The organism is Streptomyces longisporoflavus (assembly GCF_014649775.1).
Classification (GTDB): Bacteria; Actinomycetota; Actinomycetes; order Streptomycetales; family Streptomycetaceae; genus Streptomyces; species Streptomyces longisporoflavus.
In genome coordinates this window covers 56,162-113,832 of record NZ_BMTR01000011.1, presented here as the reverse complement: position 1 = coordinate 113,832, position 57,671 = coordinate 56,162, and the positions used below count along the sequence as shown (strand labels likewise).

Here is a 57,671-nt window from a genome sequence, read left to right as displayed (position 1 = left end):
CCTGACTCCGCCAAGCGGTGACCTGCCGAGCGGCGGCGCTGTCCGGTTCCACCCAGAAGCCGCCACCAGGACCGGCGGCCACCCGGTCACCGCCCCGCGACACGGCCCCGCCCGCCTCCACCCCGAAGGACGCCGCAGCCAGGCCGAGCAGCAGCGCGACGGCGAGGAACCGGGACAGGCGGGGACGAGCACCACCGAGGCGGGGACGAGCACCACCGACACGGGACCGGACCAGGCCCACGCCACCCCCGCCCACGCGGAACCGCACCACACGGACCCTGCCCGCGCGGCCCCCGCCCGCACGGAACCGAACCAGCCCCCGCCCCCCACCCCCACATCGGAAACGGCGGCCAAAGTGACGGAAGGGCGGTCGCGGCACCGGGCGCCTCCTGTTGCTCGGCGCCGGACCGGACCGGCGCTTTCACCGGAGTCTGCGGGCGCCCGGCCCCGCGCGGCTCCGTACACCCCCGGTCCGGCGCCGGTTCACCCGGAGAATCACTCCGACGGCCGCGTCCAAGTGCGGGCCTTGGGCAGGGGTTTGGCGTAACCGCCGACGCGGCTCGTGGTCAGGCCGAGGCCTACGAGTGACTCGGCGAGCTTCACCGCGGCGGCCACACCGTCGACCACGGGCATGTCGAGGGCGGCGCCGACCTTCTCCTGCAGCCCCGTCATCCCGGCACAGCCGAGCACCAGCACCTCGGCCCCCGCGTCGCGGGCCCGCTCGGCCGCGGCGAGGAAAGCACGGACGGTGACCTCCGAGTCGCCGAGGTCGAGGACCCCGAGCCCGGTCCCCACCACGGCGGCGCAGTTCTGCGCGACGCCCGCCGCGTGCAGGCTGTCCTCGATCTGGCCGCGCGCCCGGTCGAGGGTGGTGACGACGCCGTAGCGCCGCCCGAGCAGGCAGGCCAGATGTGCGGCGGCCTCGGTGATGTCGACGACCGGCACGTCCAGGAGCTCCCGGGCACCCTCGCGTCCGTGCTCGCCGAAACCGGCCATGACCACGGCGTCGTACGGCTCCTCGTGTCCGCGCAGGGTGTCGAGGACGGCGGCCGCCGAGAGGTAGCTGTCGAGCCACCCCTCCGCTGACTGCGGACCCCACGCGGGGGTGAGCCCGGTGATGGTGGTGCCGGGGGCCGCCGCGTCCCGGGCGCCGCGCACGATCTCCTCGGTCATCGTCCGTGTCGTGTTGCAGTTGGTGACGACGATGCGCACTAGCCCTCCACCTCGACCGCGGCGTCGGCGTCGGCGTCGGCGTCGGCGTTCATCCGCTCGGCGCGGCACAGCGCCGCGTACAACAGCGCGGCCGTCGCCGTACCGATGAACCAGGAGTACGGCGCGACGTAGTCGAAGAACGGCACGAGCGCGCACACCGCGGCGAAGCCGGCCGTCGGCAGGAAGGCCCCGAGCGCCTTCGGATTGACGCCCCTCTTGTAGTAGTACGGCGATCCCGGTGCGGCGTTGAAGAGCGCTTCGGCGTCGATACGGCCGCGCTTCACCCAGAAGTAGTCGACCGCGATGATCCCGAACAGCGGTCCGAGGAAGGCTCCGAGGCCGCCGAGGAAGTAGTTCACGACGGTCGGGTTGGAGTAGAGGTTCCACGGGGTGACGAGCAGGGCCGCGACCGTGGAGATGATCCCGCCGATCTTGAAGGTGATCTTCTGCGGCCAGACGTTGGCCAAGTCGTACGCGGGCGAGACGAAGTTGGCCACGATGTTCACGCCCATCGTGGCGACGGCGAAGGTGAGCGCCCCGAAGATGAGGACCCAGGTGTTGCCGATCTCGGCGACCAGTTCGGCGGGGTCGGTGATGGCCTTGCCGAAGACCTCCAGGCTGCCCGCGGTGACGACGACGGAGAGGATCACGAACGCCGTGGAGTTGATGGGCAGGCCCCAGAAGTTGCCGCGCTTGACGGTGCGGTAGTCGGGGGCGAAGCGCGAGAAGTCGCAGAAGTTGAGCATCAGCGTGCCGTAGGTGGCGAGGATGAGCCCGATGGCGCCGAACCACTGCCGCACCTGCTCACCGGTGGAGACCGGGTTCGGGGTGCTGGTGAGGGAGATCGTCCAGCCGGCCTTCCAGAGGATCCAGACGGCGAGGGCGATCATCACGACCCAGATGGCGGGCCCGCAGAAGTCCTGGAACTTCCGTACGGATTCCATGCCTTGGGTCATGATCAGCCCTTGTACGAGCCAGAGGGCGACGAACGAACACCAGCCGAGGGCGTGCAGGCCGAGGAAGGAGTGCTCGGTCCACGCGTCCAGGCCCGGGAAGGCGGCGATGAGCATGACGTTGACCGCGATGGAGGCCAGATAGGTCTGGATTCCGTACCACATGATGGCGATCACGGCCCTGATCAGGGCGGGGATGTTGGCGCCCCAGACGCCGAAGCTGATGCGGCTGACGACGGGGAAGGGCACGCCGTGGCGCTGGCCGATGCGTCCCATCATGTTCATCCCGGCATAGATGAGCACGAAGCCGACGAGGAGCGAGGTGAAGATCTGCCAGACGTTGAGGCCGAGGACGAGCAGGCCGGCCGCGAAGGTGTAGTTGCCGAGGTTGTGGACGTCGGACATCCACAGGGCGAAGAGGTCGAAGACCTTCCACTTGCGTTCACCGGTGGGGGCGAGGTCTTCGTTGGTGAGGCGGGGGTCGGGCACGAAGTCGGTCGCGGCGCCCGGGGCGTCGGCGCGCTGGGTGAGGGACACGGGGCCTCCTGCGGGGAGTTCCTGCGAAGGGGGACGGAGGTGCGGCCTGCATGGGGACAGCCGGAGTGCGGCACGCTTTGGTATACCAAAGTTTGGTATACCAAAGATTCCGTCATGTTCCCGCTCTCAAGGGCGCCCGGCAATGTCCATGCGGTTACGAATCGGTAAATCGACGCGGGGGTCGGCGATGATGGACGCCATGACGACCGTGGAACAGCCGCTGGCCGCCGTACGCGAACGTGTGCTCGCCGAGCTGCGGCAGGAGATCATCGCCGGACGCCTCGGGCCCGGCGACCGCCTCGTCGAACGGGAGCTCGCGGAGCGTCTGGGGGTGTCCAGGGTGCCCGTCCGCGAGGCGATCCGGGCCCTGGTCGCCGAGGGTTTCGTCACCTTCGAGACCCCGCGCAGGACCGTGGTCCGCCGTCTCACCCGCACCGACGTGACCGAACTCTTCGAGCTGCGCGAGGCGTTGGAGGTCTTCGCTGCGGGCCGGGCCGCGCAGCGGGCCACGCAGGAAGGCCTCGCGGAACTGTCCGACCTGCTCGACAGCGCGGCCGAGGCGACGCGCACGGCGGACGGCGAGGCGATCACGGACATCAACACCCGCTTCCACGACCGCATCCTTGCGATGGCGGGCAACAGCCTGCTGACCTCGGTCATGGAACCGGTCGACGGCCGCCTCCGGTGGATGACGCGACGCAACGAGGAGTGGACACATCTCCTCGCGGAACACCGGGAGCTGTACGAGGCGGTGGCCTCGGGTGACGCGGACCGCGCCCGGAACGTGGCACTGACCCACGTCAAAACCAACTACCGCTCCACGGTCCGGCACCTCTTCGACGAGGACCAGGACTAGCGCCCGGTCCCCGGGACGGCCTCGGACGCCGGGTTACGAGGCCCGCAGCCCCCGCATCCGCCCGTACGCGTACACGCACCCCGCGAGTGCCAGGTCCGAGAGCAGCATGAAGCCGATGGAGTACGAGTCCTTCGCGCTGTAGATCGCGCCCATGACCAGGGGCGGGACGAAGCCTCCCAGGCCGCCCATCGCTCCCACGATGCCCGTCACGGATCCGACCTGGGCCTGCGGTGTCACCTGCGAGACGAGGGCGAAGACGCTGCCGCTCGCCGTGCCGAGTCCCGCGGCCATCACGAGGAGGCAGATCGTGCCGCCCGGCGTCAGCCCGGGTTCGAAGGCCTGCACGATGGCGAAGAGAGCGACGACGGCCAGCGCGACCGAGGTGACCGTCGCCGGGTGGATCCGGTCGGACAGCCAGCCGCCGATCGGCCGGAAGACGACCGTGACCAGCGCGAACCCGGCCGCCTTCGTGCCCGCGTCGGTGGGCGAGAGGTCGTACCAGGTCTTGAGGTAGGTGGGCAGGTAGACGCCGAAGGCCACGATGCCGCCGAAGCCGATCGCGTACAGCGCGGAGAGTTCCCACGTCACCCGCAGCCGTCCCGCCTCCCCGAGGCGGGTCGTGAGCGGGCTCGTCGGCACGGGCCGGTCGGGCCTGTCGGTGATCAGGAGGGCCGCGAGCACCGCGAACGCCGCGAGCGCGATCGCCACGATCAGGAACGGCAGGTTCTCGCCGTGCTTGGCGATCCGCGGCGTGAAGTACCCGGAGAGCGCCACGCCTCCCATGCCCATGCCGAAGACCCCGAGTGCGAAGCCCCGGTGCGCGGGCGGGAACCAGGAGTTGACCAGCGGGATGCCGATCGCGAACGTCGTCCCGCCGAGGCCCAGCAGAAACCCGACGGCGAGCATGGCGACGTAGCTGCCCCTGGCCGGGATGATCAGCAGCACCGGCACGATGGTGAGCGCCGAGACCAGCGGGAACATCAGCTTGGCGCCGTAGCGGTCGGTGAGCGCGCCGACCGGAACGCGGCCGAGCGACCCGACGATGACCGGCACGGCGACGAGCAGCGACTGGGCGAACGAGGAGAGCCCGAGCCGGTCCTGGAAATCGCTGCCGAGCGGCGCGATCAGGTCCCACGCCCAGAAGGTGAGGGTGAACCCGATGGTGGCCACAGCGAGATTGCGGTAGGCGGCGGCCGAGGGCCTGGCCGCCGCCGCGGCCGGTGAGTTCGTTGTCATGTGAGAGCCGCTCCAAGCGCCACAAAGGCGCAGATGAGTACGAAGAGGATGGCGAGCAGCGGCCAGACGAAGCGCAAGTACTTGTCGTAGCCGACCTTGGCGAGTGCGACGCCGCCGATGGTCACGGCAGTGGTCGGCACCCACAGATTCATCCAGCCGCTCGCCGCCTGCCACGCCGTGACGACGACCGAGCGGGAGACCCCGGCGAAATCGGCGAGCGGGGCGAGGATCGGCATGGCGAGGGTCGCGTGGCCGGAGGTGGACGGAATGAGGAAGGCGAGCGGCAGGTTCACGACGAAGACGATGACCGCGAAGAGTCCGGAGGACGTGCCTTTCACCACGCCCTCGATGGAGTGCAGGACGGTGTCGGTGACCTTCGAGTTGTTCATGATCACGGTGACGCCGCGGGCGAGCACGATCACTAGGGCGGGCGAGATGAAGTCGGCCGCGCCCTGGATGATCGTCGAGCTGAGCTTCTGCTCGCCCATCCGCGCCACGCACCCGACGAGCACGGCCGCGACGAGGAAGAGCGCCGCCAACTGCGGGAAGGACCAGCCGAGTTCGAAGCCGTACGGCGTCGCGTCCACCTTGCCCGTCAGCGCGCTCGACCAGGGCACCACCGAGAAGATCATGAAGGCGAAGACCAGCGCGACCAGGACGAGCACGGCCTTGTGCAGCCCCGTCAGCTCCGGCACCTCGCCCGCGTCGGCGGCGGTCTGCTCACGGTCGCCGGGCAGGAAACCGGTGAGGGAGCGTTCCGGATTCTTCTGTACGCGCTTCGCGTAGCGGATGACGTAGGCGATGGTGACCGCGGTCAGGACGACCCACATCACGAACCGCAGCACGATGCCGTCGCCGAGCGAGATGTCCGCGGCGGAGGACGCCACTCCGGTCGCGAACGGGTTGACCGTCGAGCAGAGCACGCCGATCCCCGCGCCCGGGATGATCGCGCCGACCGCGACCATGCGGTCATAGCCGAGGGCCAGCATCAGGGGCACGATCAGGCCGTAGAAGCCGAGCGTCTCCTCCGCGAAGCCCTCGACCGTGCCGAGGACGGCGAAGACGAGCATCACGCCCGCGATCAGCATGGCGCCGCGCTCGCGCAGCCGGTGGGCGAGGCGGCCGATGCCGCGGTCGAGGGCGCCGGTGGCGAAGACGACGGTGATGAACGCGCCGATGGCGAGCACGAACAGGAACACGCCCGCGCTGCCGTACAGCTCTCCGGCCATGTCGGGCCCGACCAGGCCCGACTTCTCGTCCTGGATTCCGTACAGGCCGTTGACCGGCGCGAGGAAGAGGTCGTTGAGCCGGTCGACGAAGCTCTGACCCGAGTCGACACGGTGGTAGCTGCCCTGGACGGGGGCGCCCTTGTCGTTGCGGTCGTACGCGCCGGACGGAATGAGGAAGGCGAGCAGCCAGACGGCCACGGTGACGATCGCGAGGATGGCCAGAGCGCTGGGAAAGGTGAACTTCCTTCTGCGCTGCGGCTCTTGAGTGTCGGGGTCGGTCGAGGTGGCGCTCATGCGGGGCGCTCCCCGGCGGTATTGCCGCCCCGGAAGTCGGCGGCGAACTCACGCACGAAGGCGGCCATGGCGACGACCGTGTTGCGCAGCTCGGAGAGGAGGACGCGCTCGTTCGGGGCGTGCAGGTTGCACATGCTGTCCTGGGCGCCGAAGAGCAGGACCTCGGCGCCGGGCGCCGCCTTCGCGAGACCGTTGACCAGGGGGATGGAGCCGCCGGTCGCCACGTACGAGGCTTCCTCGCCCCAGGCCTCCTTGAGCGCGGTGCGTGCGGCGCGGTAGGCGGGACCGCCGGTGGCCGCCTCGTAGCCGGGTCCCGTGTCACCGGGCGTGACGGTGAGGTGGACGCCGAACGGAGTGAGCGAGCGCAGATGATCGACCAGCCTCCCCTGCGCCTCCCTCGCGTCCTGGCGGGGGTGGAAGCGCAGGTTCAACTTGGCGCGTGCGTACGGCACGACGGCTGACGCGGCATGCTCGACGCCGGGCGCGTCGAGGCCGACCACCGTGATGGCGGGGCCGCTCCACAGCCGCTCGCCCAGACTCCCGCTGCCGACGAGCGGCACGCCCTCGCGCACACCGGCGAGCGAGCGGAACTCCTCCTCGGTGTAGCTCGTGCCGCTCCAGTCCTCGCGCCGCAGCCCCTCGACGGCGACGTCTCCGTGTACGTCATGGAGGGTGGCCAGGGCCTTGATGAGCACGAGCAGCGCGTCGGGCGCCGCGCCCCCGAACTCCCCGCTGTGGCGCGGCTCGTCGAGGGTGCGCACCTCCACGACGACCTCGGACGCGCCGCGCAGGGCGGTGGTGAGAGTCGGGGTGCCGGGGCGGAGGTTGCCGAGGTCGGCGACCACCATGGCATCGCAGGCGAATCGCTCCGGGTCGGTGGGCGGATATTCGTCGAAGGCGCTGCCGTACTCCTCCTGGCCCTCGATGACGATCTTGATCCCGACCGGCGGCCGGCCGCCGTAGGCCCGCAGCATCCCCAGGTGCGCGATGACGTTGGACTTGTCGTCCGCGATGCCGCGGGCGCGCAGGCCCCCTTCGACCGGGGTCGGCTCGAACGGCGGCGACTTCCACAGGCTCTCGTCGCCGGGCGGCTGGACGTCGTAGTGGCCGTAGAGCAAGACCGTCGGCGCGTCGGGGGTCGGCGGCGGGATCTCTCCGTAGATCACGGGCGCGGTGTCCGGCAGGTCGAGCCGCTCGACGGTCTCCAACCCCGCTCCGCGCAGCAGCTCGACCAGCAGATCGTGCGCCTCTTGGACCGGTGCGGCCGGGAAGCCGGGGAAGGCGATCGAGGGGATCGCGGCGAGCCGTTCGAGGTCGGCGCGCAACGTGTCCATCAGATCGTCGACGGTGGCTTCGAGCTTCATCGGCTGCATCCCTCGGTATCGTCCAGCTTTGCGGAGATCAGCCCGAATTATCGGACTCAGAGGGGATTGCTTCCCGGATGGCTCGCCGTGCGACCGCCGATGCCGCACTGCTGCCGCACACTGCCGGGGCGGCGTAGGGCGCGTGCCGCGTGCGTGCCGGGCCCCGGCGTCGCGACTCCGGCCATGAACCACCGGGCAGGCATTAAAGTCGGGGCATGGCTTCGGAGACTTCAGGCGGTGGCGGCAGCGGGAACGGGACCGGCGGCGCTCCGGCGGGCGCGGGCGGCGGCTCCGTGCGGGTCGACGCCTGGATCTGGTCCGTCCGCCTGGTGAAGACCCGCTCCATGGGCGCGGCGGCCTGCAAGGGCGGCCATGTGCGGGTCAACGGCGAGCGCGTGAAGCCCGCTTACGGCGTGCACGTCGGCGACGAGGTACGCCTGCGCCACGCGGACGGCCGTCAACACGTCGTCGTCGTCAAACGCCTCATCCGCAAACGCGTCGGCGCCCCGGTGGCCGCCGAGTGCTACGTCGACAACAGCCCTCCCCCGCCGCCCCGCGAGGCCGTGGCCCCCGCCGGCGTACGAGACCGCGGAACGGGCCGCCCCACCAAGCGCGACCGCCGGGAGATGGAACGGCTCCGCGGCTTCGAGGGTTAGCGACGCCGCGAGGACCGGCAACGGCCCGGCAGGCCCTCGACACGGGGGCGGAACTCCCTTCCGGTGCGCGGACGTTCACGCCATGCGCCACAGGTCTACGTCAGCGCCAGGATGAGGAGGACCAGCGTGGCGGTGTTCCCTCCCCTCTGAGCGCGGTCACGCTCACGATGAACGCACCGAGCACCGAGCACCGGGATCAGCAGCGCGAGCAGCGCGATCCCCCGAGCACTTCCAGCGTGCCGATCGTGGACACCCCCGGCCCAACCTCCCCACCCCGCCCGCGAACCATCAAGATCCCAAGTCAGCCGGCACCGCCCGCACCCAGGTCCCGTCCTCCGTCAGATACGCGTCGACCCGCAGCCCCGCCTCCCCCAGCGCGTCCTCGAACTGCTCCTTCGTGAGCGGTCGGGCGCGGAACGTCTGGGTCCATGTGGCGTCCGGGAAGACGTACTCCGCGCGCACCTCGTTCACCCCGTCCCCGACCGGTTCCGCCGACACGATCCGCACCGTGTACCCGCCGGGATCGACCCGCTCCCTCGGCAGATTCGTGTGGTAGTCGGCCCCCTCCCGTTGGATCAGCACGCAGCCGTCGTCCGTCACATGGGCGCGGCACGCCCGCAGCATCCCGCGCCGCACCGACACGTCGCCGCTGTGCACCAGGAACGACGCGAGCATCACCACCTCGAACCGCTCGCCCAGGTCGAGCTCCTCGATCGGGCTCCGGATGGTGCGCACCCGGCCGTCGAGCGCGGCGACCTTCGCCAGCATCTCGGCGGACTCGTCCACCGCCGTGACCCGGAATCCCCGCTCCAGCAGGGGACGCGTCACCCGCCCCGCGCCGCTGCCAAGCTCCAGAATGTGCGCCCCGGCCGGGACCGCGTCGGCGATGACGTCCGGCTCGTTCCCGACGGACAAGCGCGCGTACAGGTCCACCGCGCAGCCGTCCGGCGTGATCGCTCCGGGCCCCGTCCCCTCGTACCCCTCACGCATCTCAGCAGTCATGGCCAGTCAACGAAGCGCTCCGAGAGCCCGTTCCCGCCCCTCCCGGGGGCCGCGCGGCTTACAGCGGGAACCAGCCATGCCCTCCGTACCAATGGCCGCCCCACCTCAGATGGTCCCCCACTGCCCTCTCCACGCTCGTCCGCCTCGGCAGTTCGGCCACGGGACGGCTCCGGTCGCCGAAGACGAAGGCGACGGGAGTGCTGTCGTCCGGCTCCGCCTCATACCCCTCCACCAGGCGGAAGCGCTCCTGGAAGCGGACGATGTTGGAGTCTGCCGGCAGATACCGCTTCAGCTGTGGGTCGAGCAGCCAGGAGTGGCACGTCGCTGTCTCATGTCGCTCCTCCGGGAAGTGCCGCGCGAAGAACTCCCGTGCCAGCGTGATCGACCGGTCGCACGCCTCGGGGGACAGCGGCCCCCGGAAGTCCGCTATGTGCAGGTCCAGACACGGGTCGCCACGCCTCGCGGAATGACCCGCCTCGGCCGTGGCACCGCCCATCCGCTGCCCCAACACCGCGCGCTGGAACTGAAGCCGCCCCAGCTGATAGAGCTCGCCCCGGAAATGCAGGGAGTTCCAGCCCGGATGCAGCAGTCCGGGGCCCCCGCGCGCCCGGCGGTGCACCGCCATGTGCCGGCCGAGGTCGGCGAGCGTGCGGCGGGAGATCTCGTCCGGGATTCCACGGCTCTGGTGATACGCCCGTACGTGGGGCAGCGCCGCGACGAAGACGTACACGTAGAACAACGCTCCCAGCGTGCCCGTCTCCGTCGGCAAGGGAGGATATTCGGGGCCCGCATCGGCCGTCCCCATGTCCCGCACCGTCCCGGCGACGAGGCGATCGAGCAACCAGCGCGCTTCCGGGTCCCCCATCAGCCGCCCGCGCAGGGCCACCAGGTCGTTGATGTCCTCGTGCGGCACCGCCAGGTCGAGCAGCACGTCCGGCAGTTCGTCGGCCGAGGGCAGCAGCGCCCCGCCCCGCGACGCGCCACTGCCCTCGGCGGCCTCAGCGCCCTCAAGATCCTTCAGCCACGCGGCGAGCCGCTCGTCCGTCCTCGCCCGGTCCCTCAGTACATCCAGCAGAGCCACAGCCATACCCCCGATCGTCGCATCTACGATCTTGGAGCCTCAGGCCCTTCCGGTCCACCACCCACGGGTGGATCCTGGAAGGCGGGAGCGGATACAGACCGGGCGGACACGGCTCAAGACGGCCGGAGACGAGTGGAGATGCGGCTGTAGCGCGGTGCGGAGAGACGCGGTGCGGAGGGAGAGGAGTCCTCTCATGAAACGCACGGGCAGTGAACCGGTGACAGCGCGCAGTCCGCTGCGCCTGCGACTCTGGTTCAGCGCGTGGGGCCTTGCCTGGGCCACGTTCGGCACCATCGCCTTCGCCCTGGTGGGGCGCCCCGGCTGGGCCGTGACCTGCGGGGTGCTCTGGCTGATCGTCACCGCCGACATGGCGATGATCCTGCGCCACATCCGTCAGGGACCGCATTACCAGCCGGGCCGGGACGTACCGCCGTACGAACCTCCGTCGTACGAACCTCCGCGCGAGAACTAGCTCCCGGCGTCGCCGGACTCCCCCTCGTCGAAGCGCGCCGCCGCCAGATACTCCGGCTGCGGATCAAGCGCCGCGGCAAGGCGGAAGTGGCGCCGGGCCTGTTCGGGCCGCGCCGCGCGTTCGTAGGTGCGGGCGAGCGCGAAATGGGCGAACGCGTTGTCCGGCTCCCGCTCCAGCACGATGCTGAACTCGAGCTCGGCGGCGCGCAGTTGAGCGGCGGCGAAGAAGGCACGGGCCCGCAGCAGCCGCGCGGCCGTGTTCTCGGGGTGGGCCGCGATGACCGTGTCGAGCAGCTTCACCGCGCCTCGGGGGTCCCGCGCGGCAAGGAGCTGCTCCGCCGCACGGAAGTCGATGACATGGGTCTCCGGGGTACTTTCGGGCACGCGTGACTCCTTCCCTCGCTGCACTGTGTCAACGCCCCTCACATGCACACCTATTCCGTCAGGTCCTGTCAGGTTCCTTCAAGTGCCGTCAGGTGCCGTCAGGCGTTTGGAGAGCGGCGGCCCGCTAGGCCTTCCGCGCCCGCCCCACGAGATCCGCCCACACAGCGCCGACGCGCTGTTCCAAGCCCTCCAGCGGACCGTCGTTGTCGATCACGATGTCGGCGATCTCCAGGCGCTTCTCGCGCGTGGCCTGCGCCGCCATCCGCGCCCGGGCGTCCTCCTCGCGCATGCCGCGCAGCCCCACGAGACGCTCCAGCTGGGTTTCGGGGCTCGCGTCGACGACGACCACCAGGTCGTACAGCGGCGCCAGGCCGTTCTCCGCGAGCAGCGGCACATCATGGACGACCACCGCGTCCCTCGAGGCCGCGTTCTCCAGTTCGGCGGATCGGGCGCCGACCAGCGGGTGCACGATGGAGTTCAGTACGGCCAGCTTCTCCGGGTCGGCGAAGACGACCGAACCCAGCTTCGGCCGGTCGAGGGAGCCGTCCGGGGCGAGGATCTCCCGGCCGAAAGCTTCGACGATCGCCGCCAGACCCGGAGTTCCCGGCTCCACCACCTCGCGGGCGATCTTGTCGGCGTCGATCAGCACGGCTCCGGACGCGACCAGGAGACGCGATACTTCACTCTTGCCGGCGCCGATACCGCCGGTCAGGCCCACCTTCAGCATGACCGGCAGCTTAGAGGGTGCCGCACTTCCGAGTCCGCTCGGCTACGAGTCGGCCCCTCGGCCACGAGTCGACCCCTCGGCTACGAGTCGGCCCCTCGGCTACGAGTCGCCCTCTCGCTCCGCGAGGAAGCGCTCGAATTCCTGGCCGATCTCGTCGGCCGACGGGATGTCCACGGGCTCCGCGAGCATGTTGCCGCGCGCGTCGCCGCCGGCGGCAGCGTCGTACTGGTGCTCGAGTCCCTGTACGAGGGCGACCAGTTCCTCGTCGCCCTCCTGGATCTGCCGGTCGATCTCGGTCTGGGTGCGGTGCGCCTCGGTGCGCAGGCCGTGCGCGACGCTCGGCAGCACGAGGCCCGTAGCTGCGGTGATCGCCTCCAGGACCGTCAGGGCGGCGTCCGGGTAGGCGGAGCGGGCGATGTAGTGCGGGACGTGTGCGGCGACACCGAGCACGTCATGGCTCGCCTCGAGGAGGCGGTACTCGACGAGAGATGCCGCGCTGCCCGGCACCTGCGCCTCGTCGAAGGGGCTGCGGTGTCCCGGAATCAGGTCGGTACGGTTCCCGTGCGGCGTGAGGCCCACGGGGCGGGTGTGCGGCACGCCCATGGGGATGCCGTGGAAGTTCACCGCGAGGCGCACGCCGAGCCGCTCCACGATCTGCTCGACCGCCGCCGCGAACCGCTCCCACTCGATGTCCGGCTCGGGTCCGGAGAGCAGCAGGAAGGGCGCGCCCGTGGCGTCCTGGAGCAGCCGCACGTCGAGCGTGGGCACCTCGTACTCGGTCCAGCGGTCGCGCCGGAAGGTGAGCAGCGGGCGACGTGCGCGGTAGTCGACGAGCCGGTCGTGGTCGAAGCGCGCGACCACCTGGCCGGGCAGGCTGTCCGTGAGCTTCTCGACGATCTGGTCGCCGGTCTCACCCGCGTCGATGTAGCCGTCGAAGTGGTAGAGCATGACCAGTCCGGCCGACTCCTGGGCGAGCGCCATGTCTACGACAGCGAGGCCCTTCGGCTCCCATTCGTACAAACCCTGCGGATCAAGCACGGTGACCGCTCCTCGCCCTCTTCGTCGTGACTCGTACAGCAGAACGCCGGCGACGGCGTCGGCATTCCCTCCCGCATCTCTTCACAGCGGCTTCTTACAACACCCATAGGAAGCCGCCCAGTTCACGACGGCCGGGGCATGCAGATCAAGGAGGGCCCCGTCAGGGGCGCGGGGAACTGCGCGACCAGCCCCCACCGGCGCGCGGCCGACACAGAACCGGCCCCCGGAAACAGCACAGCGGGCCCGCACCCCCGAAGGGATGCGGGCCCGCGATGTTCAGCTGCTGCTACCGCCTAGAGGCGAGATTCAGCTCTGGCCGCCCGCGAGCTTCTCGCGCAGCGCGGCAAGCGCCTCGTCCGACGCCAGGGCGCCGGAGTTGTCGTCCGACTCCGAGGAGTACGAACCGCCGCCGCCACCGCTGCCACCGGCAGCCGGGGCACCGGTCGAGGACGCGGGAGCCGCAGCACCCTCGGCCTCGGCCTGGGCGTCCGCCTCGCGGGACTTGATGACCTGGGCCTGGTGCTGCTCGAAGCGCTGCTGCGCCTCGGCGTACTGGCCCTCCCAAGCCTCGCGCTGGGTCTCGAAGCCCTCGAGCCAGTCGTTCGTCTCGGGGTCGAAGCCCTCGGGGTAGATGTAGTTGCCCTGGTCGTCGTAGGACGCGGCCATGCCGTACAGGGTCGGGTCGAACTCGACGGCCGACGGGTCGGCACCGAAGGACTCGTTGGCCTGCTTCAGGGACAGCGAGATCCGGCGACGCTCGAGGTCGATGTCGATGACCTTGACGAAGATCTCGTCGTTGACCTGGACGACCTGCTCCGGGATCTCCACGTGGCGCTCGGCCAGCTCGGAGATGTGGACCAGGCCCTCGATGCCCTCGTCGACGCGCACGAACGCACCGAACGGAACGAGCTTGGTGACCTTACCGGGAACAACCTGCCCGATCTGGTGCGTGCGGGCGAACTGCTGCCACGGGTCTTCCTGCGTCGCCTTGAGCGACAGGGACACGCGCTCGCGGTCCATGTCCACGTCGAGAACCTCGACGGTGACTTCCTGGCCGACCTCGACAACCTCGGAGGGGTGGTCGATGTGCTTCCAGGAGAGCTCGGAGACGTGCACGAGACCGTCGACGCCGCCGAGGTCCACGAACGCACCGAAGTTGACGATCGAGGAAACGACGCCGGAGCGGACCTGGCCCTTCTGCAGGGTCGTGAGGAAGGTCTGGCGGACCTCGCTCTGGGTCTGCTCGAGCCAGGCACGGCGGGACAGGACCACGTTGTTGCGGTTCTTGTCCAGCTCGATGATCTTGGCCTCGAGCTCCTTGCCCACGTAGGGCTGGAGGTCGCGGACGCGGCGCATCTCGACGAGGGAGGCCGGCAGGAAGCCACGGAGGCCGATGTCGAGGATGAGACCACCCTTGACGACCTCGATGACGGTACCGGTGACGATGCCGTCTTCTTCCTTGATCTTCTCGATCGTGCCCCAGGCACGCTCGTACTGAGCGCGCTTCTTGGACAGGATCAGACGGCCTTCCTTGTCCTCCTTCTGGAGAACCAGGGCCTCGATCTCGTCACCAACCGCGACGACCTCGTTCGGGTCGACGTCGTGCTTGATGGAGAGCTCGCGGCTCGGGATGACGCCTTCGGTCTTGTAACCGATGTCGAGCAGGACCTCGTCCCGGTCGACCTTCACGATGACGCCGTCGACGATGTCGCCGTCGTTGAAGTACTTGATCGTCTCGTCGATCGCGGCGAGGAAGGCTTCCTCGTTACCGATGTCGTTGACCGCTACCTGCGGGGTGGTGGCGGTGGTCTCGGTGCTGCTCGTCATGTGGGTAAGGGCTCCGGTACGGACAGTGAGTCGTAGGTACTGCTAGCGCCGGAACCGATTTCGCTCTGCAGAAGCCGGGCAGCCTTGGAGGCGCCGATCCAGTTTCCGGAGAAACGGAAGGCGCCTCGACAACCGAGGGGACATACAACAGACGCGAGCGCATCCTGCTAGGTCTGAGGACGGCAGGCTCGCAGCGCAACTTGTAGCATACGGGGGCAGCCGGACAGGGTCAATGCGCGAAGGCGCACACCCAGGGGCGGAACGCCGCATACCCGGCACAAATGCCGTCGCATGAGGCCACACGGACCGCACAGCGCCCTGCCGCGACCGCTTTTCGGGCCGTCCCGGCACTGTCCCGCTGCGCCGAGCCGCGACCAGCCAGACGGAAGAGTACGACGATGGAGCCGATCATCCAAGAGTCCGAGCTGCCCGAGACCCCCGAACCGGAAGCCACCCGTCGTGACGCCGGTGTGACCGAGAGCAGCCGCGCCAATCGCGGGTGGTGGGACAGGAACGCGGACGACTATCAGATCGAGCACGGCACCTTCCTGGGTGACGACCGTTTCGTGTGGGGTCCCGAAGGGCTCGACGAGGTGGAGGCCGAGCTTCTGGGCCCGCCCGAGGACCTCGCGGGCAAGGACGTCCTGGAGATCGGCGCGGGTGCGGCGCAGTGCTCGCGCTGGCTCGCCTCCCAGGGCGCGCGCCCTGTCGCCCTCGATCTCTCGCACCGGCAGTTGCAGCACGCGCTGCGGATCGGTGGCGGCGTGCCGCTGGTGGAGGCGGACGCGGGGGCACTGCCGTTCGCCGACGGCAGCTTCGACCTCGCGTGCTCGGCGTACGGGGCGCTGCCGTTCGTCGCCGATCCGGTGCGGGTCCTCAAGGACGTGCACCGGGTGCTGCGGCCCGGCGGCCGGTTCGTGTTCTCGGTGACGCACCCGATGCGCTGGGCCTTCCCGGACGAGCCGGGGCCCGAGGGTCTGTCGGTAGCGGCCTCGTACTTCGACCGCACTCCCTACGTGGAGCAGGACGACGAGGGAAACGCCGTCTACGTGGAGCACCACCGGACCATCGGTGACCGGGTCCGTGACGTGGTGGCCGGCGGTTTCCGGCTCGTCGATCTGGTGGAGCCGGAGTGGCCCGCGTGGAACACGCAGGAGTGGGGCGGCTGGTCCCCGTTGCGCGGGAATCTGATCCCGGGGTCGGCGATCTTCGTCTGCGTACGAGACTGAGTGCGTGATCCGTCTGCGTAACGAAGCCCTGGACCTGCCCGTACGCAGTGCGCTGCCCGCGCTGCGGTCCGCCCTGGAGGGGCCGGGCGGCGCCGTGCTGTGCGCGCCTCCCGGTACGGGCAAGACGACGCTGGTGCCGCTGGCCCTCGCGGGGCTTCTCGGGGACGGGCCCGAACGCCGGGTGGTGGTCGCCGAGCCCCGGCGCATCGCCGCGAGGGCCGCCGCGCGGCGGATGGCGTGGCTGCTCGGCGAGAAGGTCGGGGAGAGCGTCGGGTACACGGTGCGCGGTGAGCGTGTGGTCGCGCGTGGCGATCGCCCCGCGCGCGTGGAGGTCGTCACGACCGGTGTCCTGTTGCAGCGGCTGCAGCGGGACCAGGAGCTGACGGGCGTCGACGTGGTGATCATCGACGAGTGCCACGAGCGGCATCTCGACGCGGACACCGTGGCGGCGTTCCTGGTCGACGTGCGGGCGGCGCTGCGGCCCGAGCTGCGTCTGGTGGCCGCGTCGGCGACGACGGACGCGCAGGGGTGGTCGCGGATCCTCGGGGACGCCCCCGTGGTGGAGGCGCGGGGCACCTCGTACCCCGTCGAGGTCGTCTGGGCGCCGCCCGCGCGTCCGGTGCGACCGCCGCACGGGATGCGGGTGGATCCGGCGCTGCTCACGCATGTGGCGTCGGTGGTACGCCGTGCGCTGGCCGAGCGGGAAGGGGACGTGCTGTGCTTCCTGCCCGGCGTCGGCGAGATCGCGCGCGTGGCGGGGCAACTGGGGGACGTTCCCGCGGAGGTTCTCCAGGTGCACGGGCGGGCGCCCGCGGCGGTGCAGGACGCGGTGCTCGCGGGCCCGGCGGACGGCGCCCGGCGGGTGGTCCTCGCGACGTCGGTGGCGGAGTCGTCCCTGACGGTGCCGGGGGTGCGGGTGGTCGTCGACGCGGGGCTGGCGCGTGAGCCGCGTGTGGATCACGCGCGGGGGCTGAGCGCGCTGACGACGGTACGGGCTTCGCAGGCCGCGGGGCGGCAGCGGGCCGGCCGTGCGGGGCGCGAGGCGCCGGGGGCCGTGTACCGGTGCTGGGCGGAGGCGGAGGACGCCCGCCTGCCGCGCTTCCCGACGCCGGAGATAAAGCTGGCGGACCTTTCCGCGTTCGCCCTTCAGACGGCCTGCTGGGGTGATCCTGACGCCTCGGGGCTCGCCCTGCTCGATCCGCCGCCGAGCGGCGCGATGGCGGCGGCGCGGAGTGTCCTGACGGCGGTCGGTGCGGTGTCCCCGGGGCCGGGGCGGGTGACGGAGCGGGGCGCGCGGATGGCGCGGGTCGGTCTTCATCCCCGCCTTGCGCGGGCCCTGCTCGACGCGGTTCCCCTCGTGGGGGTGCGCCGTGCGGCGGAGGTCGTGGCGCTCCTCGGCGAGGAGCCGCCGCGCGAGTACGGGGACGACCTCGCGGCGGCCTGGCGCGCGGCCCGGCGTGGCGGGGACGGGTACGCGGCGCGGTGGCGCACGGAGGTGCGGCGGCTCACCGCCGCCGCCGAGACCTCGGCGGGTGTGCCTGCCCCTCAGGACGCGCTGTCCCGGGGCAGCGACGAGCACGTCGCCGGGCTCGTCGCCGCGCTCGCCTTCCCCGAACGGGTCGCCAGGGGCCGCGGGGACGGCACGTATCTCATGGTGAACGGGACGCGGGCCGAGGTGCGGCCGGGGTCCGCGCTGACCGGCGCGGAGTGGATCGCCGTGGCCGTGGCCGACCGGCCGGTGGGCGCCGGGCACGCGCGCGTGCTGCTCGGCGGGCACATCGGCGAGGACGTGGCCCTCAGCGCCGCCGCGCCCCTTTACGGCGAGGGGGACGAGGTCGCCTGGGCCGACGGGGACCTCGTCGCGCGGCACGTCGAGCGCCTGGGTGCGGTGGAGCTGGCGGTGCGGCCGTTGCAGAAGCCCGCTCCCGGACTCGTACGGGAGGGGCTGCTTGCGGGCCTCAGGGAGGAAGGGACCGCGCTGCTGAACTGGTCGCGGGGTGCTCTGGAGCTGCGGGAACGGCTCGCCTTTCTGCACCGGCATCTCGGCGCGCCCTGGCCCGACGTGTCCGAAAGCGCCCTGCACGCGCGCGTGGACGAGTGGCTGGAGCCCGAGCTGTCGAAGGCGCGGCGCCGTGCCGACCTGCGGCGCATCGACGCGGGGCAGGCACTGAACCGGCTGCTGCCGTGGGCGACCGGCGAAGCCACCCGCCTCGACGCGCTCGCCCCGGAGCGGGTGACGGTGCCCAGCGGGTCGCGGATCCGGATCGACTACTCCGACCCCGGACAGCCGGTGCTCGCCGTGAAGTTGCAGGAGATGTTCGGGCTCGCCGAGACGCCCCGGATCGCGGACGGCGCCGTGCCCGTGCTCGTCCATCTGCTGTCTCCCGCCGGGCGCCCCGCGGCCGTCACCGCCGACCTCGCGTCCTTCTGGCGGGACGGCTACCGGGCCGTGCGGGCGGAGCTGCGCGGCCGGTATCCGAAGCATCCGTGGCCGGAGGACCCCGCGGCGGCCGAGGCGACGCGGTTCACGAACGCGCGCCTCAGGCGTTGACCGGTTCCGGCTCGGGCGCCGCCGTCGCCCGCGGATCTCCCGGCCTGCGGCTGCGGGCCTCCAGCCAGAGGGAGAGGGCGAGCAGGAAAAGCCCGAGGCCGAGGAAGCCCCAGGGGAGATACGACGTCATGAGGAGGACCAGGACGCGCTGGGACTTCACCAGGTCGACCGTGTCCTTGATGTAGTCCTCGCGCATCTTCACGTGCCCCGCGAAGACCGTGACCTTGTCGCGGTCGCCCAGGAGCGTGCCGCCGCGCAGTTCGTTCTTCTGGATCTCCTCGCCGTAGACGGGCGCCCCGGTGGTGGGGTCTACCCAGAACTTGCGGACGGTGGTGTACCAGCGCGTGGTGCCGGACTCGGCGAGGGACTCCGGAGTGATGCCCTTGACCGGCATGGTCTTGGGGAAGGGCACCTTGGTCCAGGGGATGGTCTGCTCGAAGTAGTAGACCTCCACGCCGCGGAACGTCTGCGTGCCCTTGTAGTGGATGGGCCTGGTGATGCGGGCCTGGGCGTCGAAGTACTCGTAATCGCGCTTCTCGGTCAGGAAGGGCCACTTGAACTCGATGCCCTCGCGCTTGACCGGGTCCCCGTCGACCATCTCGCCGGTCGCGTGCACCGGTTCCTGGCTGTGGGCGTCGAAGATGTAGCGCTCGGGGACCTTGGAGACCATCTTTCCGTCGCCGTCCTGGATGTAGGAGAGGGCGTCCCAGACGACGACGTCGCGGTCCGCGCTCTTCTCGATCCTCTCCGAGGCCTCCACGTTGCCCTTGAGCGTCTGCACGATGGTGACCTTGTCGATCTTCTTGGCCCGCATGGTGCCGTAGTCGAGGAGAGTCGGGTTCTTCGCCTCGAGGACCGCCTCCTGGTACTGGCTCGGCGGGATCTTGGCGAGGCGCGGGAAGGCGTACCAGCGCATGAGCGGGGACATCGCCGTGAAGAACACGGCGAAGGCGAGCAGGATCAGGCTGGCCTTACGGCGCATCGCGGCGGCCCTCCCTACGGAGACGGGCGGTTGGCGGTCAGGGGTACGTGGCTGTGTGCTTGCCGGCGGTCACGGGTGCTCGGGGACGGTGGTGAGCAGCGGCTCGGGCGATGTCTCGCCGGACGGGGCGCCCATCGCCGTGATCGTCAGGACCAGGGCTAGAGCGACGGCAAGACCGGTCGCGGCGGCGATGAGAGCGCGCATGCGGATCCTCCCGGCATGAACTGACAGGGCGTCAGGGCTGGGGCACCGTAGCAACGCGGCGGCCAGATGAGAACACGTTGCACACAGACGAACGCCCCTGCGCCGGGCGGGCGCAGGGGCGTTGCGTACGAGCGGTCTGCTTGCGGCTAGGCCGCGGGGGCCGCGACCTTCAGTTCGACGGTGAGCGTCGCGCCGCCCGCGGTGGTGATCCGCAGGAAATACGTGCCCGCCGCGTCGTCGGCGTACATCTTGGGCAGCTTGAGCAGGCCGTTGGCGTCCGTCTTGAGGGCCTTGAGGCTGCGGACCGGATTTCCGGCCGCGTCCTTGAAGTACGGGCCCTTGTCGTTGGCCGTGGCGTCCGCCGCCGACTTGATCATGGTGGCGGTGGCCGCGACGCGGTCGGCGGTCTTGCCCTTGTACGTGGCCTTGACCTCGACCTGGTCGGCGAACTCCTTGCCCGGCTCGCAGGTCAGCGCCTTGTCGCTGGTCCTGGCGAGCGCGTCGGCCTGGCGCGCGGTGACCGTCGCGGTGTAGTCGAGGCCGGGCAGCGAGCGGCCGACGACCGTGGCGCGGACGGTGAACTCGCCCGTCTTCTCGCCCGCCTTGAGCACCGGGGCGGTGGCCTTGCCCGCGGCGCTCGTGGTGACGGTCGCGCTGGTGGCGCCGCCCGGGAAGCGCGCGTCGGTGTTGCCGACGATCGCGAACTTCACCTTGGCCTTGGCCACGGCCGAGCCCGAGGAGGACTCCGCGCGCACCTCGACACGCTCGGTGAAGGCGTCGCCCGCCGTCGCGGAGAGCGTGCCGGTGCCGGCGTCCTCGATGCTCTTGACCCGGTCGGTGGGCGAGGGGGTGGGGTTGCCGGGGGTCTCTGAGCCGTTGCCGCCGCTCGGCGGCGGCGTGGTCGGGGTGCCGCTGCCGCCACCGGTGCCGCCGCCGTTGCCGTTGCTGCCGCCGTTGCCGGGGTCGGACGGCTTGTCGCCGCCGGGCTCGGGCTTCGGCGAGGGCGAACCGGGCGCCGTCGGCGTGGGGCTCGGGCTCACGGACGGGCCGTTGCCGTCGCTGCGGTCGCCCGGCAGATCGCCCGTGCCGTCGGGGATCTCGTGCGCGCCCCTGCGGAAGGTGTCCAGCCACGTCAGGACGAGGTTCAGATAGTCCGTGGAGCGGTTGTAGCTGAGGATCGCCTTGTGCAGATCGTCCTCGACTGACAGGTCGCGGCCGTTCGCGCAGAGATAGTGCCCGGCGGCGAGCGCGGCGTCGTAGACGTTGTTCGGGTCCTTCTTGCCGTCCGCGTTGCCGTCCTGCGCCCAGGTGTCCCACGTCGAGGGGATGAACTGCATGGGGCCGACCGCGCGGTCGTGCGTCTTGTCGCCGTCGTACACGCCGTTGTCGGTGTCGGTGATCTTCGCGAAGCCGTTGCCGTTGAGGGCCGGGCCGCGGATGTCCGCGATCGTCGTGCCGTTCGCGTCCACCCGACCGCCGCGGGCCTGGCCCGACTCGACCTGGCCTATCGCGGCGAGCAGTTCCCAGGGGAGGTTGCAGCCCGGCTTGGCGGTGCCCAGGGAGTCCGCGGCCTTCTTGTACGCGTCGAGGACGGTGGCCGGGATCTCCGACTCGGCGTCGTCACCGCCGCCGGGCGCTCCGGTCGGCGGGACCGGACTCTTCAGTTCCGGCAGGTCGGTGTAGTAAGGGGAGTTGCCGGTCGCGGAGTCCTCTGCCGACGGCGTGCTGCCGGAGGCTCCCGCCCGCTCGTCGCGAGGGACGTCCGTCACGCCCGGCGCCTGGGACGCCGCGAGCGCCGCCACCGCCGCGGCGGCCACCGCGGTGGTCACCGCTCCCCTGCGCAACCGCCTGCCGAATACCGCCGCCATGACCGTGGACCCCTCCCCTGGACGACCTGTGTGCTTTTTTGCCGCCCGCTCTGTCCTACTCCCCGTAGCACTACTCCCCAGCGGACCGGCTCAGGCGACACTACGACAACTTCCGGCGCCCAGACACCCGTTCGTGCCCCATTTTTACCGGTTGGCCGTGACAGGCTGAACGTATCCAGCCCGTCCGGCGGCAAACCCCGCTCAAGCCCGACGCCGTCAGTGCGCGGCCGACTCCCAGTCCGCTCCCACGCCCACCGAGACGTCCAGCGGGGCCCGCAGCGACACCGCGCCCGCCATCTCGCGGCGGACGAGCTCCTCCACCTCGGCGCGCTCGCCCGACGCGATCTCCAGGACGATTTCGTCGTGGACCTGGAGCAGCATGCGCGATTCGAGCTTCGCCTCCGTCAGCGCACGGTGCACGTTCAGCATGGCGATCTTGACGATGTCGGCGGCCGTGCCCTGGATCGGGGCGTTCAGCGCCATCCGCTCGGCCATCTCGCGGCGCTGGCGGTTGTCGCTGTTCAGGTCGGGGAGATACCGGCGGCGGCCCAGCATCGTCTCCGTGTACCCCGTCGCGCGGGCCTCGTCGACGGCTCGGCGCAGATAGTCGCGGACCCCGCCGAACCGCTCGAAGTAGGTGTCCATCAGCGCACGGGCCTCGCCCGCCTCGATGTTCAGCTGCTGGGAGAGACCGAACGCGGACAGGCCGTACGCCAGGCCGTACGACATGGCCTTGATCTTGCGGCGCATCTCGGCGTCCACGGCGGAGCCCGCCACGCCGAACACCTGGGAGGCCACGGTCGTGTGCAGGTCCTCGCCCGACTCGAACGCCTCCAGGAGGCCCTCGTCCTCGGAGAGGTGGGCCATCACGCGCAGTTCGATCTGGCTGTAGTCCGCGGTCATCAGGGATTCGAAGCCCTCGCCGACCACGAAGCCGCGGCGGATCGCACGACCCTCGTCCGTACGGACCGGGATGTTCTGGAGGTTCGGCTCCGTGGAGGAGAGGCGGCCCGTGGCCGCGACCGTCTGGTTGAACGTCGTGTGGATACGGCCGTCCGCGGCGATCGACTTGATGAGGCCCTCGACCGTGACCCGCAGCTTCGCCTGCTCGCGGTGGCGCAGCATGATGACCGGCAGTTCGTTCTCGGTCTGGGCCGCGAGCCAGGCCAGGGCGTCCGCGTCCGTGGTGTACCCGGTCTTGGTCTTCTTCGTCTTGGGGAGGTTCAGCTCCCCGAAGAGGACCTCCTGGAGCTGCTTGGGCGAGCCGAGATTGAACTCGTGCCCGGCCGCCGCGTGCGCCTCCTTCACCGCCTGCTGCACCGCTCCGGCGAACTGCTGCTCCATCGCCTCCAGGTGGGCGCGGTCCGCCGCGATGCCGTGCCGCTCCAGGCGGGCCAGAAGGGTGGACGTCGGCAGTTCGATGTCCGTCAGGAGGTTGCCTGCGCCCACCTCCGGCAGCTTCTCGCCGAAGGCCGTGCCCAGGTCGAGGATCGTGCGGGCCTGCGACATCAGCGCGTCGGCCTCGGCCCGGTCGTCCTCCTCCGTACCGAAGGCGAGCTGTCCCTCGGCCGCGGAGGCGGGGGCCAGCTCACGGCCCAGGTACTCCAGGGAAAGGGCGTCCAGGGCGAAGGAGCGGCGGCCCGGCTTGACCAGATAGGCGGCGAGGGCGGTGTCCATGGTGACGCCGTCCACGCTCCAGCCGTGCTCCGGGAAGACGCGCATCGTGGCCTTGGCGTTGTGCAGGACCTTGGGCTTGGCCGGGTCGGCGATCCACGCCGCGAAGGCGTTCTCGTCGGCCTCGTCCAGGCGGGACGGGTCGAACCAGGCCGCCGCTCCCCCGGCCGCCGCGAGGGCGACCTCGGTGACCGAGCCCGTGCCGAGCTGCCAGGTGTCGACCGTGGCCACACCGAGGACCGCGTTGCCGTGCTCGGCGAGCCAGGGGCCGACCTCGCCCGCGCCGAGCACCGAGCCGTCCAGCTCCACGCCGGGCTCGGCCGGGGTCTGATCGGCCTCCTCGGCGCCGGGGTCGACGGCCAGGAGACGCTCGCGCAGCGAGGGGTTACGGATCTCCAGGGTGTCGAGGACCATGGCGAGGGCCGTGCGGTCGTACGCCGCGCGCTCCAGGTCGGCGACCGTCTTGGGGAGCTCGACGTCGCGGACCATCTCCGTGAGGACGCGGTTCAGCTTCACCGCTTCCAGATGGTCGCGGAAGTTCTGCCCGGCCTTGCCCTTGACCTCGTCGGCGCGCTCGACGAGCTCCGCGAAGGAACCGAACTGATTGATCCACTTCGCGGCGGTCTTCTCGCCGACGCCGGGGATGCCGGGGAGATTGTCCGACGGGTCGCCGCGCAGGGCCGCGAAGTCCGGATACTGGCTCGGCGTGAGGCCGTACTTCTCCTCGACCTTCTCCGGGGTGAAGCGAGTCAGCTCGGAGACGCCCTTCGTGGGATACAGCACCGTCACGTGGTCGGTGATCAGCTGGAAGGAGTCGCGGTCACCGGTGACGATCAGGACTTCGAAGCCGGCAGCCTCGGCCTGCGTGGCGAGCGTGGCGATGATGTCGTCCGCCTCGAAGCCGTCCACCGCGAACCGCACCGCGTGCATCGCGTCGAGCATCTCGCCGATCAGCTCGACCTGGCCCTTGAACTCGTCCGGGGTCTTGGAACGGTTCGCCTTGTACTCCGGGAACTCCGTGGAGCGCCACGTCTTGCGCGAGACGTCGAAGGCCACCGCGAAGTGCGTGGGCGCCTCGTCGCGCAGGGTGTTCGCCAGCATCGACGCGAAGCCGTAGATCGCGTTCGTCGGCTGGCCCGTCGCGGTCGTGAAGTTCTCCGCGGGCAGCGCGAAGAACGCCCGGTAGGCCAGGGAGTGCCCGTCCATGAGGAGCAGGCGCGGACGCTGCTCGCCACTCGGCTTCGTCGCGGTCTCGGACTTCTTCTTCGCTGCTTTTTCTGCCACGTCCCCGATCCTGCCACGCCCCACTGACACTCAGACCCAACCCTTGCCCGCGACCGCGCTGTCACCGCCGCGTGGGAGGATCGAAGACGTACCTCACGCACGTGCTCGAAGGGGAGCCGATCATGGCAAGGAAGTCGCCCAAGGGTGATCCGGTCCAGGACGCGCCGCAGGTCGCCGAGGTGCAGCATGCCGCGGCGGGGCTCCCCGCCATCGGGCACACGCTGCGCGTCGCCCAGCAGCAGATGGGCGTGCGGCGCACGGCGCTGACCCTGCTCCGGGTCAATCAGAAGGACGGCTTCGACTGCCCCGGCTGCGCCTGGCCCGAACCGGAGCACCGGCACAAGGCGGAGTTCTGCGAGAACGGCGCGAAGGCGGTCGCCGAGGAGGCCACGCTGCGCCGCGTCACCCCCGATTTCTTCGCCGCGCACCCGGTGGCCGACCTGGCGACCCGCAGTGGGTACTGGCTGGGTCAGCAGGGCCGCCTCACCCACCCGATGTATCTGGCGGAGGGCGCCGAGCGCTATGAACCCGTCTCCTGGGAGCGGGCCTTCGACATCATCGGCGAGGAGCTGGCCGCGCTGGACAGCCCGGACGAGTCCGTCTACTACACCTCGGGCCGCACCAGCAACGAAGCGGCGTTCCTCTATCAGCTGTTCGCCCGCGAACTGGGCACGAACAACCTGCCCGACTGCTCGAACATGTGCCACGAGTCGTCCGGCTCCGCCCTCACCGAGACCATCGGGATCGGCAAGGGCAGCGTCCTCCTGGAGGACCTCTACCAATCGGACCTGATCATCGTCGCCGGGCAGAATCCGGGCACGAACCATCCGCGCATGCTCTCCGCCCTGGAGAAGGCGAAGAACAACGGCGCGAAGATCATCACGGTCAATCCGCTGCCCGAGGCGGGCCTGGAGCGCTTCAAGAATCCGCAGACTCCGCAGGGCATGATCAAGGGCACCGCCCTCACCGACCTTTTCCTGCAGATCCGCCTCGGCGGCGACCAGGCCCTCTTCCGTCTCCTCAACAAGCTCATCCTGGAGACCGACGGGGCGGTCGACGAGGAGTTCGTCCGCGAGCACACGCACGGGTACGAGGCGTTCACCGAGGCCGCCCGCACCGCCGACTGGGACGAGACCCTCGCGGCCACGGGCCTTGAGCGCGAGCGTATCGAGGAAGCCCTCGCCATGGTCCTCGCCTCGAAGCGCACCGTCGTGTGCTGGGCGATGGGCCTCACCCAGCACAAGCACGCCGTGCCGACCATCCGCGAGGTCGTCAACTTCCTTCTGCTGCGCGGCAACATCGGCCGTCCTGGCGCGGGCGTGTGCCCCGTGCGCGGCCACTCGAACGTGCAGGGCGACCGCACGATGGGCATCTTCGAGCGGCCCGCGCCCGCCTTCCTCGACGCCCTGGAGAAGGAGTTCGGCTTCGCGCCGCCCCGCGAGCACGGCCTGGACGTCGTCCGCGCGATCGAGGCACTGCGGGACGGCAAGGCGAAGGTGTTCTTCGCGATGGGCGGCAATTTCGTGGCGGCCTCGCCCGACACCGACGTGACGGAGGCGGCCATGCGCAAGGCCCGCCTGACCGTCCACGTGTCGACGAAGCTCAACCGCTCGCACGCCGTCACGGGCGCGCGTGCGCTGATCCTGCCGACGCTCGGGCGCACCGAGCGGGACCTCCAGAAGAGCGGCGAGCAGTTCGTGACCGTCGAGGACTCCATGGGCATGGTGCACGCCTCGCGCGGCCGCCTGGAGCCCGCGAGCCCGCATCTGCTCTCCGAGCCGGCCATCGTGTGCCGCCTCGCCCGCCGCGTCCTCGGCCCCGGATCGGCCACGCCCTGGGAGGAGTTCGAGAAGGACTACGCCACGGTGCGCGACCGCATCGCGCGCGTGATCCCCGGCTTCGAGGACTTCAACGCGCGCGTGGCGGACCCCGCGGGCTTCGCCCTGCCGCACGCCCCGCGCGACGAGCGCCGCTTCCCCACGGCCACCGGCAAGGCGAACTTCACCGCGGCGCCGGTCGAGTTCCCCGCCCTGCCGAAGGGCCGTCTCCTGCTCCAGACGCTGCGCTCGCACGACCAGTACAACACCACGATCTACGGCCTCGACGACCGCTACAGGGGCATCAAGAACGGCCGCCGCGTCGTCCTGGTCAACCCCGACGACGCCCGCGAGCTGAGCCTCGCCGACGGGTCGTACGCCGACCTGGTCAGCGAGTGGAAGGACGGCGTCGAGCGGCGCGCGCCCGGTTTCCGGATCGTGCACTATCCGACGGCGCGTGGCTGCGCGGCGGCGTACTACCCCGAGACGAACGTCCTGATCCCGCTGGACGCGACCGCCGACACCAGCAACACCCCCGCCAGCAAGTCCGTCGTCGTACGCCTGGAACAATCGGCAACCGACTGAGCGTTCGCTCAGCGACAGGTTGAGGACGACGAACGGAGCCGGGCCCCATGGGCGAGCAGCACAGCGTGAAGTTCCCGCAAGAGGTCATCGACGAGTACGCGGCGCTCGGCATCGACCTGCCCGCCCTCTTCTCCGCGGGCGACCTGGGCACCCGGATGGGCGTCCAGATCGTCGAGGCCTCCGCCGATCGCGTCGTGGGCACCATGCCGGTGGAGGGCAACACCCAGCCGTACGGCCTGCTGCACGGCGGGGCGTCCGCCGTCCTCGCCGAGACCCTCGGCTCGGTCGGCTCGATGCTGCACGGCGGGAGCAAGAAGCTCGCCGTCGGCGTCGACCTGAACTGCACGCACCACCGCGGCGCGCGCTCGGGCCTGGTCACCGGCGTGGCGACGCCCGTGCACCGGGGTCGCTCGACGGCGACGTACGAGATCGTCATCACCGACGAGCAGGACAAGCGGGTGTGCTCCGCGCGGCTGACCTGCCTGCTGCGCGACGTACAGCCCAACGGCTCCGCCGGCTAAGCCGGTTACGGGCGGCGCGCCCACGCGGGGCCGCCGGGCACGGCCCCGCAGGACCGCCCCGCCCGTACGGACCGCCGGGCACGCTCCCCCAAAACCACCCCGGCCCGCGCAAGACCGCCGAGCACGCTCCACCCAGGACTGCCCCGGCCCACGCAGAACCGCCGGGCATCGCCCCCGCAGGCCGCCCCGACCCACGCAAGACCGCCGAGCGCGCTCCCCCAGAACTACCCCGCCCCACGCACGACCACCGAGCGCGCTCCCCGCGAGGCCGGCCGCGCCCCCGCGACGCCGGCCGCGCCGCCGCGCTCATTGTCGGAGCGTAGGCCTCCGGTCTAGCGTCTGTGTATGAGGCACCGGAAGCTGCTCTGTGCGCTCGCCCTCGCCGCCCCTCTGGCCATCGCCCCCGGCATCACCGGATGCGGCGACTCCGCTCCCGCCGGGGGCTCCCGCGGCACCTCGCCCGCCCCCGCCACCACCTCCCCCGAGGACCTCTGCACCGCCCTGATCACCAAGTGGGGGCGGCAGATATACGACTCGGGCGAGGAGATCTACGGTGACTACCAGTCGATGGGGCTCTCCAACGGGCAGTACATGATCCTGCGGGACACCCTCGACCTGGCCCGTGCCGAGCGCGAGCGCCAAGGAGCGGGCGCGGGGCGGGAGTTGATCGGCCGTGAGGCCCGTGAGCGGTGCGAGAAGCGCTACCGCCACGGGGAGCCGAGCGGCGGGCCGTGGGTGTGAACGCCATCGGCCCCGTCGAGCCCGGCGACAACACCTACGAGACCCGCTCCGAGCCCGCGGACGAAATCGCCGCCGTCCCCGTCAGGACGAGCACCCTGTTCATCCGGCACCGCCGCACCGCCCTGGCCCTCGCCACGACAGTGATCGTCGGTGCCGCCGGACTCAGCCTCTACCTGACCCGCCCCCGGCCCCCCGAACCGCCGCCACCGCTCTACCCGTCGCAGACCGTGTCCGTGGCGTACCGGGGCGAGATGACGCACCCGCGGGCGGGCGACCGCACGTTCAGCTTCACCGTCAGCCTCAGGCAGGACTCGGGGCCGCCGGTGTCCGTCAGACGGATCGCGCAGCCGACCACGGCGCTGTCGGTCACCGCGGCCCCCGATACACCATTCACCGTGAAAACCGGAAGCCCTCGTACGGCACGAATCACGATGCACATTCGCGAATGCGGAAAAGTGCAGCGGAATGCCGGACTCCCTTTCCTGGTCGTAACGCTGCGTAATACGCGCGCAATGCAGATACAGAGCTTCATCCTCGGCTCGGAGTACGCAAAAGATCTTTCAGGGGCCCTGACAGCCGCATGCCCCCCGAACACTGATGTCATGAGTAAAACACCCTGACAGTCCTGCAAGTTCTCAGCATGCGGGATACGCCGAAGATGGCTTATTCCGGCACAACCGCCCCCTGAGTTCCACCCCGGAATACTCCGTGGCATAACAAGAGCGTCACACCTTTGGCCTGACCACTCCACCTGGAACAAAGCGCGCCTTAGAGTCACGGCCAGTCACCGCGCCCACCGGATTCCTCTCAGTTCGGTTCTGCGCTCGACCCGGCCACCCAACAGGGGACGGCCGTGCCAGGGGAAAGGACTGATCGTGCGTCAACGTTCGCTCATAGCCATCACCGCTGCACTCACCGCGGGGGCACTCACCCTCACCGCCTGTGGCTCACGCGACGACAAGGACAAGGAAGACGCCGGGGGCGGCACCACCGTGGTCATCGGCGTCGACGCGCCACTGACCGGCGACCTGTCCGCGCTGGGCCTCGGCATCCGCAACTCCGTCGACCTCGCCGCCAAGCAGGCCAACGCGAAGAAATACGTCGACGGCATCACCTTCAAGATCGAGTCCGCCGACGACCAGGGACAGCCCGCATCGGGCCAGACCAACGCCACCAAGTTCGTCGCCAACAAGGACATCCTCGGCGCCGTCGGCCCCCTGAACTCCTCCGTCGGCGAGTCGATGCAGAAGGTCTTCGACGACGCGAAACTCGTCCAGGTCTCCCCCGCCAACACCAACCCGGCCATGACCCAGGGCCAGGACTGGAACGGCGGCAAGAAGGTCCGCCCGTACAAGGCCTACTTCCGCACCGCCACCACGGACGCCATCCAGGGCCCCTTCGCCGCGCAGTACCTGTACAACGAGGCGAAGAAAAAGAAGGTCTTCGTCGTCGACGACAAGAAGACCTACGGCGCCGGCCTCGCCGCCACCTTCAAGGACGAGTTCACCAAGCTCGGCGGCAAGGTCGCCGGCACCGAGCACGTGAACCCGGACACCAAGGACTTCGGCGCCGTCGCCACCAAGATCAAGAACTCCGACGCCGACGTCGTCTACTACGGCGGCGAATACCCCGCCGCAGGCCCGCTCAGCAAGCAGATGAAGAAGGCCGGAGCCAAGATCCCCCTCGTCGGCGGCGACGGCATCTACAGCGCCGACTTCGTCAAGCTCGCCGGCAAGGAAGGCAAGGGCGACTACGCCACCTCCGTCGGCCAGCCCGTCGAAGAACTGCCCTCCGCCAAGGAGTTCATCGCCAACTACAAGAAGGCCGGCTACAAGGAGGCCTACGAGGCCTACGGCGGCTACTCCTACGACTCGGCCTGGGCCATCATCGAAGCAGTCAAGAAGGTCGTCGAAGACAACGACGGCAAGCTGCCCGACGACGCCCGCGCCAAGATCGTCGACGCCATGCAGGACGTCTCCTTCGACGGCGTGACCGGCAAGGTCTCCTTCGACGAATACGGCGACGCCACCAACAAGCAGCTCACCGTGTACCAGGTGAAGTCCACCGAGGACCCGACCAAGGGCTGGAAGCCGGTCAAGTCCGGCACCTTCACCGGCTGACCCAACCCCGCACCCAACGACACCACCGCGCGGGGCGCTGCCTCTGCAGCGCCCCGCGCGGCGTCGCATCCGTCACCTAAGCCGTACGGCCGTCGCGCGGCCCCCCACCGCCGCAAACAGGCCGCACGACACCGAAAGACTCGGAGGACCTGCGGTGCACGAACTGCCGCAACAGCTGGTCAACGGCCTGCTACTGGGATCCATGTACGGCCTGATCGCCATCGGCTACACAATGGTCTACGGCATCGTCCAGCTCATCAACTTCGCCCACGGCGAGATCTTCATGGTCGGCGGCTTCGGCGCCCTCACCGTCTGGCTCTGGCTGCCAGGCGGCACCAGCATGTGGCTCGCCCTGCCCCTCATGCTCATAGGCGCCGTCATCGTCTCCACCCTCATCGCGGTCGGAGCCGAACGCTTCGCCTACCGCCCACTGCGCGGCGCACCCCGCCTCGCACCCCTCATCACCGCCATCGGCCTCTCCCTCGCGCTGCAACAGGCCGTCTGGGCCTGGTACCCCAACGCGAAGTCGTCCCGCACCTTCCCCGAGATCCCCGGCGGCTCCATCCACATCGGCTCCGTCACCATCCAGCCCGGCGACATCTTCCTGCTGATCACCGCCCCGATCTGCATGTTCGCCCTCGGCTACTTCGTGATGAAGACCCGCGTCGGACGCGGCATGCAAGCCACCGCACAAGACCCCGACACCGCCAAACTCATGGGCGTCAACACCGACCGCGTCATCGTCGTCGCCTTCGCCATCGGCGCCGCCTTCGCCGGCATCGCCGCCGTCGCCTACGGCTTCCGCTACGGAGAAGTCCAATTCCGCATGGGCTTCCTCTGGGGCCTCAAAGCCTTCACCGCCGCCGTACTCGGAGGCATCGGCAACATCTACGGCGCCATGATCGGCGGCCTCGTCCTCGGCGTCGCCGAAGCCCTCGCCACCGCCTACATGAACGACATCCCCGGCATGAGCCAGCTCGGCGGGCAGTCCTGGGCCGACGTCTGGGCCTTCGTACTCCTCATCGTCGTACTCCTCGTCAGGCCACAAGGTCTCCTTGGCGAGCGCGTCGCGGACAGGGCGTGACAACCATGACCACACAGAACACCGCGGCCGACACGCCCACCCCCAAGCACGACCACACCCCCACCGGACTCATCGCCATCCCCGAGGGCCCCGCCCGCGCCATGGCCACCGGCGGCGGCATCCTCACCATCATCTCCACGTTCATGGCATGGACCTGGACCTCCGCCTTCCCCGGAGACCTCACCGTCTACGGCTACCCCGGCGGCCTCCAAGTCCTCGTCCTCATCGCCGGCATCCTCACCACGCTCTTCGGCCTCGCCGGCTACGGCATCAAAGGCGCACGCACCCTCGCCCCCGGCGGAGCCGACGCCGCCCTGAAATACGCCTCACTCGCCGCCTTCACCACCACCTGGTACACGATCATCTCGATCAGCTACCAACTCGGCGGCCTCGCCAACCTCGACCCCGGCGGCTGGGTCGCGGCCATCGCCACCCTCGCCTCCTTCACCGGCGCCCTCGCCCTGCCCTTCGTACGACCGCACACCTACGCGATCGACCCCGAGGACACCGGCAGCGAACAGTTCAAGCACCGCCTGCGCAACGGCCTCGTCATCTTCAAGGGCGCATTCGCCGCCGAGGCCCCGCCCACCCCGCGCAAACTCCCCGGCTACCTCGAAATCCTCGTCATCATCGCCGCACTCGCCGTAGGCCTCCTGGTCTTCACCTACGGCATCGGCACCGAATACGACGAACTCTTCATCGGCTTCCTGGTCACCGTCGCGTTCAGCTTCGCCGCACTCACGAAGGCCGGACTCGTAGCCCGCGTCTCCACCTACACCGCACGGCACCGCAACGTCACACTCGCCGGTGCCTTCGCCGCAGCCGCCGCCTTCCCGTTCACCCAGAGCGACGACCAGTACGCCACCATCGGCGTCTACATCCTCATCTTCGCCACCGTCGCCCTCGGCCTGAACATCGTCGTCGGCCTCGCCGGACTCCTCGACCTCGGATACGTCGCCTTCCTCGGCGTCGGCGCCTACGCGGCATCCATGGTCTCCGGATCACCGTCCTCGCCCTTCGACGTCCACCTGCCGTTCTGGGGCGCCATCCTCGTCGGCGCAGGCGCCTCACTCATCTTCGGCGTCCTCATCGGCGCCCCGACCCTGCGCCTGCGCGGCGACTACCTCGCCATCGTCACCCTCGGCTTCGGAGAAATCTTCCGACTCGTCGCGATGAACTCCGACGGCACATCAGGACCCGACATCACCAACGGATCAAACGGCATCTCCTCGATCCCGAACCTCAAGATCCTCGGCTTCGACCTGGGCGCCGAACACACCATCCTCGGCTTCACCATCGGTCGCTTCGCCAACTACTTCTTCCTGATGCTGCTCATCACCTTCGTCGTCGTCCTGGTCTTCAGGCGCAGCGAAAACTCCCGCATCGGACGCGCCTGGGTCGCCATCCGCGAAGACGAGACCGCGGCACTCGCCATGGGCATCAACGGCTTCCGCGTCAAACTCATCGCCTTCGCACTCGGCGCCACCCTCGCCGGACTCGCCGGCACAGTGCAGGCACACGTCACCTACACCGTGACACCCGAGCAGTACCAATTCGCCAACACCGTCCCACCCAACTCCGCATTCCTGCTCGCCGCAGTCGTCCTCGGCGGCATGGGCACCATCAGCGGACCCCTCGTCGGCGCGGCACTGCTCTACCTCATCCCGAGCAAACTCTCCTTCCTCGGCGACTACCAGCTCTTCGCCTTCGGCCTCGCCCTCGTCCTCCTCATGCGCTTCCGCCCCGAAGGCCTCATCCCCAACCGCCGCCGCCAGCTCGAATTCCACGAAGCCGACCTGGCCCCCGGCGACACGCCGCCACCCACAGTCCTCAGCAAGACAGGGGCCTGAGCCATGACCACCGACACCACCACCAACAAGGACCGCCCCGCCGCCACCCCGGCCGGAGAAACAGTCCTGGACGCCAAGGGCGTCACCATGCGCTTCGGCGGCCTCACCGCCGTACACTCCGTCGACCTCACCGTCAACAGCGGCGAAATCGTCGGCCTCATCGGCCCCAACGGCGCAGGCAAAACCACCTTCTTCAACTGCCTCACCGGCCTCTACATCCCCACCGAGGGCGAAGTCCGGTACAAAGGCACGGTCCTGCCCAGCAAATCCTTCAAGGTCACCGCCGCCGGCGTGGCCCGCACCTTCCAGAACATCCGCCTCTTCGCCAACATGACGGTCCTGGAAAACGTCCTCGTCGGCCGCCACACCCGCACGAAGGAAGGCCTCTGGTCAGCCCTCCTGCGCGGCCCCGGCTTCCACAAGGCGGAAGCCAAGTCCAAGGCCCGCGCCCTGGAACTCCTCGAGTTCGTCGGCCTCGCCGAAAAGGCAGACCACCTCTCCCGCAACCTGCCCTACGGCGAACAGCGCAAGCTCGAAATCGCCCGCGCCCTCGCCAGCGAACCCGGCCTGCTCCTCCTCGACGAGCCCACCGCGGGCATGAACCCCCAGGAAACCCGCGCCACCGAAGAACTCGTCTTCGCCATCCGGGACATGGGCATCGCCGTCCTCGTCATCGAGCACGACATGCGCTTCATCTTCAACCTGTGCGACCGAGTCGCCGTACTCGTCCAAGGCGAAAAACTCGTCGAAGGCGACAGTGAAACCGTCCAGCAGGACGACCGCGTCATCGCCGCCTACCTGGGCGAGCCCTTCGAAGGTGCCCCCGGCAGCACAGAGGCCGACGCGACGGGCAACGAGGAGAACAGCTGATGACCGCACTGCTCGAAGTCGAGGACCTCAAGGTCGCCTACGGCAAGATCGAAGCCGTCAAAGGCATCTCCTTCAAGGTCGAGGCCGGCGAGGTCGTCACCCTGATCGGCACCAACGGCGCAGGAAAAACCACCACACTGCGCACGCTCTCCGGGCTCCTCAAGCCGGTCGGCGGCTCCATCAAATTCAACGGAAAAGCGCTGCGGAAATACCGCGCCGACCAGATCGTCGCACTCGGCCTCGCCCACTCCCCCGAGGGCCGCCACATCTTCCCGCGCATGACGATCGAGAACAATCTGCGGCTCGGCGCATACCTGCGCAACGACAAACCGGCCATCGAAAAAGACATCACGCGCGCCTACGAACTCTTCCCCATTCTCGGGGAGCGCAGAAAGCAGGCGGCGGGAACACTCTCCGGCGGCGAGCAGCAAATGCTCGCCATGGGACGCGCCCTCATGTCCCAGCCGAAACTGCTCATGCTCGACGAACCCTCCATGGGACTCTCGCCGATCATGATGCAGAAAATCATGGCGACCATCGTCGAGCTCAAGGCCCAGGGCACGACCATCCTGCTCGTCGAACAGAACGCCCAGGCGGCGCTCTCGCTCGCCGACCATGGTCACGTCATGGAAGTCGGCAAGATCGTCCTCTCCGGATCGGGGAACGACCTGCTGCACGACGAGTCCGTGCGCAAGGCGTACCTCGGCGAGGACTGAAGCACTTCGCGTTACGCGTACGAGGAAGGCCCGCACCCCGGCTTCGGGGTGCGGGCCTTCCTCGTACGTACGCGAGAGCTACTGCCCCTTCGCCGCCTTCTTCTCGTCGGCGTCCTCGATGACCGCCTCCGCGACCTGCTGCATCGAAAGCCGCCGATCCATCGACGTCTTCTGGATCCAGCGGAACGCGGCGGGCTCCGTCAGGCCGTACTCCGTCTGAAGGATCGACTTCGCCCGGTCCACCAGCTTCCGGGTCTCCAGACGCAAGGTGAGGTCCGCGACCTCCTTCTCCAGCGTCTTCAGCTCCGTGAAACGCGAGACGGCCATCTCGATCGCCGGAACGACGTCGGTCTTGCTGAAGGGCTTCACGAGGTACGCCATCGCGCCCGCGTCCCTGGCCCGCTCGACCAGATCGCGCTGGGAGAACGCGGTCAGCATGAGCACCGGGGCGATGGACTCCTCGGCGATCTTCTCCGCCGCGGAGATGCCGTCCATGACGGGCATCTTCACGTCCAGGATCACCAGGTCCGGCTTGTGCTCGCGGGCCAGCTCGACGGCTTTCTCGCCGTCACCGGCCTCGCCGACGACGGTGTAACCCTCCTCCTCGAGCATTTCCTTGAGGTCGAGCCGGATAAGAGCCTCGTCCTCGGCGATGACGACACGGGTCGTCAGCGGAGGCACGTGCGACTGGTCGTCGTCATCGGCTACGGGCTGGGGCGACTCGGGGGAAGTCACGGGGGCTCCTAGGTACGGGGCAGGTTACTGCTTGCCCTGAGCCTACCTAGCTCATGTATGTTTGAGACACAGCGGGTCTCCGCTAACCTTCGTTCCGAAGGATGCCCCGGTAGCCCAGCGGTAGAGGCAGTGGTCTCAAACACCATCCAGCGTGGGTTCGAATCCCACCCGGGGCACTTTACCTTCGATTCGAAGGTCAGCGGCAGGTTGGCGATCTTCACTCGTCGCAGTGAACGCGCCTTCGGATGCCTGCGCACTCCCCAGCGATCCGACCAAGCTCGGCCGCATGTACGACATCGGCACGCGCAAGCGAGCCCTCTCGCTGGTCGAGCAAGGCCGCAGCCTCAACTCCGTCAGCAAGGAAACCGGCGTGTCGCGCGCCGCGATCCGCTCCTGGCAGACCCGCATACAGCCGATCGACTGGAAACGCGCTGCGGCCTGTCCCAGATGCATGGACGTTCCAGGATCCCCCGAACACCCGGCCGCATACTCCTACTTGCTGGGCCTCTACCTCGGTGACGGCTGCATCAGCTCAAGCCGACGAGGCGTCTACTTCATGCGCATCGTGTGCGCCGACAGCTGGCCCGGCTTGATCGAGGCGTGCGAAGCGGCCCTCCGCAGCGCGCGCCCGGACAACCGCGTATGCCGCGTCAAGAAGCAAGGCTGCGTCGCAGTCACCTGCTCCAGCAAGCACTGGCCCTGCCTCTTCCCCCAGCACGGCCCCGGCAAGAAGCACGAGCGCCGCATCGCCCTCGAACCTTGGCAGCAGGAGATCGTCGACGCCCACCCCTGGGAGTTCATCCGCGGCCTCATCCACTCCGACGGCTGCCGCGTCACCAACTGGACGACCCGCACCATCGGCGGGGAGCGCAAGCGCTACGAGTATCCCCGGTACTTCTTCACCAACCGGTCCGGCGACATCATCCGGCTCTTCACCGACACCCTGACCACGGTCGGCGTCGACTGGAAGGCAGCCAACCACCGGAACATCTCCGTAGCCCGCAAAGCCTCAGTAGCCCTCATGGACGCCCACGTAGGCCCCAAATACTGACCCGCCCCCTACCCGCGCAATAGGACGCGTCACTCCCCTCCCCCGCCCCCTCTGGGAGCTGCCCCAAATCCCCGGCGAACCCTTGCCCCGCCCCGTACCCCGCTGCGATCTTCGGCCGCATGACTCCCTTGAACCGGCGCAGCTTCGTCGCTGCCGCCGCGGGTGCTGCCGCAGCAGCCGTGGCCATGAATCCGCAGACCGCCTTCGCGACCGACCGTGAGGGTACGAGCCAGGGCGGGGATGACTTCGCCGATGCCGATAAGGGGTTCATCGCTGCCCTTACCCCGGGGGTGGTGAAGAACGCCAAGGGGCAGGTCGTCTGGGACAGCGATGCGTACGACTTCCTCAAGGGCGACGCCCCGAAGACCGCGCACAAGAGTCTGTGGCGGCAGTCGCAGCTCGTGTCGAAGCAGGGGCTCTACAAGGTCACGGACCGGGTGTATCAGGTGCGTGGGCTCGATCTGTCGAACATGACGATCGTCGAGGGCGACACCGGTGTCATCGTGATCGATCCGCTGATCTCGGCGGAGACCGCTGCCGCCGCGCTGAAGCTGTACCGCGCGCACCGCGGTGACAAGAAGGTCACCGGGCTGATCTACACCCACCCGCACGTCGACCATTTCGGCGGTTGCCGTGGTGTGCTGCCTGATGGGGCGGAGGACGGCGTGCCGATCCTCGCGCCCGAGGGGTTCATGGAGCATGCCGTCTCGGAGAACGTCTATGCCGGTACGGCGATGCAGCGGCGGTCCGGGTTTATGTATGGCGCGCAGCTTCCCAAGTCGGCTGCCGCGCAGATTGGTTGTGGTCTGGGGCAGACCGTTTCGGTGGGGTCCATCGGGTTGATCCCGCCGACGAAGGCCGTCACGGAGACCGGTCAGGTGGAGACGGTGGACGGCGTGCGGTTCGAGTTTCAGATGACGCCGGGGACGGAGGCTGCGGCGGAGATGAATTTCCTGTTGCCCGGGTTGCGTGCTGTCTGTATGGCGGAGAACGCGACGCACACGATGCACAACATCATTACGTTGCGTGGGGCGCAGGTGCGGGATGCGCGGCAGTGGGCGCGTTATCTGGGTGAGTCGGTGGTGTTGTTCGAGGGGCGGGCGGACGTTGCTTTTGCTTCGCATCATTGGCCGACGTGGGGTGGGGCGACGATTGTGGAGTTGCTTGAGCAGCAGCGGGATCTGTATGCGTACATGCATGACCAGACCCTCCGGATGATCAATCTGGGCATGACGGGGCGGGAGATCGCCGAGGAGTTGGAGTTGCCGCCCGCGCTGGCCGGGGTGTGGGCGAACCGGGGGTATTACGGGTCGCTGAGTCACAACGTGAAGGGGATTTACCAGCGCTACATGGGCTGGTTCGACGGTAATCCCGCCCACCTGTGGGAGCATCCGCCGGTCGAGGAGGCCAAGCGGTATGTGAAGGCTATGGGTGGTCGTACGGCGACGGTCGCGAAGGCGAGGGCGTTTGCGCGTAGTGGCGATCTGCGGTTTGCGGTGACGTTGTTGAATCACGTGGTGTTCGCGGATCCCGGGCACAAGGCGGCGAAGTCCGAGCTGGCGGCTATATATACCCGGTTGGGGCAGGGTTCGGAGAATGCGGTGTGGCGGAATTTCTATCTGACGGGCGCCCGCGAGTTGCGTGAGGGCGTGCCTGACTCCCCCACGACTGTGGCGAGTGCGGACATGCTGATGGCGCTTTCCGTGGATCAGCTGATCGATTCGGTGGCGGTCCGTGTGAATGGTCCGAAGGCGTGGGATCTGTCGCTGCGGATGGACTGGTGTCTGCCTGCGTTGGGGAAGGTGTGGCATCTGACGTTGCGGAACGGCGTGCTGACGTATCGCAGCGACACGGGGAAGGATCCGGATGCGGGTGTCACGCTCACGATGACGAAGTCTCAGTTGCTGGCGATGTTGGGCGGTAAGGGGCTTGGGGGCATCGGGGTGGAGGGTGACGCGTCGCTTCTCGCGAAGTTGCTGGGTGTGGTGGAGAAGCCGGATCCGGGGTTCGCCATCGTGACGCCGTGAGGATGCGGGCATGGGTGAGGGCCGCTCCTTCTGGAGCGGCCCTTCGACCCCGGGGCGTGTAGTGCCTACTTGGGGTTGTCGTCTTCGCCGATGTGGTGGATGCGTACGAGGTTGGTGGAGCCGGCGACTCCGGGTGGGGAGCCGGCGGTGATGACGACTACGTCGCCCTTCTCGCAGCGGCCGTACTTCAGGAGCAGCTCGTCGACCTGGCGGACCATGGCGTCGGTGGAGTCGACGTGGGGGCCGAGGAAGGTCTCCACGCCCCAGGTGAGGTTGAGCTGGGAGCGTGTCGCCCGGTCGGGGGTGAAGGCGAGCAGCGGAATCGGGGAGCGGTAGCGCGAGAGGCGGCGGACGGTGTCGCCGGATTGTGTGAAGGCGACGAGGAATTTGGCGCCCAGGAAGTCGCCCATCTCGGCGGCGGCGCGGGCGACGGCGCCGCCTTGGGTGCGGGGTTTGCTGCGTTCGGTGAGCGGCGGGAGTCCTTTGGCGAGGATGTCTTCCTCGGCGGCTTCGACGATGCGGCTCATGGTGCGGACGGTTTCGATGGGGTATTTGCCGACGCTGGTTTCGCCGGAGAGCATGACGGCGTCGGTGCCGTCGATGACGGCGTTGGCGACGTCGGAGGCTTCGGCGCGGGTGGGTCGGGAGTTGTCGATCATCGAGTCGAGCATTTGGGTCGCGACGATGACGGGTTTGGCGTTTCGTTTGGCGAGTTTGATGGCGCGCTTTTGGACGATCGGTACTTGTTCGAGTGGCATTTCGACGCCGAGGTCGCCGCGGGCGACCATGATGGCGTCGAAGGCGGCGACGATGTCGTCGATGTTGTCGACGGCCTGTGGTTTTTCGACCTTGGCGATGACGGGGAGGCGGCGGCCTTCTTCGTCCATGATGCGGTGTACGTCTTCGATGTCGCGTCCGCTGCGTACGAAGGAGAGGGCGATGACGTCGAATCCTGAACGCAGGGCCCAGCGCAGGTCTGCTTCGTCTTTGTCGGAGAGTGCGGGGACGGAGACGGCGACGCCGGGGAGGTTGAGTCCCTTGTGGTCGGAGACCATGCCGCCTTCGACGACGGTGGTGGTGACGCGGGGTCCGTCGACGGCGGTGACTTCCAGGGTTACTTTGCCGTCGTCGACGAGGATGCGTTCGCCGGGGGTGACGTCTTGGGCGAGGCCGTCGTAGGTGGTGCCGCAGGTCTGGCGGTCGCCTTGGACGCCTTCTTCGACGGTGATGGTGAACTGGTCGCCGCGTTCGAGGAGTACGGGTCCTTCGCTGAAGCGCCCCAGGCGGATCTTCGGGCCTTGAAGGTCGGCGAGGATGCCGACGCTGCGGCCCGTCTCGTCGGAGGCTTTGCGTACGCGCTGGTAGCGCTCCTCGTGCTCGGCGTAGGTGCCGTGGCTGAGGTTGAAGCGGGCCACGTCCATTCCGGCTTCGACCAGTGCCTTGATCTGGTCGTACGAGTCGGTGGCGGGGCCCAGTGTGCAGACGATTTTTGCTCGGCGCATGTTTCGAGCCTAGGGCTTACCGACCGGTAGGGAATTGGCTGGGCATGACTACTCAACAACCTTTGCATGAAGGGCTATTGACAAGTGTTGAATTGTGCGGGGCGTTGCTCTGATGAGCGATGTGCCGGGCGCCCCGCGGTGTAATTCTTCTCTTTGTGGCCGGTTGTGGCCGGTCGGTGCGCTAGAGCTGCGGTGGCGTCATGGTGAAGCGTGCGTTGACTTGTGCGTAGACGTGCTGGCGTTGGGGTTCGAGGTCGAGGGGGGTGGCTTCCTCGGTCATGCCGTGCGCGCCGCCGTAGGCGACGGTGCGCACGGCGGGTGCGGGGGCGCCGTAGCCGAAGGGTTGGGCGTTTTCGGCGCCGATGTCGGCGAGTTCGACGAGGGCGGCGAGTCCGGTGCCCAGCGCCTGCGCGTACTCGCGGCCGCGCTGGACGGCTTCTTTGACCGCTTCCTGGCGGGCTTCGCGGTGGGTGGGTGAGTCGGGGCGCAGGGCCCAGTAGGGGCCGTCGACGCGGGTGAGTTCTAGGTCGGCGAGGCGGGTGGTGAGTTCGCCGAGTGCGGTGAAGTCGGTGAGTTCGGCGGTGATGTGGACGCGTCCGTGGTAGGCGCGGATGCGTTCGCCGCGGCCGTGTTTGGTCAGTTCGGGGCTGATGGAGAAGGCGCCGGTCTCCAGTTTTTCGACGGAGTCGCCGTAGGTTTTGACGAGGTCGATGACGGTGGCGTTGCGGCGTGTGAGGTCGTTGAGGGCGTCGCGCCGGTCGGTTCCGCGGGCGCTGACGGTGATGCCGATGCGGGCGATTTCGGGGTCGACTTCGAGGTGTGCTTCGCCTTTGACGGCCAGGCGTGGGGCGTCGGGGGTGCCGTAGGGGGCGGCGGCGGGGGTCGTCTCGTTCATGCGGCCACTGTCGCATCGGTGGGCGGCACCGGACAGTCATCGGATCGCAACCTGCGGGGTCTGTTGCGGGTGGGGTGGGCGGGGTCAGAATCTACGCGCGTTACATCGATTGACCATGGGTCCAAGGGGAGTACGAGATGCCGCTGAACCGCCGGAAGTTCCTGGGCAAGTCCGCCGCTGCCACGGGCGTGGCGCTCGCGGGCGGTGTGGCCGCCGCGCCGTCCGCGTCGGCGCAGGGGCGCGGGAAGCCCGCCAAGCGGAAGAAGCGGTATTCGTTCACCGTGATGGGCACGACGGATCTGCACGGCAATGTCTTCAACTGGGACTACTTCACGGACAAGGAGTTCGACGACAAGGACCACAATGACGTGGGCCTGGCGAAGATCTCCACTCTCGTGAACGAGATCCGCGAGGAGAGGGGCCGGCGCAACACGCTCCTCATCGACGCGGGCGACACGATTCAGGGCACCCAGCTTTCGTACTACTACGCGAAGATCGACCCGATCACCGCGAAGCGCGGTCCGGTCCATCCGATGGCGCAGGCGATGAACAGCATCGGTTATGACGCGGCGGCGCTCGGCAACCATGAATTCAACTATGGCATTCCGGTGCTGCGGAAATTCGAGGAGCAGTGCGAGTTTCCGTTGCTCGGTGCCAATGCTCTGGACGCGAAGACGCAGCGGCCCGCTTTCCCGCCGTACTTCATGAAGCGCCTGCGTACTCCGCACGGCCGTGACGTGAAGGTGGCGGTGCTCGGCCTGACCAATCCGGGCATCGCGATCTGGGACAAGGCGAACGTCCAGGGCAAGATGACGTTCCCGGGCCTGGAGGAGCAGGCGGCGAAGTGGGTGCCGAAGCTGCGGTCGATGGGGGCGGACGTCGTGATCGTGTCGGCGCACTCCGGGTCCAGCGGCACTTCTTCGTACGGTGATCAGCTTCCGTACGTCGAGAACGCGGCGGGTCTGGTGGCCGAGCAGGTGCCGGGGATCGACGCGATTCTGGTGGGGCACGCGCACACGGAGATCCCCGAGTATTTCGTGGAGAACAAGGAGACCGGCAAGAAGGTCGTCCTGTCGGAGCCGCTGAAGTGGGGCCAGCGCCTTACGCTCTTCGACTTCGATCTGGTGTGGTCGAAGGGCCGCTGGACGGTGGAGAAGGTCGGGGCGCAGGTCCGTAACTCCAACACGGCGAAGGAGGACCGCAAGATCACCCGGCTGCTGGCCGACGAGCACGAGAAGGTCGTCGCGTACGTCAACCAGGTCATCGGCACCTCCACGCAGGCGATGAGCACGGCCGAGGGCCCGTACAAGGATGTCGCGATCATCGATCTGATCAGCCATGTCCAGGCGGAGACGGTCAAGGAGGCCTTGAAGGGCGGTCAGTACGCGGCGCTGCCGGTCCTCTCGCAGGCGTCGTGTTTCTCGCGTACGGCGGGGATTCCGGCGGGCGAGGTGACGATCAAGGACGCGGCGGGGCTGTATCCGTTCGAGAACACGCTGGAGGCGCGGCTCGTCACGGGTGCGCAGCTCAAGGAGTATCTGGAGTTCTCGGCCCGCTATTACGTGCGGACGGCGGCCGGCGCTCCGGTGGATCCGGCGAAGCTGACGAACGCGGACAACATCCCGGACTACAACTACGACGCGCTGCACGGCGTGACGTACGAGATCGACATCGCCAAGCCGGCGGGGTCCCGGATCGTGAAGCTGAGTTTCGACGGCAAGGACATCGATCCGAAGGCCGAGTTCGTGCTCGCGGTCAACAATTACCGGGCGAGCGGCGGCGGCAACTTCCCGCACGTGGCCGCGGCCAAGCAGCTGTGGGCGAACTCGGACGAGATCCGCAACACGATCATTCAGTGGGTGCAGGCGAAGGGGACGGTCGACCCGGGCCAGTTCGCGTCGGTGGACTGGAAGCTGACCCGGGACGGTACGCCCGTCTTCTAGCCCTTCGGGGGGCGGGGCCGGTCAGTTCTTGAGGCGTACGAGGTTGTTGCGCTGCTCGCCGATCAGGCCGGTGGTGGCGGGGCGGCTCTGCGGTTCCTGGAGGCCGAAGCTGGTGAACGCGGTGCGTTGCGGCAGCGGGTAGGGGGTCTGTCCCGTCAGGGTGTTGAGGATGCTGGCGCTGCGCCAGGCGGCGAGGCCGAGGTCGGGGGCGCCGACGCCGTGGGTGTGGCGTTCGGCGTTCTGTACGTAGACGTTGCTGCCGCTGCCGGTGACGGAGGGGTCGAGGATGAGGCGGTACTGCTCGTCGATGCGGGGGCGTTCCGATGAGTCCCGGCGCATGTAGGGGTCGAGGCCCGCGAGGAGTTGGTCGAGGGGGCGTTCGCGGTATCCGGTGGCGAGGACGACCGCGTCGGTGGTGAGGCGGGAGCGGGTGCCTTGCTGGAGGTGTTCGAGGTGGAGTTCGACGCGGGTGTTGCCGACGCGGCCCGCGGTGCGGACGCAGACTCCGGGGGTGAGGACGGCGTCGGGCCAGCCGCCGTGGAGGGTGCGTTGGTAGAGCTCGTCGTGGATGGCGGCGATGGTGTCGGTGTCGATGCCTTTGTGGAGCTGCCACTGCTGGGGGACGAGGCCGTCGCGCACGGATTCGGGCAGGGAGTGGAAGTAGCGGGTGTAGTCCGGGGTGAAGTGTTCCAGGCCGAGCTTGGAGTACTCCATGGGTGCGAAGGCTTCGGTGCGGGCCAGCCAGTGGATTTTCTCGGTGCCGGTGGGGCGGCGTTTGAGCAGGTCGAGGAAGACTTCGGCGCCGGACTGGCCGGAGCCGATGACGGTGATGTGGTCGGCGGCGAGGATGTGGTCGCGGTGCGAGAGGTAGTCCGCGGCGTGGATGACCGGGACGGTGGGGGCGTCGGCGAGGGGCCTCAGGGGTTCGGGGACGTGGGGTGCGGTGCCGACGCCGACGACGATGTTCTTCGTATAGGTCCGGCCGAGTGCTTCGGCTTCTCCGTCGGTGTCGAGTTGGGTGAAGTCGACTTCGAAGAGGCTGCGTTCGGGGTTCCAGCGCACCGCGTCGACCTGGTGCCCGAAGTGCAGTGCGGGGAGGTTCTCGCTGACCCAGCGGCAGTACGCGTCGTACTCGGCGCGCTGGATGTGGAATCGCTCGGCGAAGTAGAAGGGGAAGAGCCGCTCGCGGGATTTGAGGTAGCTGAGGAAGGTCCAGGGGCTCGCGGGGTCGGCGAGGGTCACCAGGTCGGCGAGGAAGGGGACTTGGAGGCTTGCGCCGTCGATGAGGAGTCCCGGGTGCCAGTGGAAGCCGGGGCGCTGTTCGTAGAAGGCGGTGTCGAGTCCGGTGAGGGGCTGGGCGAGGGCGGCGAGGGAGAGGTTGAAGGGGCCGATGCCGATGCCGACCAGGTCCCGGGGGTTCTCGGGGGTGGTGAGCGGCGGGGCGGGCTTGTCGTTCTGGCCGGTCATCGGGGGGTGGTTCCTTCCACGAGCTTCAGGAGTTCGGCGAGGTCGCCGGGCCGGGTGTGGGGGTTGAGCAGGGTGGTCTTGAGCCAGCGGCGTCCGTCGATCGCGGCCCGTCCGAGGACGGCGCTGCCACGGCCGAGCAGTTCTCTGCGGACGTGGGCGATGTGGTCGTCGTCGGCGCCGACGGGCCGGAACAGGACGGTGCTGATGACGGGCCGGTCGTGCAGCTCGAACCCGGGGTGCGATGCGATGAGTGCGGCGAACTCCTGTGCCTGTGCGCAGACTTGGTCGACGAGGGTGCCGATTCCTTGCCGTCCCAGGGCTTTGAGGGTGACGGCGATCTTGAGTACGTCGGGGCGGCGTGTGGTGCGTACGGAGCGGCCGAGGAGGTCGGGCAGGCCCGCTTCGGTGTCGTCGCCGGCGTTGAGGTAGTCGGCGTGGTGGCCGAGTGCGGCGAGGTCGTGCGGGTCGCGGACCAGGAGGAGGCCGGCGGCGACGGGTTGCCAGCCGAGTTTGTGCAGGTCGAAGGTGATGCTGTCGGCGCGGTCGATGCCGCGCAGGAGTTCTTTGCGTGTGTCGCTGAAGAGGAGGGGGCCGCCGTACGCGGCGTCGACGTGCAGTCGGGCGCCGTGGCATGCGCAGAGGTCGGCGATCTGGTCGAGGGGGTCGATGAGTCCGGCGTCGGTGGTGCCCGCGGTGGCGGCGACGAGGAACGTGTCGGGTGGTCCGGTGAGCTGGGACAGTGCTTCGTCGAGGGCGGCGGGGTCCAGGACGCCGGCGGGTGCGGGGACGGTGACGGGTTCCGGCATGCCGAGGAGCCAGGCGGCGCGGGCGAGCGAGTGGTGGGCGTTCTCGCCGGTGATGAGCTGGACGGGGCCGTGCGCGGCGGTGTGTTCGCGGGCGAGGAGCAGGGCGAGTTGGTTGGCCTCGGTGCCGCCGGTGGTGACGAGGGCGTCGCCTGTGCCGGTGCCGTAGGCCTGTGCGGCGAGGGTGCGGGTGACGAGGGTTTCGATCTCCGAGGCCGCGGGGGCCTGGTCCCAGGAGTCCATGGAGGGGTTGAGGGCGGATGCGGCGAGGTCGGCGGCTACGGCGAGGGCGAGTGGCGGGCAGTGCAGGTGGGCGGCGCACAGTGGGTCCGCGGGGTCGGCGGCGCCTTCGGCCAGTGCGTGGACCAGGGTGCGCAGGGCTGCTTCGTCGCCTTCGCCCCGGTCGGGCAGGAGGTCGCCCGCGGCCTGTCGCACTCTGGCCGCGACGGCGGCGGACCCGCCCGCCGGGATGGGTCCGCCGCGGGCGGTCGCTCCGGTGTGCAGGGCGTCCAGGGCGGCGGTGAGCAATGGCCGCAGCGCGTCGGATCCTCGGGCGCCTCCGGCGAGGGGCGGCGGAGTGCTCATGGGTGATGTCCTTCGGGTGCGCGCGGACTGGGACACCAGCGTGTCTGCCGGGCGGGCGGTGTGCCCCGAGACCTCGGCGAAGCGAACCCGAAAGTGGTACTGCCCTGCGGAGAGGGCGTGTTGGGGCGGGCGGTAGTGCTAGGTGCTCCGCGGGGTGAGCGGTGGGGGTGAGTGACCCGGGGGCAGCCTTTGACCGCGGGTTTGCGGTGGCTGGTCGCGCGGTTCCCCGCGCCCCTTGCGGGGCCCGCTCGCCGCGGGGACGTGCGGGAACATGCCCTCGGTCACCTCCTCGGGCGTACTTCGACGAAGCGCGGGGCGCGGCCGAGTGCTTGCCCGATGGTGTGGTCTGTTCCTCGGTCGACACTGCCGCGGGTCCGGTGAGGCGGTGTACGGCTGGATCTCCGGCCTCAGGAGGCCGCGCCCGCCGGAGGATCGTCTGCTGGGACCAGGTCCGCGTCGGTCCGCGGACCTGGTCCCGCCGGGCCCCCTAGGAGCCCTTTGCTTCCCGGACCCGCAACGCCCGTGCCAGGTCGTCCAGTTGGTCGGCCAGTTTGCGGCGCAGGGCGGGGATGGGTTCGGTGTCGCGCAGGCACTGCTCGCCGAGGCGGAGCGTCTCGGCGTCCACGGCGGATACGGGGAAGGCCCAGCGGCCCGCGACGTCGGCGATGGCGGGGCCGCGCCGGGCGGCGAGGGCGACGGCTTCCTCGTAGTAGCGGGGGATGTACTGCCGTACGAGGTCGGCCTGTTCGGGCTGCCAGAAGCCCTGGGCGGTGGCGGTGAGGAGGTAGTTGGAGAGGTCGTCCGACGCGAACATCGCCTCCCATGCGGCGCGCTTGGCGTCGGGGTCGGGCAGTGCGGCCCGGCAGCGGGCGGCGCCTTCCTGTCCGGTGGCGCTGGGGTCGCGCTCCAGTTCGGCGGCGATCGCGGACTCGTCGGCCGCGCCGAGGACGGCGAGGCGGGTCAGGACGCGCCAGCGCAGCTCGGGGTCGAGCTCGGGCCCGCCGGGGACGGTGCCTTCGGTGAGCCACTCCTGGAGCGGGTCGGGGCGTGTGGCCACGTCGATGAAGCCGCGTACGGCGGTGAGCCGCAGGCCGGGGTGGGAGCCGTCCTCGGTGCGCCGGATCAGGTCGCGGCAGAGTTCGGTGAGGGTGGCGAGGGCGGCGGGGCGCTGGTCCGGGGGCAGGTAGCGGCCGGCGACGTAGGTGGTGGCGAAGGCGAGGACGCCTTGGACGAGGGCGAGGTCGGTCTCGTCGGGCAGGTGCGCGCGGGCCGTGTCGAGGTAGACGGTGCCCTGGAGTTCGCCGTCGCGGACCATGTCGCGCAGGCTGTTCCACAGGACGGCGCGGGTGAGCGCGTCGGGGACCCCGGAGAGGCTGCGCAGGGCCGTGTCCATGGAGACCTCGTCGAGGCGGATCTTGGCGTAGGTGAGGTCCTGGTCGTTCGGGACGATCAGGGCGGGGCGCCCGCCGTCGCGCGGCGCGGCGGACGCGCCGGAGTGCGGGACGTCGGTTTCGTACCGCTCGCGCAGGACGAGGCCGCGGGTGTCGGCGAGGTCTCGGTCGTAGACCCCGACGGCGACGCGGTGCGGGCGGCTGCCGTCGTGGTCGACGGCGAGGGTCCATTCCCTGGCGTCGTGCGTGACCGTCGAGGTGAGGGTGTCGACGCCGGTGGTGCGCAGCCAGGCGTCGGCCCAGCCGTGCACGTCGCGGTCGGTGTTGTGCGCGAGGGATTCGATAAAGTCGGCGAGGGTGGCGTTGGAGAATTTGTGCCGGGCGATGTGGGTGTTGATGCCGGCGAGGAAGTCCTTCTCGCCGAGCCAGGCGACGAGCTGGCGCAGGGCGGAGGCGCCCTTGGCGTAGGAGATGCCGTCGAAGTTGAGCATCGCGGACGCGGTGTCGGGTACGGCGTCCGGGTGGGGTGCGACGGGGTGGGTGGAGGGGCGCTGGTCGGCGTCGTACCCCCAGGCCTTGCGGGCGACGCCGAAGTCGGTCCAGGTGTCGGTGAAGCAAGTGGCTTCGGCGGTGGTCTGGAAGCCCATGTACTCGGCGAAGGATTCGTTCAGCCAGATGTCGTCCCACCAGCGGAGGGTGACGAGGTCGCCGAACCACATGTGGGCCATCTCGTGCGCGATGACCATGGCGCGGGTCTGCCGCTCGGTGTCGGTGACGGCGGAGCGGTAGATGAACTCGTCGCGGAAGGTGACGAGTCCGGGGTTCTCCATCGCGCCGGCGTTGAACTCGGGGACGAATGCCTGGTCGTAGGAGTCGAAGGGGTAGGGCTCTTCGAATTTTTCGTGGTAGCGGTCGTAGCACGCGCGCGTGACGTCGAGGATCTCGTCGGCGTCGGCGTCCAGGTAGGGCGCGAGGGAGCGGCGGCAGTGGATGCCGAAGGGCAGTCCGCGGTGTTCGGTGCGGATCGAGTGCCAGGGGCCGGCGGCGACGGCGACGAGGTAGGTGGAGATCAGCGGGGTGGGCGCGGCCCGCCACGTCCCGTCGCCCATGTGCTCGGTGACGCCGTTCGCGAGGACCGTCCAGCCCTCGGGGGCGGTGACGGTCAGCTCGAAGACCGACTTCAGGTCGGGCTGGTCGAAGGCGGCGAAGACGCGCTGTACGTCTTCCATGAACAGCTGGGTGTACGTGTACTCCTCGCCGTCCGTGGGGTCGGTGAAGCGGTGCATGCCCTCGCCGGTGTGCGAGTAGAGCATGGCGGCGTCGATGCGCAGTTCGTGCTCGCCCGCGGTGAGTCCGGTGAGCGGTAGCCGGTTCTCGTCGAGGGCCGCCGGGTCGAGCGGCTGCCCGTCGAGGGTGACGGAGCGCAGCTCGGCGGGCTTGACCTCGACGAAGGTGCCGACCGTGGCCGCGGGCTCCCCGAGCGCCGAGAACCGGATGACGGTGCGGGAGTCGAAGGTCTCGGCTCCCCCGGTCAGGTCAAGATCCACCGTGTACCGGTGGACGTCGATGAGCCGGGCTCGGGTCTGCGCTTCGTCGCGCGTCAGTACGGGCATGCGTCCATGCTGCCTGATGTCACCGACAACGGAGCGGGGAGCCCGGACATCGGTGCTCAGCCCCGGGCGATCCCGGCGCCGGCCCTGTCGCCGCGGGGGCGCTTCACGACGACTTGGCGATCGTCTCGTGGTGGCGGATGACCTCCGCGATGATGAAGTTGAGGAGCTTCTCGGCGAACGCCGGGTCCAGCTTCGCGCTCTCCGCGAGCTCGCGCAGGCGGGCGATCTGGCGGGACTCGCGGGCCGGGTCGGCGGGCGGGAGGTGGTGGTTGGCCTTGAGGTGGCCGACCTGCTGGGTGCATTTGAAGCGTTCGGCGAGCATGTGGACGACGGCGGCGTCGATGTTGTCGATGCTGTCGCGCAGGCGGGACAGCTCGGCGCGCACGGCTGCGTCCGTGGCGTTTGCGGCATCGGTGGCGCCGGCACCGTTCGCGTCACTTGTGTGGCTGGTGGTCATGGTGCACGAGCCTACGTTGCCGGTCCTTCGCCGCCGACGGCGGAAGAGCGCAAAATCGGCGGGTCGTCGGGGTCGGGGATCTGCTGCGACCAGCCGCCCGGCACGGCGCGTCCCTGCTGCTCGCGGAAGCGCACGGGCGCTGTGCCGACGCGGCGCGTGAACAGCCGCGAGAAGTACGCGGGGTCGTCGTAGCCGACACGGCGCGCGACGGCCGCGACCGGCAGCTCCGTGGCCGCGAGGAGTTCCTTGGCGCGCCCCAGGCGGATGCCGAGGAGGTAGTCCTTGGGGCTGCAGCCCGCTCCCCTGCGTACCGCGGTGCGCAGTTCGGCGGGGGTCATGCCGTGGCGTCCCGCGTGCTCGGCGACGGAAAGTGGCCGGAAGGCGTCGCGGGCGAGTGCCTGGAGCACGGGGTCGCCGTCGGGGGCGATGTCGGCGCGGGCCCGGCGCAGCGCGACGAGGAGTTCGTGGACGGCGGCGCCGGTCTCGACCTCCAGGAGCGGGTTGCCGCGCCGGGCGGCGCGCGCGATGCGGCCGACGGCGGCCCGCGCGCCGGTCGCGTCGGAGAGGGGCACCACGGGCCTCTCGGGCTCGATGTAGCCGAGTTCGGTGTAGGTCGTCGTGGCGGGGCCCGTGAAGTCGACGAAGCACTCGTCCCAGCCGGTCTCCGGGTCGGCGCCGTAGTGGTGGCGTACGCCGGGGGTGAGCCAGATCAGCGCGGGCGCCGTCACCTTGGCGCGTCGGCCGTCGGGGGTCAGGAACCAGCCGCCGCCCGCGCTGACGACGACGGCCACGTGGTGGTCGAGGGTGCGCGGGCCGACGGTGGGCAGGAGGCCGTGCTGGAGGCCGACTCCGAGGCAGGCGAGGCCGAGGCGGTGGTGGGCCGGGCTCGGCGTGAAATACCGCATCCAGGTGTGGTACATCCGCTTGTGCCCCTTTCCGTTCGGGCCGCGGCCCGCTCGCTGCGTCCAACCCGCCTCGATCTTTGTCCATGGACCCCGCCGCCCGCCAGAGGTGATCGTGGCGGACGGTATGTGAGCGAGAGGGACACAGGGACACGATGAACGGCTTCAGGGTGGGCGAGGACGACTTCGAGCTCGACGGGCGGCCGGTGCGGCTGCTCTCGGGCGCGCTGCACTACTTCCGGGTGCACGAGGCCCAGTGGGGCCACCGCCTGGCGATGCTGCGGGCGATGGGGCTCAACTGTGTGGAGACGTACGTCCCGTGGAACCTGCACGAGCCGCGTCCCGGGGAGTTCGGCGACGTCGGGGCGCTGGGCCGTTTCCTGGACGCCGCCGCCGGCGCCGGGCTGTGGGCGATCGTGCGGCCGGGGCCGTACATCTGCGCCGAGTGGGAGAACGGCGGCCTTCCGCACTGGCTGACGGGCGCGGTGGGGGCACGCGCGCGTACCCGCGACGCGGAGTACCTGGGGCACGTGGACCGCTGGTTCGGGCGCCTGATGAGGGAGGTCGTGCCGCGCCAGCACGACCGGGGCGGCCCGGTGATCATGGTGCAGGTGGAGAACGAGTACGGCAGCTACGGCTCGGACCAGGTCTATCTCCGCCACCTCGTCGACCTGCTGCGCACCGAGGGCGTGAGCGTGCCGCTGTTCACGTCCGACGGCCCCGAGGACCACATGCTGACCGGCGGCTCCGTTCCCGGCGTCCTGGCGACGGCCAACTTCGGCTCGCAGGCCGGGGCGGCCTTCGAGACGCTGCGCGGGCACCGCCCGAGGGGGCCGCTGATGTGCATGGAGTTCTGGTGCGGCTGGTTCGACCACTGGGGCGCGGAGCACGTCGTACGGGACGCGGCGGACGCCGCGGGCGCGTTGCGGGAGATCCTGGAGTGCGGGGCCTCGGTCAATCTCTACATGGCGCACGGCGGCACGAACTTCGCCGGGTGGGCGGGGGCGAACCGGGGCGGTGGCGCGCTGCACGACGGGGCCCTGGAGCCGGACGTCACCTCGTACGACTATGACGCGCCCGTCGACGAGTTCGGGCGCCCCACGGAGAAGTTCTGGCGCTTCCGTGAGGTGCTCGCCGCGTACGCGGAGGGGCCGCTGCCCGGGCTGCCCGCGCCGTTGCCTTCGCTGGCCGCGCACGTTCCGGTGGGCCTCACGGAGTGGGTGCCCCTGTCCGCGGTCATGGACGCGCTGGGCGGACCCGTCGCGGAATACGCCGTACCGCCCACCTTCGAAGAGCTCGACGTCGACCGCGGCCTTGTGCGGTACGCCGTGACGGTGCCGGGCCCGCGGCAGCCGTACCCGCTGAGCGTGCGGGGGCTGCGGGACCGGGCCGTGGTGTACGTGGACGGGGAGCGGGCGGGGGTCCTCACCGAGGAGGAACCGGCGCTCGGCGTGCCTGTCGCGGGGCACGCGCGCGTGGAGCTGTGGGTGGAGTCTTTGGGGCGGGTCAACTACGGGCCGCGGACCGGTGAGGCGAAGGGCATCACGGGCGGGGTCCTGCATGAGCGGCAGTACCTGCACGGGGTGGAGGCCGCGGGGCTGCGGCTGGACGCGTTCTCCTCGGCGGACGCCGTGCGGGGTGTTCCGGCGTCCGGGGAGGCGGCGGGGGGCCGTCCCGGTCTGTACCGCGGCACGGTGGAGGTGGACGGGGCCGGTGACGCCGTCATCGAACTGCCCGCCTGGACGCGGGGGTTCGTGTGGGTGAACGGCTTCAATGCGGGCCGCTACTGGTCGGCGGGCCCGCAGACCTCCCTGTTCGTGCCCGGTCCTGTGCTGCGGGAGGGGGCGAACGAGGTGTGGGTCCTCGAACTGGAGGGGCGGGAAGGGCCGGACGAGGAGGCGGCCGTCTCACTCGCGCCGCTCCCCCTCGCCGCGGAAACCCCGTAGGCGGTCCGCCGGAGAGGCTGTGAGCGGCCTCTCCGGCGGGGCGGGGCTCCTTGACGGGACAGGGCTCCTTGGCCGGCCCCTCAGATCTCGCGCACCTCGAAGGCGTCGAGGACGAACTCCGCGGTGCCGTCGTCACCGGTCTTGCGCAGCCCGACCCATGCCTCGCCCTCGGCGGGGGCGGTGAACTCGTAGGCCAGGGTGGTGGGTTCGGTCGCGACGGGCAGCTCCTTGCGGTCGGTCTCGCGGGCCGCGGGCTCGTCGACGGCGGTGATCCACGCGTACTGCCCCGCCTTCTCGTTCTCGTACCGGAAGGAGACGCGGTAGCGCTTGCCGGGCTCGAAGCGGGCGGTGTGCGGGACGGTGCGGTAGACGAGCCCCTTGTTCTCGCCGCGGGACTTGAGGGACTGCCCGCCGTCGATGACGTCGTCGATGGCCTTGCCGTTCCAGCCGCGCTGCGTGAACGGCGCGTGCCGCTGCGCGATGTGCGTACGCGGATCGGTGACGTCCCCCGCGTCGCCCTTCACGAAGGGCCCCCACCCCTGCGGCACCCGCTCGAAGTCCTCGGAGACGATGCTGCCCCCGGCCGGGGCGGCGGCACGCGCGCGGGAGACGATGCGCACGTTGTCGAAGCGCACGCGCGCGTGGCCCGCGTCGGCCCGGAGCGTCAGTTCCGCGGGGCCGCCGCCGTCGGGCACGGTGAAGGGCACGAACATCCGCTGGAAACGTGTGCCGTGCTTGCGGTCGGCCGCCACGTAGTTGCCTGCGGTGGAGGTCCGCGTCCAGTTGGCGGCGGTGACGCCGTCGGCGGTGCGCACCTCCAGGGCGGCCTTCCGCTCCTCGCCGGCCTTCTCCCCGACCTCGACCTGTACGGAGGCGACGTACGAGCCTGCCTTCAGGCGGCGCAGGCGCTGGCCGACGGCCGCCTTGCCGCCCGGCGCGACGACCAGTTCGTGGTCGCCGAGTTTGCTGAGGACGACGGAGGCGGGGCCGGAGACCTGCCAGCCGTGCAGGGAACCGGAGTTGAAGCCCGGGTCGTGCAGCGGGGTGCCTTGTCCCCAGTCGGGGTCGGGCACGGCGGCGGTACGGGTGCGGTAGAGGACGTAGGGCTGCCCGGCCTTGGCGTCGAGGGTCACCTTGCCGCCGCGCACCGGGACGTCGCCGGCGAAGACCCGGCCTTGGTCGGTGAGCCGGTAGAGCGCGGCCCTGCGGAGCTTGGACCAGCCGCGCGGCAGCTCCCAGGTCGTCTTCCCGCCCTTGGGGCTGTAGTGGTAGAGCTTGCCGGGATCGGTGGCCTTGCGCGGCTCCCAGGGGAGCAGGTAGTTCCCCCCGTCGTAGACGACGCGGCCGTCGGTCACGATCCTGCGGGTGCCGCCGGTGTCCGAGACCTTTGTCGCGCCCTCGCCGAAGAAACTGATCTCGTGCTCGCCCCAGGACTTGATGGGGTGGGCCTGGAGATATTTGGCGGGCAGCGAGTCGGTCCAGATCAGGTCGTAGAAATAGGCCCAGTCGGTCTTTCCGACCCACCCTTCGAAGTTTCCCATGCGGGCAATGCCCAGAAGGGTCGGCCATTTGTCGGCGAAGACGTCCTTCTGGTGGTTCCGGATGAAGCGGATCAGCCGCGAATTGATGCCTCGCGACGTGTCAGGCCCGTAATCCGGTTCCGTCGCCCAGTGGGACCAGACGGAGGAGCGCTCGAAGCCGTGCCCCCACTCGCTGGTGACGATCCAGCCCTGTTTCCGCAGGGCGCGCTGGAGCCGGTCGGACGTCCATCCCGATTCGCGGAAAACATCGATGTAGAGGGCATTGAGGGCTCCGTCGGCGTCGTCCCGCAAGTCGGCGAACCGCTTGACGATATCGCCGGAAACCAGGTCGCGGCGCTGATCGATGCGGTAGCTCTGATCCAGCCAGTCCCACTGCTCGTCGGCCTTGTCGACGAGCTTTTCGGAGAAGGCGTTCGCGACGGGATAGGACTCCGTGGCATTCACGTGCACACTGAAGTCGCTGTTCCACTTCTTGCCTTCCCTGACCAGGGTGTTGAGGTCGTCGAGTCCGCCCGCGCGCGTGTTGTAGTTGCCCGCGTAGTCGGGGTGCGCGGAGTCGTGGCCCTCGGACTGATAGCCCTTGAGCAGCGTGTACTGCCGCAGGCCGTCCGTGGCCAGGTGGATCCGCTTGACGTTGTCGAGGGTGGCGAGGAACGGGTTCGTGGCCTGCGAGGCGAAGTTGAAGGGGATGTGCGGGACGACGCGCAGGTGCTGCTCGTCGGCGCCGAGGGGCTGCACCATGATGTCGCGGAACGCGATGGCGGCGTCCTGCCAGTCGACCTTGCCGTCGCCGTTGCGGTCGCCGGTGACGACGACGGTGGCGTACGGGAGGGGCTCGGTGTCGTCGGCGGCGGCGGTGGCCGCGCGGTGCGTCCACTGGCCGGGGGTGAGGCGGGCCTCCACGTAGCCGTTCTTCCTGACGGTCTCCCGCCAGAGCCTGCCGTTGTCCCAGGTGGTTCCGGCCTCGCTGGTGGGCTTGTCGTAGACGGTGTTGGTCTCGACGGCGCCGCCGAGCGCGTCGTGCGCGACGACGGCGTAGGCGCATCCGGTGGCCGCCTGCGCCGGGGTGTCCGGGCGCGGCCTGACCTCGGTGTCCCCGCTCTTGGCCTTGTCCAGCTGGATCCTGGCGGCGAGGAGAGCGGCGCCGGGCTGGTCGCTGCGCACGGAGAGCAGGGCGAGGCCGGGGATACGCAGGGTGCCGACGCGCAGGGCGTCGGTGTCGTCGATCTCCGTGACGCGCCAGTGCAGACGGCGGCCCTTCAGGGCGATCTCGACGGTGATGGTGGTGCCGCCGCCGAGGGTCAGGACGTACTCGATGCGGTCGGCCCCCTGGTCGGTGACGGTGACCTTCGGGGTGTGCGTCACGTCGTCCACCAGGAGCGTGGTGACGGTTTCCGACTGCGCGTACAGGACCGCACGGGCGGTGCGGTCCGTGTACGAGATGACGCGGGGGAAGTCGGTGGCGACGCGCACTTCCAGGTCGGCGGAGCGGAGTACGGCTTCGCCCGCCGCGGCCGGCCTCGCCGAAGCGGTTGCGGCTCCCCCGAGGCCGACGGCTGCGCCGACCCCGGCGAGCGCGCCCGTGGCGACTACGGCTCTGCGGCTCGGACCGGACGTGTCTGACGGCTGCATGGCACCCCTCCGTGGGACGGATCTCGGTGCGGTCACCCTGCGCCGGGGAGCAGTTGTACGCCCATGGACAAAGGGGTGGCAGGACTTGGACTAACGCGGGTCCCGGCTGCCGGGCCGGTCGGGTAGCCACAAAGACTCTCCGAGCGTGCAGCGGGGCCGGACCAGGAGTACCCGGTCCGGCCCCGCGTCGGCGAGCCTCAGAGCTCCGATGCCGCCTTCTCTATGTCACCGGCGAACGTCGACACCTCGGTGTAGACGCCGGGGAACTTGGGGCGCGCGCAGCCGTTGCCCCAGCTGACGATGCCCACCTGGATGTACTCGCCGGCCTCGTCCTTGCGGAACATGGGGCCGCCGGAGTCGCCCTGGCAGGTGTCCGTGCCGCCCTCCGCCAGGTTGCCGGCGCAGAGCTCCTCGCCGGGCGTGAGGTCGTTGCCGTACGCGGCTTCGCAGTCCGCGTCGCTGATGAACGGCACCGTCGCCTTGAGCAGGTGGCGCTGCTGCTCGCCGCCTTCCTTGTCGGCGCCCCAGCCGGCGATGGTGAAGTCACCCTCGTTGTACTTGGTGTCCTTGGCGATCTTCAGCGTGGGCTGGTCGATCGGCTTCTCGAGCTTGATGAGCGCCCAGTCCTTGCCCTTGCCGTCGTAACCCGGCGCCTGGAGGACCTTCGTGGACTTCACGGTGATCGCGTCCGGGCTCTCCAGGTCCACGACGCCACCGGTGGCGGTGATGCTCGTGTTGTCGCCGGAGCCGTCCACGCAGTGGGCGGCGGTCAGGACGACGTCCTTGGCGTAGAGCGCGCCGCCGCAGCCCATCGACAGACGGACCATGAACGGGAATTCGCCCTGCTCGGCGGGGGTACCGCCGACCACGCGCTCACCCGGAACGGGGCCGGGGTGCGGGGCCGCGGAGGCGGCCACGGGCTGGAGACTGACACAGGCGAGGGCGATGGCACCGAGGGTGGCGGCTCTCTTGACTCCACGCAGCTTGGTGTTCAACGGGTGTCCCTTCGTGGGGGGTCGTGGGGGGTTCGTGGGGGGTTGCACGCTTGCGCGGACCCATCCCCTCCCCGCGAAAGCACGAGAATGGCATGCGCCCGCCAATGCGTTGTTGCGGATTATGGAGATCAGTGTCCGCATAGAGCAAGGGGCGGTTTTCGGCCACGGGGCTGTGAGCGGACAGGTTCCTGGCGGGGCGAAGGGCCCTACAGTGGAACCGAGTTGCGCCGAATCGCGGCAACTCGCCCGGCCATGGCGGCAATCCCGCCATGACGGCCGAGGCGAGCCGAACGGTCTTCTGGGGGGGGCGCACATGTCGGACGGCGGCCCGGTGGTGCACGGCTACCCCCACCTGGAGACGGTGCGCTCCGCGATCACCGCGCTCTACAAACGCCTGTCGTACGACACCGTCCACACCTTCGAGACCAGCATCGCGCCCGCCGACGTCGCCTTCTCCGACCAGGACGACCTGCATCTGGGCGTGCAGCGGGTGGCGCGCGAGATGGTGCGCCACCTCCGGCTGCCGGACGCCCGCGTGATCGTCAGCTTCCGCGAGATGGAGCACGCGGCGAACGTCGAACTCACCGCGGGGCCCGAGTACTTCATCGAGCTCAACGACCGCTTCCGTACACATCGCAGGGACATCGGCGCGGCGCTCGCCCACGAGATCATGCACGTCTACCTGCACCGTCTCGATCTGGCGTTCTCCGGCACCCGCGACAACGAGATCCTCACGGACACCGCCACCGCCTACCTCGGGGCCGGATGGCTCCTCCTGGACGCCTACCGGGAGGACAGCGCCTCGTCACAGAAGCTCGGCTATCTGACGCCGGAGGAGTTCGGGTACGTACTCGCCAAGCGGGCCTTCGCCTTCGGTGAGGCGCCGGAGACCTGGTTCACCAGCCCGCAGGCGTACTCCGCCTATACGAAGGGCCTCGCGCAGGCCAGGCGCGACGAACAGCAGCCACCGCTGACGGCGGCGGGGTGGGCGGGACGACGGCGGTACGCGAAGGACCGGCGTTACGCGCTGGAGCATGGCTCCGGTGGAGCGGGGCCGGGGTCCCGCGACGGGGCGTACTCGTTCTCCCGCGAGTCGGGCGGGGTCCCGCGCGGCCCGTCGGGCGGTTCTGTGCCGCTGCGGGTCTCGTTCCCCTGCCCCACGTGCCGGCAGCGGATCAGGCTGCCCGTGCGGGGGCGGATGCGGGCGCGGTGCACGCTGTGCC

General features: G+C 69.7%; 45 protein-coding genes and 1 tRNA gene (2 of these 46 running past the window's edge). 20 read left to right on the top strand and 26 right to left on the bottom strand.

Annotated features, from left to right (window positions below; translation table 11 throughout):
* From IE226_RS22935 to IE226_RS22925, 3 genes are all read right to left on the bottom strand, one after another.
* Nucleotides 1-178, bottom strand: partial view of a glycoside hydrolase family 6 protein gene (locus IE226_RS22935; protein ID WP_190083398.1) — the 5' portion only. It extends 827 nt beyond the left edge of the window; the window shows 178 of its 1,005 coding nt (coding positions 1-178); it begins with the start codon at nt 176-178; its stop codon lies off the left edge, out of view.
* 317 nt (nt 179-495) lie between these two features.
* Entirely contained in the window at nt 496-1,212 is a 717-nt protein-coding gene (locus IE226_RS22930) for an aspartate/glutamate racemase family protein (RefSeq protein WP_190083206.1), read from the bottom strand.
* Nucleotides 1,212-2,702, bottom strand: coding sequence for an NCS1 family nucleobase:cation symporter-1 (locus IE226_RS22925; RefSeq protein WP_190083205.1), 1,491 nt, complete (start codon nt 2,700-2,702; stop codon nt 1,212-1,214). Before IE226_RS22925 ends, IE226_RS22930 begins: the two co-directional genes overlap by 1 nt.
* A 199-nt stretch (nt 2,703-2,901) precedes the next feature.
* On the opposite strand from IE226_RS22925, the gene IE226_RS22920 reads away from it, so the two are divergent.
* Complete coding sequence (locus IE226_RS22920) at nt 2,902-3,558, top strand: GntR family transcriptional regulator (RefSeq protein ID WP_373307013.1); 657 nt, start codon at nt 2,902-2,904, stop codon at nt 3,556-3,558.
* A 33-nt stretch (nt 3,559-3,591) separates the two neighbouring features.
* Here the strand turns inward: IE226_RS22920 and IE226_RS22915 are convergent, their stop codons facing one another.
* Genes IE226_RS22915 through IE226_RS22905 form a run of 3 tightly spaced genes read right to left on the bottom strand, consistent with a single transcriptional unit; the run spans nt 3,592 to nt 7,681 of the window.
* The gene (locus tag IE226_RS22915) at nt 3,592-4,794 is read right to left on the bottom strand and encodes an MFS transporter (RefSeq protein WP_190083204.1); all 1,203 of its coding nucleotides are present in this window, start codon (nt 4,792-4,794) and stop codon (nt 3,592-3,594) included.
* Entirely contained in the window at nt 4,791-6,317 is a 1,527-nt protein-coding gene (locus IE226_RS22910) for a YfcC family protein (protein WP_190083203.1), read from the bottom strand. Before IE226_RS22910 ends, IE226_RS22915 begins: the two co-directional genes overlap by 4 nt.
* A complete protein-coding gene (locus IE226_RS22905) occupies nt 6,314-7,681 on the bottom strand; it encodes a M20/M25/M40 family metallo-hydrolase (protein WP_229871479.1) in 1,368 nt (455 codons plus the stop codon). The genes IE226_RS22910 and IE226_RS22905 overlap by 4 nt, the downstream gene beginning before the upstream one ends.
* Nucleotides 7,682-7,896: 215 nt before the next feature.
* Between IE226_RS22905 and IE226_RS22900 the strand changes: the two genes are divergently transcribed.
* Nucleotides 7,897-8,337 carry an RNA-binding S4 domain-containing protein gene (locus IE226_RS22900; RefSeq protein ID WP_190083201.1) on the top strand — a complete coding sequence of 147 codons (441 nt, stop codon included), beginning with the start codon at nt 7,897-7,899 and terminating at the stop codon, nt 8,335-8,337.
* Between the two features lie 288 nt (nt 8,338-8,625).
* On the opposite strand, the gene IE226_RS22895 is transcribed toward IE226_RS22900, so the two are convergent.
* Entirely contained in the window at nt 8,626-9,327 is a 702-nt protein-coding gene (locus IE226_RS22895) for a class I SAM-dependent methyltransferase (RefSeq protein WP_190083396.1), read from the bottom strand.
* Nucleotides 9,328-9,397: 70 nt separating this feature from the next.
* Nucleotides 9,398-10,300 carry an acyltransferase domain-containing protein gene (locus IE226_RS22890; protein ID WP_229871501.1) on the bottom strand — a complete coding sequence of 301 codons (903 nt, stop codon included), beginning with the start codon at nt 10,298-10,300 and terminating at the stop codon, nt 9,398-9,400.
* Between the two features lie 313 nt (nt 10,301-10,613).
* Between IE226_RS22890 and IE226_RS22885 the strand changes: the two genes are divergently transcribed.
* Complete coding sequence (locus IE226_RS22885) at nt 10,614-10,892, top strand: DUF6343 family protein (protein ID WP_190083199.1); 279 nt, start codon at nt 10,614-10,616, stop codon at nt 10,890-10,892.
* Here IE226_RS22885 and IE226_RS22880 read toward each other — a convergent pair.
* From IE226_RS22880 to rpsA, 4 genes are all read right to left on the bottom strand, one after another.
* A complete protein-coding gene (locus IE226_RS22880) occupies nt 10,889-11,275 on the bottom strand; it encodes a tetratricopeptide repeat protein (protein WP_190083198.1) in 387 nt (128 codons plus the stop codon). The genes IE226_RS22885 and IE226_RS22880 overlap by 4 nt on opposite strands.
* A gap of 124 nt (nt 11,276-11,399) precedes the next feature.
* Nucleotides 11,400-12,002: a dephospho-CoA kinase gene (gene coaE, locus IE226_RS22875; RefSeq protein WP_190083197.1), complete on the bottom strand. Its 603-nt coding sequence runs from the start codon at nt 12,000-12,002 to the stop codon at nt 11,400-11,402.
* Nucleotides 12,003-12,101: 99 nt separating this feature from the next.
* Entirely contained in the window at nt 12,102-13,040 is a 939-nt protein-coding gene (locus tag IE226_RS22870) for a PAC2 family protein (protein ID WP_190083196.1), read from the bottom strand.
* Between the two features lie 306 nt (nt 13,041-13,346).
* Nucleotides 13,347-14,867, bottom strand: a complete 1,521-nt coding sequence (gene rpsA / locus IE226_RS22865; RefSeq protein WP_190083195.1) for a 30S ribosomal protein S1 — start codon at nt 14,865-14,867, stop codon at nt 13,347-13,349.
* A 398-nt stretch (nt 14,868-15,265) separates the two neighbouring features.
* On the opposite strand from rpsA, the gene IE226_RS22860 reads away from it, so the two are divergent.
* Together IE226_RS22860 and hrpB are read left to right on the top strand one after the other, a co-directional pair.
* Nucleotides 15,266-16,096 carry a class I SAM-dependent methyltransferase gene (locus tag IE226_RS22860; protein ID WP_190083194.1) on the top strand — a complete coding sequence of 277 codons (831 nt, stop codon included), beginning with the start codon at nt 15,266-15,268 and terminating at the stop codon, nt 16,094-16,096.
* 4 nt (nt 16,097-16,100) lie between these two features.
* The gene (gene hrpB, locus IE226_RS22855) at nt 16,101-18,647 is read left to right on the top strand and encodes an ATP-dependent helicase HrpB (RefSeq protein WP_229871478.1); all 2,547 of its coding nucleotides are present in this window, start codon (nt 16,101-16,103) and stop codon (nt 18,645-18,647) included.
* Here the strand turns inward: hrpB and pgfA are convergent.
* From pgfA to polA, 4 genes are all read right to left on the bottom strand, one after another.
* A complete protein-coding gene (gene pgfA, locus IE226_RS22850; protein ID WP_190083193.1) occupies nt 18,637-19,629 on the bottom strand; it encodes a cell envelope lipid trafficking protein PgfA in 993 nt (330 codons plus the stop codon). The two genes, hrpB and pgfA, sit on opposite strands and share 11 nt — an antisense overlap.
* Before the next feature lie 69 nt (nt 19,630-19,698).
* A complete protein-coding gene (locus IE226_RS22845) occupies nt 19,699-19,833 on the bottom strand; it encodes an SPW_0924 family protein (RefSeq protein ID WP_190083192.1) in 135 nt (44 codons plus the stop codon).
* Nucleotides 19,834-19,979: 146 nt separating this feature from the next.
* Nucleotides 19,980-21,701, bottom strand: a complete 1,722-nt coding sequence (locus IE226_RS22840; protein ID WP_190083191.1) for a lytic transglycosylase domain-containing protein — start codon at nt 21,699-21,701, stop codon at nt 19,980-19,982.
* Between the two features lie 216 nt (nt 21,702-21,917).
* Nucleotides 21,918-24,659, bottom strand: coding sequence for a DNA polymerase I (gene polA / locus IE226_RS22835; protein ID WP_190083190.1), 2,742 nt, complete (start codon nt 24,657-24,659; stop codon nt 21,918-21,920).
* A 122-nt stretch (nt 24,660-24,781) separates the two neighbouring features.
* Between polA and IE226_RS22830 the strand changes: the two genes are divergently transcribed.
* The 9 genes from IE226_RS22830 to IE226_RS22790 all read left to right on the top strand — a co-directional run bounded on the left by IE226_RS22830 (nt 24,782) and on the right by IE226_RS22790 (nt 34,963).
* Entirely contained in the window at nt 24,782-27,061 is a 2,280-nt protein-coding gene (locus tag IE226_RS22830; protein WP_190083189.1) for an FdhF/YdeP family oxidoreductase, read from the top strand.
* A 47-nt stretch (nt 27,062-27,108) separates the two neighbouring features.
* The gene (locus IE226_RS22825) at nt 27,109-27,582 is read left to right on the top strand and encodes a PaaI family thioesterase (protein ID WP_190083188.1); all 474 of its coding nucleotides are present in this window, start codon (nt 27,109-27,111) and stop codon (nt 27,580-27,582) included.
* A 345-nt stretch (nt 27,583-27,927) separates the two neighbouring features.
* Nucleotides 27,928-28,323 (top strand): hypothetical protein, encoded by a 396-nt coding sequence (locus IE226_RS22820; RefSeq protein WP_190083187.1) that lies wholly within the window; start codon nt 27,928-27,930, stop codon nt 28,321-28,323.
* A complete protein-coding gene (locus tag IE226_RS22815) occupies nt 28,314-28,943 on the top strand; it encodes a Tat pathway signal sequence domain protein (protein WP_229871477.1) in 630 nt (209 codons plus the stop codon). Before IE226_RS22820 ends, IE226_RS22815 begins: the two co-directional genes overlap by 10 nt.
* 255 nt (nt 28,944-29,198) lie before the next feature.
* Complete coding sequence (locus IE226_RS22810) at nt 29,199-30,443, top strand: branched-chain amino acid ABC transporter substrate-binding protein (protein WP_190083186.1); 1,245 nt, start codon at nt 29,199-29,201, stop codon at nt 30,441-30,443.
* Nucleotides 30,444-30,597: 154 nt separating this feature from the next.
* The gene (locus IE226_RS22805; RefSeq protein ID WP_190083185.1) at nt 30,598-31,527 is read left to right on the top strand and encodes a branched-chain amino acid ABC transporter permease; all 930 of its coding nucleotides are present in this window, start codon (nt 30,598-30,600) and stop codon (nt 31,525-31,527) included.
* Nucleotides 31,528-31,532: 5 nt separating this feature from the next.
* Nucleotides 31,533-33,377, top strand: a complete 1,845-nt coding sequence (locus IE226_RS22800; RefSeq protein ID WP_190083184.1) for a branched-chain amino acid ABC transporter permease — start codon at nt 31,533-31,535, stop codon at nt 33,375-33,377.
* A 3-nt stretch (nt 33,378-33,380) separates the two neighbouring features.
* Entirely contained in the window at nt 33,381-34,247 is an 867-nt protein-coding gene (locus tag IE226_RS22795) for an ABC transporter ATP-binding protein (protein ID WP_190083183.1), read from the top strand.
* Nucleotides 34,247-34,963: an ABC transporter ATP-binding protein gene (locus IE226_RS22790; RefSeq protein WP_190083182.1), complete on the top strand. Its 717-nt coding sequence runs from the start codon at nt 34,247-34,249 to the stop codon at nt 34,961-34,963. Before IE226_RS22795 ends, IE226_RS22790 begins: the two co-directional genes overlap by 1 nt.
* 78 nt (nt 34,964-35,041) lie before the next feature.
* Here the strand turns inward: IE226_RS22790 and IE226_RS22785 are convergent, their stop codons facing one another.
* Complete coding sequence (locus IE226_RS22785) at nt 35,042-35,698, bottom strand: ANTAR domain-containing response regulator (protein WP_190083181.1); 657 nt, start codon at nt 35,696-35,698, stop codon at nt 35,042-35,044.
* 103 nt (nt 35,699-35,801) lie between these two features.
* Here IE226_RS22785 and IE226_RS22780 point away from each other — a divergent pair.
* The 3 genes from IE226_RS22780 (at nt 35,802) to IE226_RS22770 (ending at nt 38,776) form a co-directional block, all read left to right on the top strand.
* Nucleotides 35,802-35,874, top strand: a tRNA-Leu gene (locus IE226_RS22780).
* Nucleotides 35,875-35,984: 110 nt separating this feature from the next.
* On the top strand, nt 35,985-36,749 hold the full coding sequence (locus tag IE226_RS22775; protein WP_190083393.1) for a transcriptional regulator: 765 nt from the start codon (nt 35,985-35,987) through the stop codon (nt 36,747-36,749).
* A 119-nt stretch (nt 36,750-36,868) separates the two neighbouring features.
* The gene (locus IE226_RS22770) at nt 36,869-38,776 is read left to right on the top strand and encodes an alkyl/aryl-sulfatase (protein ID WP_190083180.1); all 1,908 of its coding nucleotides are present in this window, start codon (nt 36,869-36,871) and stop codon (nt 38,774-38,776) included.
* A gap of 65 nt (nt 38,777-38,841) precedes the next feature.
* Here IE226_RS22770 and pyk read toward each other — a convergent pair whose 3' ends face one another.
* Nucleotides 38,842-40,278 (bottom strand): pyruvate kinase, encoded by a 1,437-nt coding sequence (gene pyk, locus IE226_RS22765; RefSeq protein WP_190083179.1) that lies wholly within the window; start codon nt 40,276-40,278, stop codon nt 38,842-38,844.
* Nucleotides 40,279-40,459: 181 nt separating this feature from the next.
* The gene (locus tag IE226_RS22760; protein ID WP_190083178.1) at nt 40,460-41,173 is read right to left on the bottom strand and encodes an SIMPL domain-containing protein; all 714 of its coding nucleotides are present in this window, start codon (nt 41,171-41,173) and stop codon (nt 40,460-40,462) included.
* A gap of 137 nt (nt 41,174-41,310) precedes the next feature.
* Between IE226_RS22760 and IE226_RS22755 the strand changes: the two genes are divergently transcribed.
* A complete protein-coding gene (locus IE226_RS22755) occupies nt 41,311-43,116 on the top strand; it encodes a bifunctional metallophosphatase/5'-nucleotidase (RefSeq protein ID WP_190083177.1) in 1,806 nt (601 codons plus the stop codon).
* 21 nt (nt 43,117-43,137) lie between these two features.
* On the opposite strand, the gene IE226_RS22750 is transcribed toward IE226_RS22755, so the two are convergent.
* The 5 genes from IE226_RS22750 to IE226_RS22730 form a co-directional block, all read right to left on the bottom strand.
* The gene (locus IE226_RS22750) at nt 43,138-44,583 is read right to left on the bottom strand and encodes a lysine N(6)-hydroxylase/L-ornithine N(5)-oxygenase family protein (RefSeq protein WP_190083176.1); all 1,446 of its coding nucleotides are present in this window, start codon (nt 44,581-44,583) and stop codon (nt 43,138-43,140) included.
* The gene (locus tag IE226_RS22745) at nt 44,580-45,971 is read right to left on the bottom strand and encodes a pyridoxal phosphate-dependent decarboxylase family protein (protein ID WP_190083175.1); all 1,392 of its coding nucleotides are present in this window, start codon (nt 45,969-45,971) and stop codon (nt 44,580-44,582) included. Before IE226_RS22745 ends, IE226_RS22750 begins: the two co-directional genes overlap by 4 nt.
* A 487-nt stretch (nt 45,972-46,458) precedes the next feature.
* The gene (gene pepN, locus IE226_RS22740; protein WP_190083174.1) at nt 46,459-48,975 is read right to left on the bottom strand and encodes an aminopeptidase N; all 2,517 of its coding nucleotides are present in this window, start codon (nt 48,973-48,975) and stop codon (nt 46,459-46,461) included.
* 103 nt (nt 48,976-49,078) lie between these two features.
* Nucleotides 49,079-49,432 carry a chorismate mutase gene (locus tag IE226_RS22735; RefSeq protein ID WP_190083173.1) on the bottom strand — a complete coding sequence of 118 codons (354 nt, stop codon included), beginning with the start codon at nt 49,430-49,432 and terminating at the stop codon, nt 49,079-49,081.
* 11 nt (nt 49,433-49,443) lie between these two features.
* The gene (locus IE226_RS22730) at nt 49,444-50,352 is read right to left on the bottom strand and encodes a helix-turn-helix domain-containing protein (protein WP_190083172.1); all 909 of its coding nucleotides are present in this window, start codon (nt 50,350-50,352) and stop codon (nt 49,444-49,446) included.
* Between the two features lie 137 nt (nt 50,353-50,489).
* Between IE226_RS22730 and IE226_RS22725 the strand changes: the two genes are divergently transcribed.
* The gene (locus tag IE226_RS22725; RefSeq protein ID WP_190083171.1) at nt 50,490-52,280 is read left to right on the top strand and encodes a glycoside hydrolase family 35 protein; all 1,791 of its coding nucleotides are present in this window, start codon (nt 50,490-50,492) and stop codon (nt 52,278-52,280) included.
* An 80-nt stretch (nt 52,281-52,360) separates the two neighbouring features.
* Here IE226_RS22725 and IE226_RS22720 read toward each other — a convergent pair whose 3' ends face one another.
* Both IE226_RS22720 and IE226_RS22715 read right to left on the bottom strand, forming a co-directional pair.
* On the bottom strand, nt 52,361-55,453 hold the full coding sequence (locus IE226_RS22720; protein ID WP_190083170.1) for an endo-alpha-N-acetylgalactosaminidase family protein: 3,093 nt from the start codon (nt 55,451-55,453) through the stop codon (nt 52,361-52,363).
* Between the two features lie 197 nt (nt 55,454-55,650).
* A complete protein-coding gene (locus tag IE226_RS22715) occupies nt 55,651-56,448 on the bottom strand; it encodes a S1 family peptidase (protein WP_190083169.1) in 798 nt (265 codons plus the stop codon).
* A 313-nt stretch (nt 56,449-56,761) separates the two neighbouring features.
* Here IE226_RS22715 and IE226_RS22710 point away from each other — a divergent pair, with 313 nt between their 5' ends.
* A protein-coding gene (locus IE226_RS22710; protein WP_190083168.1) for a hypothetical protein crosses the window boundary here: on the top strand, nt 56,762-57,671 show its 5' portion. Its footprint extends 26 nt past the window's final position; 910 of the gene's 936 nt are visible here — the first part of the coding sequence; it begins with the start codon at nt 56,762-56,764; its stop codon lies off the right edge, out of view.

What these genes read in the sequence shown, in the direction of transcription:
- IE226_RS22885 (WP_190083199.1), top strand. Translation starts at nt 10,614, where the DNA reads ATGAAACGCACGGGCAGTGAACCGGTGACAGCGCGCAGTCCGCTGCGC.
- IE226_RS22720 (WP_190083170.1), bottom strand. Translation starts at nt 55,453, where the DNA reads ATGCAGCCGTCAGACACGTCCGGTCCGAGCCGCAGAGCCGTAGTCGCC.
- IE226_RS22770 (WP_190083180.1), top strand. Translation starts at nt 36,869, where the DNA reads ATGACTCCCTTGAACCGGCGCAGCTTCGTCGCTGCCGCCGCGGGTGCT.
- IE226_RS22775 (WP_190083393.1), top strand. Translation starts at nt 35,985, where the DNA reads ATGTACGACATCGGCACGCGCAAGCGAGCCCTCTCGCTGGTCGAGCAA.
- IE226_RS22910 (WP_190083203.1), bottom strand. Translation starts at nt 6,317, where the DNA reads ATGAGCGCCACCTCGACCGACCCCGACACTCAAGAGCCGCAGCGCAGA.
- IE226_RS22735 (WP_190083173.1), bottom strand. Translation starts at nt 49,432, where the DNA reads ATGACCACCAGCCACACAAGTGACGCGAACGGTGCCGGCGCCACCGAT.
- IE226_RS22900 (WP_190083201.1), top strand. Translation starts at nt 7,897, where the DNA reads ATGGCTTCGGAGACTTCAGGCGGTGGCGGCAGCGGGAACGGGACCGGC.
- IE226_RS22730 (WP_190083172.1), bottom strand. Translation starts at nt 50,352, where the DNA reads ATGTACCACACCTGGATGCGGTATTTCACGCCGAGCCCGGCCCACCAC.
- IE226_RS22745 (WP_190083175.1), bottom strand. Translation starts at nt 45,971, where the DNA reads ATGAGCACTCCGCCGCCCCTCGCCGGAGGCGCCCGAGGATCCGACGCG.
- IE226_RS22860 (WP_190083194.1), top strand. Translation starts at nt 15,266, where the DNA reads ATGGAGCCGATCATCCAAGAGTCCGAGCTGCCCGAGACCCCCGAACCG.
- pepN (WP_190083174.1), bottom strand. Translation starts at nt 48,975, where the DNA reads ATGCCCGTACTGACGCGCGACGAAGCGCAGACCCGAGCCCGGCTCATC.
- IE226_RS22825 (WP_190083188.1), top strand. Translation starts at nt 27,109, where the DNA reads ATGGGCGAGCAGCACAGCGTGAAGTTCCCGCAAGAGGTCATCGACGAG.
- IE226_RS22915 (WP_190083204.1), bottom strand. Translation starts at nt 4,794, where the DNA reads ATGACAACGAACTCACCGGCCGCGGCGGCGGCCAGGCCCTCGGCCGCC.
- IE226_RS22905 (WP_229871479.1), bottom strand. Translation starts at nt 7,681, where the DNA reads ATGAAGCTCGAAGCCACCGTCGACGATCTGATGGACACGTTGCGCGCC.
- pgfA (WP_190083193.1), bottom strand. Translation starts at nt 19,629, where the DNA reads ATGCGCCGTAAGGCCAGCCTGATCCTGCTCGCCTTCGCCGTGTTCTTC.
- IE226_RS22800 (WP_190083184.1), top strand. Translation starts at nt 31,533, where the DNA reads ATGACCACACAGAACACCGCGGCCGACACGCCCACCCCCAAGCACGAC.
- IE226_RS22750 (WP_190083176.1), bottom strand. Translation starts at nt 44,583, where the DNA reads ATGACCGGCCAGAACGACAAGCCCGCCCCGCCGCTCACCACCCCCGAG.
- IE226_RS22760 (WP_190083178.1), bottom strand. Translation starts at nt 41,173, where the DNA reads ATGAACGAGACGACCCCCGCCGCCGCCCCCTACGGCACCCCCGACGCC.
- IE226_RS22920 (WP_373307013.1), top strand. Translation starts at nt 2,902, where the DNA reads ATGACGACCGTGGAACAGCCGCTGGCCGCCGTACGCGAACGTGTGCTC.
- IE226_RS22820 (WP_190083187.1), top strand. Translation starts at nt 27,928, where the DNA reads ATGAGGCACCGGAAGCTGCTCTGTGCGCTCGCCCTCGCCGCCCCTCTG.
- coaE (WP_190083197.1), bottom strand. Translation starts at nt 12,002, where the DNA reads ATGCTGAAGGTGGGCCTGACCGGCGGTATCGGCGCCGGCAAGAGTGAA.
- IE226_RS22725 (WP_190083171.1), top strand. Translation starts at nt 50,490, where the DNA reads ATGAACGGCTTCAGGGTGGGCGAGGACGACTTCGAGCTCGACGGGCGG.
- IE226_RS22795 (WP_190083183.1), top strand. Translation starts at nt 33,381, where the DNA reads ATGACCACCGACACCACCACCAACAAGGACCGCCCCGCCGCCACCCCG.
- IE226_RS22830 (WP_190083189.1), top strand. Translation starts at nt 24,782, where the DNA reads ATGGCAAGGAAGTCGCCCAAGGGTGATCCGGTCCAGGACGCGCCGCAG.
- IE226_RS22755 (WP_190083177.1), top strand. Translation starts at nt 41,311, where the DNA reads ATGCCGCTGAACCGCCGGAAGTTCCTGGGCAAGTCCGCCGCTGCCACG.
- IE226_RS22790 (WP_190083182.1), top strand. Translation starts at nt 34,247, where the DNA reads ATGACCGCACTGCTCGAAGTCGAGGACCTCAAGGTCGCCTACGGCAAG.
- IE226_RS22845 (WP_190083192.1), bottom strand. Translation starts at nt 19,833, where the DNA reads ATGCGCGCTCTCATCGCCGCCGCGACCGGTCTTGCCGTCGCTCTAGCC.
- rpsA (WP_190083195.1), bottom strand. Translation starts at nt 14,867, where the DNA reads ATGACGAGCAGCACCGAGACCACCGCCACCACCCCGCAGGTAGCGGTC.
- IE226_RS22840 (WP_190083191.1), bottom strand. Translation starts at nt 21,701, where the DNA reads ATGGCGGCGGTATTCGGCAGGCGGTTGCGCAGGGGAGCGGTGACCACC.
- pyk (WP_190083179.1), bottom strand. Translation starts at nt 40,278, where the DNA reads ATGCGCCGAGCAAAAATCGTCTGCACACTGGGCCCCGCCACCGACTCG.
- IE226_RS22895 (WP_190083396.1), bottom strand. Translation starts at nt 9,327, where the DNA reads ATGCGTGAGGGGTACGAGGGGACGGGGCCCGGAGCGATCACGCCGGAC.